The following is a 57,671-nucleotide window of genomic DNA, read 5'->3' on the forward strand; positions in this document are numbered from 1 at the left end:
CGTCTTTTTCATCCAACGTGATGTTCTGGAAAACGACCTTGCGGTTCGGCCCGCCGCCTAAGCCACCAACCTGAATGGCGGAAACATCAAACCCGAGCTGTACGGCCTCCTGAATCGCCGCGAGGGAAGGGAACAGCACCAGCACGCTGCCGTCACCAAGCTGGTTTTCTTTCCACGATGCGGCAAAGCTCTGATTGCTGTAGCAATCCACTTTGATGTTTGGCGGTGCCGCCATCAGATAGATATTTTTCATAAACGGATCGGCGTCCAGCTCATCACTCACTACCGCAATCCGGTTGGCCTGGGATTGTCCGACCCACTTCGTCACCACTTGTCCATGAATGAGGCGGCTGTCGATGCGACATAACACGATGTTAGCCATGATATTTTTTCCTTATTGTGATTGTTGTAATTGCCGAACGTGGGCGACAACGTCCAGACAGCTGCTGCGCGCGGCTTCCACTAATTCAGCTACGCAGGCGGATAGCGGCCCCTGTTCCCGCTTGTCCAGCGCCTCCAGCAGCAGCGAGGCATTCAGTCCGGAAATCACCGCCACCGGATAATCGGCGCTTAGCCGCGCGGCCACGTTAGAGGTGGTCCCGCCAATAAAATCGGTCAGAATAAGCGAGCCTTCGGGCAGGGTTTTCACGACGGCTTCTACGCGCTGATAAAACTCGCCCAAGGTATCGACGGGCATCAGGGCGATTTCCGTTACGCCTTTAATTTCGCCCGTCACCATGCACAGGCTGTTGCAGAGCTGTTGTCCCCAGCCGCCATGGGTCAGCAGCAGGATCTGGGACAAAGGTTCAGTGGTAATCAAAATGGCCTCCTGGCGCTATTACGTTGATATACGTAATAAGAGCAAAGGCTGTGCCAGAATTTGTGTCATATGGGGGGCGAAGAGGGGCAGGCGCGGCGTAAAGCCACGCCAGTTAAGGGATCAGCGATACAGCAGTTCGTAGATATAAAAATATTCCGCGTCGGATAAACGAATGGCATAAGCCTCTTCGATTGGCTGGAAGGCGGATTTAATGACACTAAACGCGCGGACGTCCAGCGCGGGCTGGCTCTCCAGCGACATCTGTAACGGTTTCCGGTTAATTACGATACGCTCGACCATGCAACAGCAGTGGATCAGGAAGCGCAGTGTCACCTGGCGGCTGGGTTTCAGCGAAAGCGAGGTGGTTAAATGGTTAAATACCCCCTCCATCTCTTTGAGAATGCGCTGGGGATTGAGTACCGAAATATGGTTGATGATACTTTCCATGGTCAGCGCGCTGATGAAGCGCATCGCGCTGCGCTCCATCTCCAGACGGCGCTCACTGCTTGAGAGGTCCGGCGTGAGCAGGCTGAGCACCAGTTCCGGCCCCTGCTCGGAGAACAGCTCTTCAAGTGAGATAAACGGAATGTCCGGCAGTCCCGGCTGGAAGGTGCCGACAATCCCCGCCAGTCGCTCACCGGCCAGCAGCGACTGCTGAACGCGCTCCAGGCTGCGAACCTCGTTGTAATCGAGGATCACCATTCGCGTATCCTGTGACATCAGCTCGCCAAAACTTTCCTCCAGCACTTTTTTGATTTTCTCTGCGGTTCCCATGCCGGTAATGCAGGAGATCACCAGCACCTTACCGCCGTTTTCCTGCTGCGGAGTACAAAGCTGACAGGGGATATTTTTACTCTGCAGTAATTCCGCCAGCTGCGGTAACTCGCTAGTTTCATAACTTAAATCCAGCCCCAGCTCCAGCAGACTGGTCAGCGTAATATTGGGCATTAACAGGACGTCAATCTGGAATAGCTTGCTGATGGTGCTGCCAAAATGCACCAGCGAGCCGATATCCACCATCAGAATCAGCCGCCGGTAGCGTTGGCTCTGGATCCGCTGGGTTAGCGTTTCCAGCGTGTCATGCACCGACTGCTCAAAGGGCATATCAATGGCGCTGAACAGTTCGCGCTCCAGCACCCGGTTGACGTACTGCGCCTGACTGGTCGCCGTCGTCGCGCAGTGGGCGATTAAAATGATGCCGCAGTCGGGACTGGCGTCGATACGCTGGCGATAATGGCGGCACTCTTTCAGGAACAGACATAGCCAGACGACCTCCGTCGCCGGGCACTGAATATGCAGCAGCTCGTTGATTTTCCGGCACAGCAGAGTCGCGTTTTCATACTCGTCTTTGCAGCGGTCAAGGATCAGGCTGGAGGAGTAGAGCTGCGGGATCAGCCCGCGCTGCACGTAGCCAATCAGCGCCAGAAAGTGTTTACGCAGCGGATTCATCAGGTTTTCTGGCAGCGTAAAGCCCAGCACCTGTTCCACACAGCCAATCAGCAGGGTCACGCGCTCTTCAATCCGATCGCCGTAGCGCGGCGGATGGGCCACGCTGTCGCGGCTGTAGAGACCATATTCAAAGATAGAACTGAGTTTGTTTTTGAGGATAGCCAGCGTCTCAGCCGGTGGGACGTTGCTGTTGCGCAGGTTGACGTATTCGCGGGTCAGGAAGCTGTAAAACAGATCGCTTTCTTCGATCTCCGCTCCTGTCGCCAGAGAGGTTTTCAATGCGGGTAACGTGCGCGCATCGACGCTTAGCCGATCCTGGCCTTCAAACAAGGTATCGACCAGCAGACGCTGTTCCGGGGTGGCGTTGAACGGCACTTCTACCAGCCGTTTATCCAGCTGGAGCGTGTCGTTATGCTCGGTCATTCCCGCAGCCCATGCCTGGGCGCAAAGAAACTGGATATCGCTTTTGAGCTGGCCGATATTGCCTTCCAGCGGTTTATTCAGCAGCCAGAGTAACAGCGTTTTGTCGATACTGACCGTACGCTCAATTTTGCGGCTCTCGCGCTGGAGAAAACCGACAATAAGTTCCACCTGTTCTTCCACCGAGCGCTGACGGATCCCGGGGAGATCGATACAGACCTGGATGCGTCTCTGGAACGTTCGCAGCAGGGCTGAGCTGACCGGTTCGGTGGTGGCGCAAATCAAGCGCACCGTGATGGACCGCGCCGTGGCGCTTGAACCGAGCGGGCGATATTGGCCTTTGTCGAGAATGGAGAAGAGTTTTTCCTGTCCTTCATACGGCAGGCGGTGTACCTCATCAAGCAGCAGATATCCGCCGTCCGCCTGCTCCACCAGACCGGCTTTATTCTCACTGGCGCCGGTAAATGCGCCCTGCCGGTGGCCGAACAAATGCGAAGAGAGCAGCTCCGGGTTATGCGCATACTCGGCGCAGTTAAAGTAGACCAGCGGCGGGGGGGAACCCGCCGCATGCTCGCAGGCAAAACGGTGCATCAGCTCGGCAAAGAAAGTTTTACCTACCCCGGAGGGGCCGGTCAGCAATACGTGGAGCCCGTGAGGATAAAGCACCGCTGCGCGGCCTTTTTCTACCGCATCACGGAGGCTGCGATCGTAGCCAATCAGGCTGCTGAAGGGATCATCCGTGGAGCAACCTTCCTGATGCGGCAGAAGGTCGGTAACCGTGCGCACTTCACATTCGGTATCATTCAGTCTGCGCCCCAGCAGCGTTTCCATTGCCTGGCGGTGCCAAAAGAACACGGGCCGTCCTCTGCTCTTAATCGCCAGGCCGTCGTTCCATAACTGATTGAGGTCTTTGCTGACCGAGTTGCGCGCAAGCCCGAGGTTAAAGCCGATGGCTTCCGCCGTAAATGCCGTTTCCTGTTCCAGATCCGCAAGATTCAGCCCGCGAGTTAACCGCTCCAGTTCCCCCAGTATGATCTCAATCCGTCTCATCTCTTTTACCGCTTAAGAAATAAATGATTGTTCAGAACATACACTATTCTTCTACGCAAGAAAGTGGCCTGGGCCAGAGATGGCGCATTTGCGCAAAGCGCGCGGCCGCGGGTGTTTCGTGGTTTGCGGGTGGGGTAGCGCCGCCTCCAGGGAGAAGGCGGCAGGGAATATCGCTTTAACTCTCTTCCAGCGAATACGGCAGCGGCTCGATGCTCAGGCTACCGGCATCATCGCGTACGCGAAACACGCTGTCCGGCTCCATATCGTTATTCATCACCACCTGTACCAGCAGGCGACCGTCGTCCAGCTGCACGGCGGCTAAAACGGTGCCGGTTCGGCGCCAGTTTTCACCCATCTTCAGCTCCAGGTCTTCCCCGGCCTCAGGTACGCGGCTGGCTGTTCCCGCCAGATACCACAGGGCGCGCTTGTTGGCGCCGCGGAATTTAGCGCGGGCAACCATCTCCTGGCCGGTATAGCAGCCTTTCTTAAAGCTGATGCCGCCCAGAGCCTGTAGGTTGGTGGCCTGTGGAATAAACTGCGCGCTGTTGGCGCTGTCGATAACCGGCAGCCCGGCTTCAATATTCAGCGCCAGCCACTGCTGGCTGTTGTTGAGCTGCGCTTCACCGCGTAGTGCATCGGTGATGCGGGTGGCGGTTGCCACATCGGTCACCAGCAGGAAACGCTCGGCCGGATGCGCAAACCACAGCACGCTGGTTGCGCCTTCGCTGACCACCTGTTTTTCAGCGTTCGGCAGTTGACTAAACAGCGACGACAGCGCAGCGCGCGCCTGGAAACCGGCAACGCCCAGCAGCACGGATTCATCATCGGCGGCGATCGTCACCTTAGAGAACACCGCGTACTTTTTCAGTTCGGTCAACTGCGCATCACGCAGGCTGCGGCGCTCAATCCACGCAAAACCCTCGTTGCGGCGGAAAACGCGCAGATTGCTCCACATCTTGCCCTTGGCGTCACAATGCGCGGCAAGCAGATGCTGCTCGTCGGTCAGGTGGCTGACGTCGGCGGTAATCTGCCCCTGCAGATATTTTTCGCCATCCGGACCGGTAATCGTCGCCAGCGCCCAGTCGTCCAGCGTCATCAGCGTTAACGGCAGACGAGCGGAAGAGGAAGGCTGACGCGGAGGAAAAGGTGTAAAAGCCATAGTCATATCCTGAATAGCTTAACGCAGAGTGTGTGACTAATGGTAAAAGAGCTATGGTGCAATGCAAGCGCTTTTGACAGGCCATTCGTGCCCTCAAAGACGGGGCGCTGAAACCAGCGAAATAATAAATGACCTGATTATTTTAGGGTTTTCATGGAATAGCGCTCGCGAAACTGGATATTCCAGTGAAGTCAGCGCCGAAAACGGGTTAAACTAAGAGATATTTATAAGCAGGAAGTAAAACATGGACATTAACAATAAAGCCCGCATCCACTGGGCATGCCGTCGAGGTATGCGTGAACTCGATATCTCCATCATGCCGTTTTTCGAGCATGAGTACGACACGCTCAGCGATGGCGACAAAGCGTTATTCATCCGCCTGCTGGAAAACGACGATCCGGATCTGTTCAACTGGTTGATGAATCATGGCGAGCCGGCTGATGCAGAACTGCAGCGGATGGTAAAATTAATTCAGACACGGAATCGGGAACGTGGTCCTGTGGCAATCTGATTTACGCATCTCGTGGCGAGCGCAGTGGTTTTCGCTGCTGATGCACGGCGTGGTGGCGGCGCTGGTGCTGCTGATGCCCTGGCCGCTGAGCTATACCCCGCTGTGGCTGATACTGCTGTCGCTGGTGGTGTTCGACTGCGTGCGCAGCCAGCGGCGGATCCATGCCCGTCAGGGAGAAATCAAGCTGCTGATCGACTCCCGTCTGCGCTGGCAAAAGGCGGAGTGGGATATCATCGGCACCCCGTGGGTGATTAACAGCGGAATGCTGCTGCGCCTGCGGAATACGGAAAACCAACGAACCCAGCATTTGTGGGTCGCGGCGGATAGCATGGACGCGGGAGAATGGCGAGACCTGCGTCGGCTGGTGTTGCTAAAACCGACGCAAGAGTAGGCAAGGACTCAGGAGAACTGCTCAGCCATTTCACCGAGGATTTGCTCGCACCAGTTCTGAATGCGCTCATCGCTCAGGTCGTACTGGTTCGTTTCATCAAGCGCCAGGCCAACGAACAGCTGCCCATCGGCAATGACCGGTTTCGGGCTGGTGAATTCATAGCCTTCAGTAGGCCAGTAGCCGATAAACTTAACCCCTTTGGTCGCCAGCTTATCGTGCAGCATGCCGAGCGCATCAAGGAACCATTCGCCGTAGCCTAGCTGGTCGCCCATGCCGTACAGCGCGACGATTTTACCCTGCAGATCCAGCGTATCGAGCTGCTGCCAGACCGCCTCCCAATCCTCCTGGATCTCGCCGAAATCCCAGGTTGGAATGCCGAGGATCAGCACATCGTATTGCGTCATCAGGGTAGGGGAATCATCTTTCAGGTTGTGCAGCGTGACCAGTTCAGGGCCGATAATATCGCGGATTTTTTCCGCCGCCATTTCGGTGTAGCAGGTGCTGGAACCGTAAAAAAGACCTATGTTCATCGCGGAAACGTCTCAATTCTTGCTGTGACTTTGCGCTTAGTGTACCAGAAAGGCCGCGCCCGCCTGCAACTCGAATTATTTAGGGTATAATGGCGCCGTTTTAATAAGCAAAGAGGCCAGAGTGGAACAGGATCTCGCACAAATCGAGCAGTTTCTTGATGCCTTATGGCTGGAGCGGAATCTGGCGGAGAACACGCTAAGCGCCTATCGCCGGGACCTGACGATGGTGGTCGAATGGCTGCACCATCGTGGCCTGTCGCTTGCCAGCGTCAGCGGTGAAGATCTCCAGTCGCTGCTGGCGGAGCGGCAAACCGGCGGCTATAAAGCCACCAGCACCGCGCGCCTGCTAAGCGCCGTACGCCGTTTCTTCCAGCATCTTTACCGGGAGAAAATTCGCCCGGACGATCCCAGCGCGCTGCTGGCCTCGCCAAAGCTGCCGCAGAGGCTGCCGAAGGATCTGAGCGAGGCGCAGGTGGAACGCCTGCTCCAGGCGCCGCTGGTTGAACAACCGCTGGAGCTGCGCGATAAAGCGATGCTGGAAGTGCTGTACGCCACCGGTCTGCGCGTTTCCGAGCTGGTGGGCCTGACCATGAGCGACATTAGCCTGCGACAGGGCGTGCTGCGCGTGATTGGTAAAGGAAATAAAGAACGTCTGGTACCGCTGGGTGAAGAGGCGGTGCTGTGGGTTGAGAATTACCTTGAGTACGGGCGCCCCTGGCTGCTGAACGGCGTGGCGTCCGATGTGCTTTTTCCCAGCCAGCGCGCGCAGCAGATGACGCGCCAGACGTTCTGGCATCGAATTAAGCACTATGCCGTACTGGCGGGGATTGACAGCGAAAAGCTCTCCCCGCACGTGTTACGCCATGCGTTCGCGACGCATTTACTTAACCATGGCGCCGACTTACGCGTGGTGCAGATGCTGTTAGGACACAGCGATCTCTCCACGACGCAGATCTACACCCACGTGGCGACCGAGCGTCTGCGACAACTCCATCAACAGCATCACCCGCGTGCGTGAGTGCTGAAAAAAAGGACTGAGTATGAAAAAAGGTTTACTGATGTTCACTCTGCTGGCGACCACCTTATCCGGTACGGCGCATGCCGATAGCGCGGCGATCAAGCAACTGCTGGCGAAGCTGGGCGTGCAGAGTTCGGACGTGCAACCTTCGCCGATCAAAGGCATTAGCACCGTATTGACGGACAGCGGCGTGATATACGTTACCGATGACGGTAAGCACATTATCCAGGGGCCGATGTACGACGTCAGCGGCGCGCAGCCGGTAAACGTCACCAATACGCTGCTGGCCGGTAAGCTGAACGCGCTGGAAAAAGAGATGATCGTCTATAAAGCGCCGCAGGAAAAACACGTCATCACCGTCTTCACCGATATTACCTGTGGTTATTGCCATAAATTGCATGAGCAGATGAGCGACTATAACGCGCTGGGTATTACCGTGCGCTATCTGGCCTTCCCGCGCCAGGGGCTGCAAAGCGAAGCCGAGCAGAATATGAAGGCTATCTGGTGCGCTAAAGATCGCAACAAAGCGCTGGATGACGCGATGAGCGGTAAGGGCGTGCAGCCGGCCAGCTGCGATGTTGATATCGCTAAACACTACATGCTGGGCGTGCAGCTTGGCGTTAACGGCACGCCGGCGATGGTGCTGAGCGATGGCACGCTGATGCCCGGCTATCGCGATCCCAAAGACCTGAAAGCGCTCCTTGATGAGCATCAAAAACAGACAAGCGGTAACTGATTCGCGTGAAACAACAGATACAACTACGCCGCCGCGAGGCGGCTGACGGCGTCGATTTACCTGCCGATCTCCCGCCGCTGCTGCAGCGGCTGTACGCCAGCCGCGGCGTACGTAGCGCGCAGGAGCTGGAGCGCGGCGTGAAAGGCATGCTGCCGTGGTCGCAGCTCACCGGCGTCGAAAAAGCGGTAGAGATGCTCTACGGCGCATTTAAGCAGGGGCTGCATATTGTGGTGGTCGGCGATTTTGACGCCGACGGCGCCACCAGCACCGCGCTGAGCGTTCTGGCCCTGCGGGCGCTGGGCTACGGCAACGTCTCGTACCTGGTGCCAAACCGTTTTGAAGATGGCTACGGCCTGAGCCCGGAAGTGGTCGATCAGGCTCACGCCCGCGGCGCGCAGATGATTATGACCGTGGATAACGGTATTTCTTCGCACGCTGGCGTCGATCGCGCCCATGCGCTGGGTATTCCGGTGCTGGTGACCGATCACCACCTGCCGGGGGATTCGCTGCCCGCGGCGGAAGCGATTATTAACCCGAACCTGCGCGACTGTGAGTTTCCGTCGAAATCGCTGGCCGGGGTGGGCGTGGCTTTTTATCTGATGCTGGCGCTGCGCACTTTTCTGCGTGATAAAGGCTGGTTTGAGGAGCGCGGCATTGCGCCGCCGAATCTGGCTGACCTCCTCGATCTGGTGGCGCTCGGCACCGTGGCGGACGTCGTACCGCTGGATGCCAACAACCGTATTCTGACCTGGCAGGGGCTGAGCCGCATCCGGGCGGGTAAATGCCGTCCGGGCATTAAGGCGCTGCTGGAGATCGCCAACCGCGACCCGCAAAAGCTGGCGGCAAGCGATCTCGGCTTCGCGCTCGGTCCGCGCCTGAACGCCGCGGGCCGGCTGGACGATATGTCCGTCGGCGTGGCGCTGCTGCTGTGCGACAACACCGGCGAGGCGCGGGTGCTGGCCAATGAGCTGGACGCGTTGAACCAGACGCGCAAAGAGATAGAGCAGGGGATGCAGGCGGAAGCCCTGACCCTGTGTGAGAAGCTGGAACGCAGCAGCGAGACATTGCCCGGCGGCCTGGCGATGTACCATCCGCAGTGGCACCAGGGCGTCGTCGGCATTCTGGCCTCGCGTATCAAAGAGCGTTTCCATCGTCCGGTTATCGCCTTTGCGCCCACCGGCGACGGTACGCTCAAAGGCTCCGGTCGGTCGATTCAGGGGCTGCATATGCGCGATGCGCTGGAGCGTCTGGATACGCTCTATCCCGGGCTGATTCTGAAGTTTGGCGGCCATGCCATGGCGGCGGGGCTATCGCTGGAAGAGGCGCGTTTTGAAGAGTTCCAGCAGCGCTTCGGCGAGCTGGTGACCGAGTGGCTCGATCCTGCGCTGCTGCAGGGGGAAGTGGTCTCCGACGGTCCGCTGGCGGCAGCAGAGATGAGCATGGAGGTCGCGCAGATGCTGCGCGACGCCGGACCGTGGGGGCAGATGTTCCCGGAGCCGCTGTTTGACGGCCGTTTCCGTCTGCTACAGCAGCGCCTGGTCGGCGAGCGTCATCTGAAGGTGATGGTTGAGCCGGTCGGTGGCGGCCCGCTGCTGGACGGTATCGCGTTCAATGTTGATACTTCCCTTTGGCCGGATAACGGCGTTCGCGAAGTTCAGCTTGCCTATAAGCTTGATATCAATGAGTTCCGCGGCAACCGCAGCCTGCAGCTGATCATTGACCACCTCTGGCCAAATTGAGAACAGTATATTAATGAGGGCGCGAATCCGGTAGAATTCCGCTCTTATCACCGCATTTTGACGAATCCATTAAAAGAAACCGACCATGTTTGAAATAAATCCGGTAAAAAACCGTATTCAGGACCTCACGGAGCGCTCGGACGTTCTTAGGGGGTATCTTTGACTACGATGCTAAGAAAGAGCGTCTCGAAGAAGTAAACGCCGAGCTGGAGCAGCCTGACGTCTGGAACGAACCAGAGCGTGCGCAGGCGCTGGGTAAAGAGCGTTCCTCGCTGGAAGCCATCGTTGATACGCTGGATCAGATGTCTCAGGGGCTGGAGGACGTTTCCGGCCTGCTGGAGCTGGCCGTTGAAGCCGAAGACGAAGAGACCTTCAACGAAGCCGTCGCCGAGCTCGATGTGCTGGAAGAGAAGCTGGCGCAGCTGGAATTCCGCCGGATGTTCTCCGGTGAATACGACAGCGCCGATTGCTACCTCGATATCCAGGCCGGTTCCGGCGGAACGGAAGCGCAGGACTGGGCCAGCATGCTGATGCGCATGTATCTGCGCTGGGCCGAAGCGCGCGGCTTCAAGACCGAGATCATCGAAGAGTCTGAAGGCGAAGTGGCGGGCATTAAGTCAGTGACCATCAAGATTATCGGCGACTACGCCTACGGCTGGCTGCGTACCGAAACCGGCGTTCATCGCCTGGTGCGTAAGAGCCCGTTCGATTCCGGCGGCCGCCGCCACACCTCTTTCAGCTCCGCGTTCGTTTATCCGGAAGTGGATGACGATATTGATATCGACATCAACCCGGCGGATCTGCGCATTGACGTTTATCGCGCATCCGGCGCGGGCGGTCAGCACGTTAACCGTACGGAATCCGCGGTGCGTATTACCCACATTCCGACCGGCTTAGTGACCCAGTGCCAGAACGACCGTTCACAGCACAAGAACAAAGACCAGGCCATGAAGCAGATGAAAGCGAAGCTTTATGAGCTGGAAATGCAGAAGAAAAATGCCGAGAAGCAGGCGATGGAAGATACTAAATCCGACATCGGCTGGGGCAGCCAGATCCGTTCTTACGTGCTGGATGACTCCCGCATTAAAGATCTGCGCACCGGGGTGGAAACCCGCAACACTCAGGCGGTGCTGGACGGCAGCCTGGATCAATTTATCGAAGCAAGTTTGAAAGCAGGGTTATGAGGAACCAACATGTCTGAACAACAAGCACAGGGCGCTGACGCGGCAATTGACCTTAATAATGAACTGAAAGCCCGTCGTGAGAAGCTGGCCGCGCTGCGTGAGCAGGGTATCCCGTTCCCGAATGATTTCCGTCGTGACCACACCTCTGACCAACTGCACGCTGACTTCGATGGCAAAGAAAACGAAGAGCTGGAAGCGCTGAATGTTGAAGTCGCCGTCGCAGGCCGCATGATGACCCGTCGTATCATGGGTAAAGCCTCCTTCGTTACGCTGCAGGACGTTGGCGGCCGCATTCAGCTGTACGTCGCCCGCGACGATCTGGCGGAAGGCGTCTACAACGAGCAGTTCAAAAAGTGGGACCTCGGCGATATCATCGCGGCGCGCGGTAAGCTGTTCAAAACCAAGACCGGCGAGCTCTCTATTCACTGCACCGAACTGCGTCTGCTGACCAAAGCCCTGCGCCCGCTGCCGGACAAATTCCACGGCCTGCAGGATCAGGAAGCGCGCTATCGTCAGCGCTACCTGGACCTGATCTCCAACGATGAATCGCGCAACACCTTTAAAGTGCGTTCACAGATCCTGGCGGGCATCCGCCAGTTCATGGTCGGCCGCGGCTTTATGGAAGTTGAAACCCCGATGATGCAGGTGATCCCCGGCGGCGCGTCCGCGCGTCCGTTCATCACCCATCACAACGCGCTGGATCTGGACATGTACCTGCGTATCGCGCCGGAACTGTACCTGAAGCGTCTGGTGGTTGGCGGCTTCGAGCGCGTGTTCGAAATCAACCGTAACTTCCGTAACGAAGGTATCTCCGTTCGCCATAACCCAGAGTTCACCATGATGGAACTCTACATGGCGTATGCGGATTACAAAGATCTGATTGAGCTGACCGAATCCCTGTTCCGCACCCTGGCGCAGGACGTTCTGGGCCATACTGAAGTGCCTTACGGCGATCAGACTTTTGATTTCGGCAAGCCGTTTGAAAAGCTGACCATGCGCGAAGCGATCAAGAAGTATCGTCCGGAAACCGAGATGGCCGATCTGGATAACTTCGATTCTGCAAAAGCCATTGCGGAAAGCATCGGTATCCACGTTGAGAAGAGCTGGGGTCTGGGCCGCATCGTGACCGAGATCTTCGAAGAAGTGGCGGAAGCGCACCTGATTCAGCCGACCTTCATTACTGAATATCCGGCAGAAGTCTCTCCGCTGGCGCGTCGTAACGACGAGAACCCGGAAATCACCGACCGCTTTGAATTCTTCATCGGCGGGCGTGAAATCGGTAACGGCTTTAGCGAGTTGAACGATGCGGAAGACCAGGCGCAGCGTTTCCTCGATCAGGTTAACGCGAAAGCCGCCGGTGACGACGAAGCGATGTTCTATGATGAAGACTACGTTACTGCGCTGGAGCACGGCCTGCCGCCGACCGCTGGCCTCGGTATCGGTATCGACCGTATGGTGATGCTGTTTACCAACAGCCACACCATCCGCGACGTGATCCTGTTCCCGGCGATGCGTCCGGTAAAATAAGCATTACGCGAATAAAAAACCCAGCTGAGCTGGGTTTTTTTATGCCTGGTTGCTAAAGCTGATTAATGCGTTACGCGCATTATCGTCCGCCACCTGCAGCACCATCCACGGGCTAAAAGCCCAGGGCGTCGCGCGAATCCCGCTTAACACATCCGCAAGATTGCTCCACTGAAAATCCATCACTTCGTCAGGATTTATCCGTAACGCACTGGCGACTTGTGCCGCATAGACCGGGCAGACCTCGTTTTCGACAATGCCATTCGGCGCAACGGCCCGATAGCGGAATCCCGGGAAGACCGGGGCGATGCGGGTAATCTCAACGCCGAGCTCAAAGCGGCAGCGGCGCTCAACGGCCTGTTCGAAGGTTTCGCCGGTTTGCGGATGCCCGCAGACTGAGTTCGTCCATACGCCTGGCCAGGCTTTTTTGCCCAGCGAACGGCGCGTGACCAGCAGCTGACCTTGTGCATTGAACAGCCAGCAGGAAAACGCGAGATGCAAAGGGGTATCGAGGGTGTGGGCGGCATACTTCTCCAGCATACCTGTAGGCTTATCTTGCTCGTCCAGCAAAATGACATGTTCCCCGGCCATGACAACTCCTGAAATAAAAAATAACCCGGCACAAACCCGCCGGGTCATGTACTCAGGCCACTAGGGTAGCCCATAAATGGGACAAAGGCATTACCAAAACATGTTGGCCACGGGGGAGAGTGTGATATTACAGATGCGCCGCCAGGCGGCTCATGGATTAACTAGCCGTTTAACCTGAAGCATCATGAAGATCCTGGCGATGATATGTAGCCGCTTAGCCGGCCTTTAATACTTCTGTATGACGGGTAGCGATTGGGGAATGTCCTGGGGACTGGTATGATAATCGCCCTGGTTTTGAGGTGAATGTTAGTGTTAAGTGCAGGACGCCTGATGAGAAAACGCTTTGTTATTGCAATAATGTTGCTGAGCAGCCTGATCGTCGCGGGGTGTTCCAGCTCATCCGATTCCGGTTCAACCTACACCGTGAAGCGCGGCGACACGCTGTACGCTATCTCACGTTCCACTGGCACCAGCGTCAGGGATCTTGCCCGTCTCAATAATATTTCACCTCCCTATACCATCGAAGTCGGGCAAAAGCTGAAGCTAAACAGCGGTTCCGGGACCACGGCGAAGGCGGGGGCATCCGGCAAGAAATCGTCGACGAAACGTACCGCCGCCGTGACGCCATCTTCGGCGGTGCCGCAATCCTCCTGGCCGCCTGTCGGGCAACGCTGCTGGCGCTGGCCAACCAGCGGTAAAGTAGTGCTGCCATACTCCACCAGCGATGGCGGCAATAAAGGTATCGATATCGCCGGTAAGCGCGGCCAGCCGGTGTATGCGGCAGGGGCGGGCAAAGTGGTGTACGTGGGCAACCAGCTGCGCGGCTACGGCAACCTGATTATGATTAAGCATAATGAGGACTATATCAGCGCCTACGCGCACAACGACAAGCTAATGGTGAATAACGGCCAGAGCGTGAAGATTGGCCAGCAGATTGCCACCATGGGCAGCTCGGACGCGGATTCCGTGCGCCTGCACTTCCAGATTCGCTACCGGGCGACGGCGATCGACCCGCTGCGCTATTTGCCGCCGCAGGGCAGTAAGCCTAAGTGCTAAAAGGTTATTTTATCGGCATTTAGCCTGGTTTGGGCTTGTCAGCGGGTGCGTAAGGTCTATAATGGCCCTCGCACCTCTTCGCTTCCGGGAGGGGAGTAAGGCATTGCGTGGTTGTCTTAAAGTAGTCTGTTGTAATACGGATTACATCCCTAACAAGAATCCAACGGGTCAATTTGCTTTATCGGATTCTGTCTGGGCGAGTGTAGCTCAATGGTAGAGCTTTTGGTTCCCAACCAAATGACGGGGGTTCGATTCCCCTCACTCGCTCCACTTCCTGAGTAGAGTCCGCTCTGGACGCCAGCCCTAATGATATCGTCTCCTCACATGGTATGAATGACGCCTACCAACGTCGCTATCCGGACATCATCTGAGTATTAACCCACGGCGCGTTGGTGATTGACCTGTGCTCATGCACGATAATTGGCTGGTCGATGTTACTGCGAATCTGGCCACAATTTGCTTATGCTAAAACTTCAATCAACTCGTTGAAAGCAGACTCTATTCATAGAGGACATCGGGTCAGTCAGGGCACCAGACGGACGCTGGAGTTTAGTTAGACAGAGTGTGTTTTCAATCGCGGACGATTTCACTGCGGGGATGGCGAATGCAGTCGGGAATGATTTGCAAATCAGGATGTTACCAAGGATAACGTCATAACACATTCTATAAGAATAAACTTATGCTGCTAATTATTTGGTGTGCTACTTCAAGTGAGATCCGTCAATAGAGATAAACAGCAACGTACTGATAAAACTCAAGTATTAGAATAAAATATACGATATGTACGTGCTTAATATCAAAAAAACATTCAAATATAATAGCGGGAATAGATGAGATAAATGATTTCCCCTGAAATTAGTATAACTTGAGCTTTTTAAGTTCAAAAAGTAACCAATCGCATACGAATTGCATAACCTATTTAATCAAATTATAATAAACAGAATATAATTGCAGGAGCGATGTGCAATGAATTACTTACTTGAGAATTCGGTTCATTACAATGAAGAGTCTCGAGCTTTAGAGAACGATAATACAGAGATAATACTTCCTGTATCGGCCGCGAGGTTATTGTCTTTATTGTTACAAAAAAATAACGAGCAGTTAAGCAGGAATGAAATTCTTGAGAAAGTTTGGGAGCAGTATGGTTTAGTGGCATCTAACCACAATCTTAACAGAAATGTCTCTATATTACGGAAAACGTTACAAGAATTAGGTCTTTCAGATATCATTGAAACGATACCTAAACAAGGATTCAGGTTACACTGTGATTTTAAGTTAATATCCCCAGCTCAAGAAAATAACACAAAAAAAATAAAACAGAAGGTGTTGCGTAACACTGGCTTAAAGCTAAATTTCTTCATTTTTATATGTTTTAGCATACTCCTAATATGTCTTTACATCAAATACGATGAAAAAAGCAGTGTGTTATATAAATACAAAACGATAGGGAAATGTGATGTATATGTTGATAAAAGCTTAACAAACATTAATAATGTATCCGTTTTCTTCGGTACTATACTTGGTAAGAAAATCATTGAAACTTGTAAGAACATGACCCAAACGATATTTTTTGATGATAATAAAACATCGCTAAACGATAAAACGTACTCTACGCACGTAGCCGTTTGCAAAGCAAATAAATTGAATAAAGGTAATCAATGTGAAAACTATCTCAATATTAAAAATATTTAGCGTAGCTGTTAATATTGTATTGTTGCTGGTTATTGCCTTTATCGGTTATAAGTTGTTTGCGATAGATAAATATTTGCCAATGAACTGTATGTCCAGTTTTTACATAAATCAGGGAGAAAAAAACGGCATCTCAGGTAATGTTAAAATTGTTTTTCATATAACAGAGAAAGGACATGTGGTTGTCAATGAATATGGTACTCTGGAGAATGAGGGAAAGGAGTATATTGTTGACCGTTCAGGTGATATGACTATCACCAAAAATACGGAAAATGGTTTTCATAAAGTGGTTAAAGGGCGTTTTACAGCCAACAAGCAGGATACAACTCCACCAGAATTGACTGAGAAACTCACTTCAAGTCAGTCTGTGTTTTTTTATAAAATTCAGAAAATCGATGAAGTCACATGGCGTATTAGCGATCTGCAACGTACTATTTTCATGTGTCGCAAATGATTTATTTAATTTACCAGTGTATTAATAATATTAGCTCATGTTTTTTTTAAAGGTGGATGCGATATTTAAACAGTCGCGTGGTCTTTTTAATCAATTGTAGTGATAGTAAGCCGTATTGATTTAATAATCGACATTGAATACTAGCAATGATTGCTAAAGCAAGTTAACTATTTTTCTGTAGTAGATGTTCGATTAATTTTTTTATTAACCTCCTGTTGAAATCATGGCATGAAAATATAGCTATCACAGGAATATATCTTCTTATACCTGACTCCCTTTTGACGTAATGCTGCAATAACCTTTATCTGGTTATTCAATGTGGCAATCAAAACTGGCATTTCCTTCTCCGGTTGTGTTGTTTATATCCGAGTATGCAACGCATATCGTCCTGCCCTGATGAAGTATCCCCTGTTAGCGATAACGTTAAAAGTAAAAATGTTATAGAGATTAAATTTAATCGAGTTCTTAGTTCTCAGGTTCATGAGTTTTCTTTGTGAAGATTTGTACAGATTGAACAAGACAGGATTGTCTTTTTTTGCGCTTAATTATAAAAATCCGTACCGACGCAACTAATCTGTTACCATCTATAGGTAGTTTTTTATATATTAATTTCTTAATTAAATCTCATTTAGTAGAGTGAAAAACTAGATTTTATATGATTATTGGAATAATAATCTAATTCTCTATGATTGTCTATGATATTTTTATAATTTATCACAGGTTTTAGAATAATAATTTGTATATTCAGTATGGCTTTTTGGTCTATTGCCTTGCCTGACAAATAGCGTAACAATTGTTGCCAGGTTCAGGTATGTTCAAATGGATGAGATAACCAGTTTTGGTGCCAGATGAAGTTATAAGTTATATCTTTTGCAATAAAATAGATTAAAAGCCAGTGGCTATACTAAGTAGGGAATTTTTTTAACAAGGATAAGGATTAGGATGTGCGTGCCTTGATATTAGATCCAAATGTCATCAGTCAAAATTACTTACGTTCTCAGACGGAAAACGCTGGTTTTGTTGTGGATGTTTGTTCGAGCTTAAAAGAAGCATGGCTGTTCATGATATCGAATAAACCAGATGTTATGGTAATGACTACGACTCCTCGTGATTCCGAATGTGTTCAGACTATACGGCGTTGGCGAAAAATGGGAGAAAATATTAGGATCTTAATAATCAGCAATGAAGAGAATCTGCAGCATAAAGTGCGTGCTTTAAATGGAGGCGCTGATGATTATATTGTCAAACCTTTCAGGATTGAAGAACTCATTGTTCGCTTACAAACACTTATTCGCAGATCTTGTCTGGAACCGACGAAAAAAATGGCCGCAGGTAAAATTGAACTTAACATTGGAAGTCGAGCATTGTTTATTGCAGATGAAAAAATAAAACTCACCAACTATGAGTTTGAGATAATGAGACTGCTTATTAAAAAAAGTGGTAAACTCATCAGTAAATATGAAATCATGAAGCATTTACATGATGATGTATTTAATCAAAATAATAATACTGTCGAAGTGCTCATTGGACGGTTGCGAAAAAAAATTGCCCCCTATAAATGTGCCAGAATTGAAAATAAAAGAGGTGATGGATATTATCTGGATGCGAAAAATATTATTGATCATTAAATATAAAAGCATCCCTGCCTGTACCAGGTAGATATGAAAATATCGTGTTCATAAATTATAGCGAGAAGTGGCAGTATGGATTAAAAGCAATGCCGGGGTTTAAAAATAATGCATTCAGCGTGTATAGCAAACCATAGTTGTGTGGCCACAAATTCATGACCATTTTTATTATGGTCATATTTGATTATATCAGTAACGTGAGAGCAATAATTGCTTACTGAATAAAAAGTAGTGATAAAGATTAAAGTATGTAGTCAGGGAGCGACCACAGTGGCGGTTCCTGTTAATTAAAGATGAACCACATTGTCAATAACAGGAGAAGTTATGTTTTTGAAATTATTTTTAGTGTTTGTTGGCTCCTTATTTTTAGTGAGTTGTAGTGGAAATCCTGTGGGGTCGGCTGATAATATTAATATGGCTTTGACGGGGCAACCCATGGCTGTTACCCAGGGGACCGTCACCAGAGTAAGAAATATTACTATCCAGAATGACAGTGATAATAATATTGCTGGTGCGGCAGCAGGTGGGGTATTAGGTGGCGTTGCAGGTAATGCTATAGGCGGTGGAAGTGGCCGACGTATCGCTACGGCGGGCGGTGCCGTTGCTGGCGCTCTGACAGGGCAAGCGATTCAGCGCAATAGATCTCAAATAAACGGTGTGGAGCTTTTCATCCGACCCGTGAATGGTAATGAATTTGTCATTGTCCAGCCGATTGGAGAAACGCCTTTTTTTGTAGGGCAGCAGGTTAATATTACGTCACTAAGAGGTCAGGTTACCATTACTCCTGTCGCTCAAATGTAGAACTATTCTCATTGTATTTTTTTTGGAATAATGTTGGTGTCTGGGGGAGACAGGGTTAATTAATCTGTTTTTAATTAACTCATTCCCCATTTTATACCGATTGCTTATGGAAGGGTATGTGTAATGAATTTACAATCAATGACATTCTCGGATATTGTTATGTCATTTTTTACGATTTTGTTCTTTTTTGCTTATTTGATATTAATTTTTCAGATTCTAACGGATATTTATCGTGATGATGATTTACATATTGTTTTTAAAGTAGTCTGGATCGTTTTATTACTCTTTATTCCTGTTGTTTGCTCAATTGTTTATCTATTGATTAGGGGGAAGGGAATGGCGGAAAGACAACGACATTATCACCATAAATATTCTTACCCCGGATACCACGGCGCAAGGAAGAGTATTACTGAACAAATAATTGAAGCTCATGAGCTAAAGGTCGCAGGCATTATCACTGACCGTGAGTATACTGAAATAAAGGAAAAGCTTCTGCGGTAGTAAATTTTATTTCCTGTATAGCTGAACAACATCAGCCATGTGATACCGTATTTATTTGTTAAGTAACAATATGCATTGCCATTTTTTTCAGCAGAGCATTGCTCCATGATTAGTAGCATAAGTTTTATTTAAATGACTGATTAGTATTGTATAACACAATTTGCACAAAGCGGAGTGATGTTTTTTTTATTTTTTGTCAGATTTTTTGATAAGGTGCTAAATCAACCCTTTTTTAAAAGGATAATGGCATTTCCTTTGGAGCGTTATTTTACTTTTTAACAAAATAACGCTTTAAAAGAAAAGTAATAGAGGTTTTTTTATTAGTAAGTATTTACATTTCCCTTGTTTGTAGTGAAAAGCTCTGAATTTAACTTTTTTGTACCTTAACTTCAGCGCAAAATCCCTTATTTCGTAAGAATATTCTTAATCGTGAGGGTTGGATTCCTAATTTTTGTGTTTATCAGGTTGAATTAATCATTCCTGAATTAAGATTTTTCTTTTTTTTGGGGAGTTTATTAATTTTAAAAATTCAAGTTGTAAAATTTATATGTGAATATATCATATAGGAAAGTTCCTGGTGATTATTAGGATATTTCAAGGAGGGGTATGAAGCATGGAAATGTACTGTGTCAGAGTTGTAGTGTTAAATGCCAAATCCTTCCTGAACAAGAGTTTAGCGCCTCTCAGTGCCTTAATCCTAAGGTTTGTATCTGGCCGGGAGTAAATGTTTTTTTTGAGGCGGGGGTGAGGTCTCTTATTAACTCAATAAGTATTATCACCTCGTCTGAAGGGTTTGTTTTTGTGGATTTTTCCTGGCGGAATATTCATTTCTTTATGAATGACGAGTGGGTTGAATACCTCGCCAGTACGAATATGAAGGTAATACTGCTGGCAGATGTAAAAATGGCAGCACTGGCCAATTATTACAAACAAAATGAAAAGAGTGTAACAGAGGTACTCTACCTTTCTGAAGGTTTAGGTGCGACCTTAATTAACTTCAGGAAAGTGTTCATTGGATTACCTTTGTTTCGACGATCTGGCAGAGCACTAACAAAAAAAGAAAGGCAAGTTCTCTATTTAACGCTAAAGCATAAAGGCGTGGCTGATATTTCTACGGAAATGTCACTCGATGTCAAGTCTGTTTATAATATCAGGCAAAGAATTGAGAGTAAGATAGGAATGAAAATAAGGAGGTTTGCATAATATCAGAGTATTGTTCCATCACCAGGCAGGCTGAAATATAGCGATTTATAATATCGTTGCTATTAATAATGTACGTGGAGAATTTATTTATGAATAAAAAGATCATAGCCCTGAGTGTTTTTGTTGGTTTGTCATCCGCTTTTTCAGCTTTTGCTGCATCTGATAACACTATTACTTTCCAGGGTGAAGTCACTGACCAGACCTGCGCGGTGACCGTTAACGGAAATGCGGTATCACCGGTGGTTTTATTACCAACAGTGAGTATTTCTGATTTCGCAAGCTCGACAACTGCTGGCGCCACAAATTTTGAAGTAGGTGTCAGTGGCTGCGCGGTTGAAACGACCGATCGGGAAATTTCTACCGTTTTTGTAGGTAATCAGGTGACTGCCGCTGGCAATCTGGGAAATACCGGTAGTGCAGGTGATGTGGAAATCCAGATCCTCGACACTGCGGGAACGGTTATTGATTTTACCAGCTATTTCACTGGTGATGCTGACCTGACGTTAACCGCAGGTGAAACATCGGCAAGTGCTAATTACACCGCTCAGTACTATTCAGCTGGTACGCCAACAGCGGGTGATGTTACCGCTTCATTACAGTATGCCGTGACCTACCTGTAAAACCATGGCCGGAAACTTTTTTCCGGCCATTTTTACCGGGGCCAGACTCTGTACTGGCTTAACTAATGGAGAGAAATATGAAGTTCCTGTATAAATCCTTTTCGTTTTTTTGTTTTACTTTTTTAGCGTTATTTTCTCTTCAGCTTAATGCCAGCGTTATTATGACGGGTACTCGTATTATATATAATGAGGGAAGTCGTTCTGTTGATGTTAATCTTAAAAATCAGAGCGATTTCCCTTATGTTGTACAGACGTGGTTTGATGACGGGAAGATGTCTAGTGGGCCGGATGCCTCTGTCCGGGTTCCCTTTATCGCCTCACCTCCTGTTTTTCGAATTCAGCCTGGCGCAGGTCAGGTTGTTAAAGTGACATTCACAGGTGGTTTTAACCTTCCAGATGATAGGGAGTCTGTGTTTTATTTTAATTTTTTGCAGGTTCCTCCGGCAAATATTAACAAAAATGACGTTAAAAATAAAATGCTCGTCATGCTGCGTAACAGAGTTAAAATTTTCTATCGCCCTGCATCTCTGGTGTCTGGTCCAGGCAGAGGGGTACCCAATATATCGGTAACGCCTGTTGCGGATAATGCCTCAGCAGTGATGATAAAAAACCACACGCCTTTCTATGTCACTGTCAGCAGCGTTGCGTTAACAGAGAGGCAACGGAGATTGTCTTCTGGGTCGGGAATGATTGAGCCTTCAGGATCGCAGATTTTCAATATTTCTCGAGCAGGTTCAGTTAAGGGTAAAAAAATCACCGTTACAGTGGTAAACGATCAGGGAGCACGACTGAATGCGGAATTCAATTTATAACAATATCTGCATTAGTAATATCTGGTGGCGATTTAACAAAGTCTTATTAACAATATCGTTTGTTGTTACATATCTTCCTTCCGCCAGTGCCCAGGATTATTACTTCGACCCGGCACTGCTGAAAGGTTCTGCTCTTGGACAGGATATGGAACGATTCAATAAAAAAATCACGCCTGTTCAATCCGGGAAATATGTTCTTGATGTCTATGTTAACAACACGCTAATTTCGATCAGCGAAACCATCAATATAATGGAGCGTGAAGATGGAAAAACAGAACCTTGTCTGACTCGGGAACTGATAGCTAAATTGGCCATCAGAATAAATGCTGTAGTGGCTGCAGAGAGTCATCAGTGTGTACCTGTATCTGACGCCGGGGCGACCATTCAGGCTGAGGTGGACTTATCACAGTCCCGCCTCAATCTGTCAGTACCCCAGTCGAATATGTTTCAAAACCCCCGTGGCTTTATTCCTGTCGAAAGCTGGGATAGCGGGGTGATGGCGCTTTTTCTTCGCCATAACACTAATTTCACACGCACCGAGAATACAGGAACGAATTTTAAATATAATTATCTCTGGAGCAATATTAATGCAGGGACGAACCTGGGATTGTGGCAGCTCAGGCATACAGGAAATTTAAATTATGCTGACAGTAACCTTGGCGGTAGTGAATATAAATATAATGCGGCCAGGACATGGGGGCAACGTGCTATTCCTGCATTAGAAAGCGTATTCACTGTCGGTGATAGCTACACCAGCAACAGCCTATTCGGGAGTCTGTCTTTTAATGGCATAAAGATGGCTACCGATAAACGAATGTGGCCTCAGGGAAAGCGGGGATACGCACCAGAAGTCAGAGGCGTTGCAGCGACAACAGCTCGGGTTGTCATCCGTCAGCAGGGAACGGTGGTGTATGAGACTACCGTTTCGCCGGGGAGTTTTGTTATTAATGACCTTTATAACACGAAAAGCAAGGGAGACCTGCATGTAGAGGTTATTGAGGCTGGTGGCAACATTTCAACGTTTACCGTCCCCTACTCTTCTGTACCTGATTCTGTACGACCAGGTAACTGGGAGTATTCTGTATCATTAGGACGGGTGAGAAATTATTACAGTGTTAACAATCGTTTCATTGAAGGGACGCTGCAGCGAGGCATGTCGAACATGCTCACTGCTAACAGCGGTATACGTCTTGCTGAAGATTATCAGGCCGCTTTGCTGGGAGGCGTTATTGCTACTGGAGCAGGGGCATTCGGCTTAAACACGACTTTTTCTCATGCCCGAGTAGAAAATGAGCAGACCACCAGCGGCTGGCGTGCAGAAGCCAGCTACAGCAGAACCTTTGACACAGGAACCAATCTTGTTCTTGCTGCGTATCGCTATTCAACCAGTGGTTTCAGGGATTTACAGGATGTCCTTGGCGTCAGGCGTCAGTATCATAATGGCACTGAATACTGGTCAGATACGTTAAGGCAAAAAAATAAGTTTTCAGCAACCGTCAGTCAACCTATGGATGAATGGGGGATGCTTAACCTCTCAGGCAGTACAGCCGATTATTATGATGGGAGAGGCAGAATTAAACAATTGCAATTGGGATACAGTAATAACTGGGGACAGATCAGTTATAACCTGAGTATTGCTCGTCAGCAGACCATTATGACGAACGGCAGATACTTTTATAGTCTTAGGGATAGCGATTACGACACGGGAAACCGGCAAAGGTATACAGAAAATACCATCTCATTGGGTTTTTCTGTACCACTTGATTTTGGCAAAAATCGATCCAACCTGACTTTTGGCTTAAATAAAAATAGAGACACCCGAAGTGCGCAGGTAGGGATCAATGGATCTGCCGGGGAACAGAGTAATTTTACTTATTCCCTATATGGTGGTGCTGAAAATTACCATAACAGCGGTAATGCCACCAGTTGGGGGGGGAGCGGTCAGCAGAACACGTCCGTGGGCGCTTTTCGCGCAAACCTCTCTGCAGGTAAAAACTATCGGCAGTTCGGCGCAGGATATTCTGGCACGCTGGTTGCTCACCGCGGTGGGCTCACGGTAGGACCCTATGCAAGCGATACGTTTGCAATCATCCATGCGCCGGGTGCCAGTGGGGCAATTGTCAAGAACGGCCAGGGGGCAACAATAGATCGCTTTGGCTACGCTATACATCCGTCGCTAACCCCTTACCAGTATAACAATGTTGGACTTGACTCGAGATTCATTAATTCTGACGTTGAGCTGCAGGGAGGCAGTAAGAAAGTGGTTCCGTACGCCGGAGCCATGCCGATTATTTCTTTCGAAACTCTCCATGGTAGAGCCATTTTAATCTCCGCGAGCTTTGAGGGTGAAATGCCTCCGATGGGCGCTGATGTTTTTGATTCTGCTGGTAACGAAATAGGAATGGTAGGTCAGGGCGGTCAAATTTATGCCCGCGTTGAAGATAATACAGGAAAACTGACGGTTAAATGGGGAAAGCAGGATGGCCAGCGTTGTGAAATCAAATATCGCCTACCGAAAGCAGATAATCAGCCGGTAACACAAATTCATCTGCCCTGTGAGAGGAGATAACAGAGATGATGACCTTCCTGAGAAAAAAAGAGAAGCCGCGGCTTTTTATTTTCCTGCTAGTTCCGGTTATTTTTTTCGGCTGGAGCCAGATGAGCTTTGCAGCAGGTACCTGCACAAAAGTGACGTCGACAAGTCAACTATCCACTGCTGCGCTGAATGCGGGTTATACTGCCGCATCGTGGACCGGTGCCTCTGATGCTAACACGGTCACAAGTCTTGGGTTGCCCGGTATTATAACGATCAGCGGTTCCAGCAGTTTTCAGCCGTCTGGAACCCTTCTTGGCAGTTCAGCGGCCTCCTTTCTGACGTCTGGTCACAAGGAGACATACCCAGCAAATCAGATTTTATTTCGCTGCAATCAGACTGCGGTGGATGCGGGATTATATGAGTTTTATGCCACCAATGGTGATGAAAACTACAGTGGTAAAAATGCCGCCAGCGAAGTAGACGGCTCTTATTTTACGTATGTAAAAAATGTTGCTATCAGATTAACGAATACGAAGACAGGGGAATATTATTCACGGTACTGGAAATCCCGTCAGCTTACCGCTGACGACTGGTATTCAGATGATACCTATACATATATACCCGCGAGTGCATTCGCTGATGTATTTGTTGAGCTGTTTAAGATTGACGGAACCTACGGGAGTCAGAATAGCTCAAACTTCTACACCTATAACTGGTGGAGTACAGGGAGCGCTCAGCCTGCCGGTTATGTTGCATTTCAGGGGGGGAGCTTAAGCTCTGGACTTTATAACGGCGCTGATTCTGCCAGTAACTACTCGGGATGGTATGGATACTGGCCTGCCGGTTTTGGTCTGACGAACTATGTCACGTTCGTCAGAGGGGCGACATGCCTTGTTAAGGATTTCCCTTCGGTTGTACTGTTGCCAACTATTTCAGTTAGCGAACTTAATGCGGGAAATACCAGCCGCGCCGGATTCTCCATCAGTCTGGAATGTGAGTCGGGGGCTGTTTCCAGCACATCGAATTCAACAAGTTCTTCAGCAAATGTTGCTATGGGCTTTATGGTGAATCAGGCAAATGCGGTCAGTAAAGCGCAAAGTCTGGGGCTGGTGACTTCCGGCGGTGGTCTCACCTGGCTGCTGGATACAAATTATGGGAGCGGCGCCGGGGAAGCCTCAGGGGTCGGTATTCAAATTCTTAACAATGGTGGCAGTGCGCTTAATCTTTTACCCGCTAAATCATCATTTGGCTCAGGAAACAGCTACGGATGGTATGGTTTTAAAGATTTATTGTCGTTAACTGGGGCGGGAAGCGGCACCGATATTTATACGGGTGATTTCACTGCAGAGTTGAGTGCAATCACTGGTCAGACAGTTACCGCGGGGTCCGTGAATGCGCAGTTACAGGTTGTTGTCAGCTTTCAGTAAAAAAATTATCAAGGCGAAATGGTTATGCTGCGTACTCTTCGTTCTGGCGCAGCCTGGTTTCGCTGTTGTGAATGTGGAAAGTACCCGGGTAATATTTAATGCCGGAGAAATGGTCGCATCGGTGAACCTGGTAAATTCAGGGGAGGAGCCCTCCCTTGTTCAACTCTGGTTTGATGAGGGGGATCTATTTATATCTCCAGAAAACGCCAGAACACCGATTATTGCCGTCCCCCCGGTGTTTCGATTACAGCCGGGTGAACTGCGCGATGTGAAGCTGCAATTGATCTCTCGGGATCATTTTCCGCAAGATAAGGAATCTCTTTACTGGCTGAATATTTACCAGGTGCCGCCCAATACGATCGGTCCGGCTAATGAGAAGCGCGTTATTCTTCCCCTGCGATTACGCCTGAAAGTTTTTGTTCGGCCCGTTAATGTCCCGCGGCCTCAGCAGACTGACGGGGAACGACTGCAGTTCCAGATTAAAAATAACAATCAACAGGTTGTCATTATGAGCAATCCAACGCCATGGTATATGACGATAGCGACATTCGAGTCTGCTGATGTGAAGGTTGATAGCATCATGTTAGCGCCAGGAGAGAAAAAGGAAATCACCCTGAATAAAACGGTGAAAGCGGGGGAGGTGCAGTATGAAATTATCAATGATGATGGAACCAAATGGCGTTATCGTTCAATTTTGAGACAGTAATTCACACTGAACACGCGACAGGCATGACTGACCTGACTCGCCGGAATACTTATCCGTGCGGGAGCCTGCTCTCCTCAATGCGATTCATCCCTTATAAATTGACCTGATTAACCCGCCGTGAATAACTACACCACATATGATTTTTCATATGTGGTGTTGAACTTATATCTCTGTGGAGTATCCTGTCCGTCGACGATCGGGAGGAATGATGTCATTAACACCCTTACAGCTTTTCAAAAATCTGTCCGATGAAACCCGCCTGGGTATTGTGCTGCTGCTTAAAGAGATGGGGGAGCTGTGCGTATGCGATCTCTGCACGGCGCTGGATCGGTCGCAGCCCAAGATCTCCCGCCATCTGGCTATGCTGCGGGAAAACGGATTGTTGCTGGATCGCAAGCAGGGTAAGTGGGTGCACTATCGCTTATCACCGCATATGCCTGCATGGGCGGCACAGGTAATAGAGCAGGCCTGGTTAAGCCAACAGGAGATCGTACAGACCATCGCCCGCAAGCTGGCATCAGCAAACTGTTCTGGAAGCGGTAAAGCGTTCTGCCTTTAAAAATTTGCCGTAACATATATGTTTTTTCGAATGTGATTTTCACGGAGGTGGTATGCTACTGGCAGTTGCTATTTTTGTCCTGACTATTGTTCTGGTTATCTGGCAGCCGAAGGGGTTAGGCATCGGCTGGAGCGCGACGCTGGGCGCGGTACTGGCTTTGATTGCTGGCGTCGTACATGTCGATGATATTCCGGTGGTGTGGAATATCGTCTGGAACGCGACGGCGACCTTTATTGCGGTGATTATTATCAGCCTGCTGCTCGATGAGTCCGGATTTTTTGAATGGGCTGCGCTGCACGTATCTCGTTGGGGAAAAGGTCGTGGCCGTTTGCTGTTTACGTATATCGTTCTGCTCGGCGCAGCGGTGGCGGCGTTGTTTGCCAACGATGGTGCGGCATTAATATTGACGCCTATCGTGATTGCCATGCTGCTGGCACTAGGATTCAGCAAGGGCACGACGCTGGCCTTTGTCATGGCCGCCGGGTTTATCGCTGATACGGCCAGCCTGCCGCTTATCGTGTCGAACCTGGTGAATATCGTCTCGGCGGACTTCTTTGGGCTCGGATTCACCGAATATGCATCGGTAATGGTGCCGGTCGATATTGCCGCCATTGGCGCCACGCTGGTGATGCTGCACCTGTTCTTTCGCAAAGATATCCCGCCGGCCTACGATCTGGCCCTGCTTAAATCACCGGCAAACGCAATTAAAGATCCGGCTACGTTCCGCACCGGCTGGATAGTATTGATTCTTCTGCTGGTCGGTTTTTTCGTCCTCGAGCCGCTTGGCATTCCGGTCAGCGCGATTGCCGCGGTAGGGGCGGTAATATTGTTTACCGTGGCGAAACGAGGCCATGCCATTAATACCGGCAAAGTGTTACGCGGTGCGCCCTGGCAGATCGTGATTTTCTCGCTGGGAATGTATCTGGTGGTATATGGTCTGCGCAACGCCGGGCTAACCGAATACCTTTCAGGGGGGCTGAACGTGCTGGCGGATAAAGGACTCTGGGCCGCGACGCTGGGTACTGGCTTCCTGATGGCTTTCCTGTCTTCCATCATGAACAATATGCCATCCGTGCTGGTTGGTGCGCTCTCTATCGATGGAAGCACCGCAACCGGCGTTATTAAAGAGGCGATGATCTACGCCAACGTGGTTGGCTGCGATCTGGGCCCGAAAATTACGCCGATAGGTAGCCTGGCAACGCTGCTCTGGCTGCACGTACTTTCACAGAAGAATATGACCATCTCCTGGGGCTACTATTTCCGCACCGGGATCGTCATGACTCTGCCTGTGCTGTTTGTAACGCTGGCCGCGCTGGCGCTACGTCTCTCTTTCACTTTGTCATGAGATACTGCTATCAATGAGCAACGTCACCATTTATCACAACCCCGCCTGCGGGACGTCGCGTAATACGCTGGAGATGATCCGCAATAGCGGTACTGAACCCACCGTTATTCATTACCTTGAAAATCCACCGTCACGTGATGAGCTGGTCCAACTCATTGCCGATATGGGGATCGCGGTACGGGCGCTGCTGCGTAAAAATGTTGAGCCATATGAAGAACTTGGCCTGGCGGAAGATACATTTACCGATGACCAGTTAATCGACTTTATGCTGCAGCATCCGATCCTGATTAACCGCCCGATTGTGGTGACGCCGCTGGGAACGCGCCTGTGTCGCCCATCGGAGGTGGTACTGGATATCCTTCCTGACGCGCAAAAGGGCGCGTTTGAAAAGGAAGATGGCGAGAAAGTGGTGGATGATAAGGGCAAAAGGCTGAAGTAAATTTCCAGCGGGACGGTATCATTATCACTGAACAATATTCTGGTGACTATGACTATCATCTGCAGACGCCTCCTGTCTTTGGCGGTCTGCCCGGAACAGGGAAATCAACCCTTGCTCGCCTGCTGGCCGCCAGGCCTGGAGAGCGGTCGCTACCGAGAATGCCGTACCTTTTCTGGAGATAGAATTGACCTGCGCCGATCAAACCCGGCATCGGTATCGCGTGGAAAACCGCGCGGCGGATATTCGCGGCCATATCCTGCCGGACTGGGAAAAGGTGATCACCCGTGAGTATGAGCCCTGGTGCACCGCCAGCCTGACTCTGGATACCTCTGTATTGACCGCCGAAGAGGCGGTCGGGAGGATCCTTCAACATATCCAGTCAGGCGGCCTGGCACGCCGGCAAGCGCGCAAATAGCCTCCCGGGATACTGCCCGGTATCGGCGGCAACTATCTACATAAAGAACTTCACGGCCTGCTGGAGGGTGGTGCCGACTCCCCATAAAAGCGGCACGCTCACCGCTAACCAGCTTACGGTTAACAGCAGCGTGGACGGACGAGCCTCCCACGTGAGCTGGGCATCCTTATTGATGGTATACAGACCTTTCGCCTGCTGCTGCTGTTCCGCGGTCATCGCATGCTCTTCCGTCAGCGGACGCACCAGCTGATTACAGATAAAACCCATCACCAGCAGGCCGGTCAGCACCATCAGCGTAATATCGTAGACGCGCTCGGGCGGAACCCCGTGCGTCAGCTGATACTCGCGTAGATAGTTCACCAGCACCGGGCCGCTGATCCCGGCCGCCGACCAGGCGGTTAACAAGCGTCCATGAATCGCGCCCACCATTTGTGAGCCAAAGACGTCGGCCAGATAGGCGGGAATACTGGCAAAGCCTCCGCCGTACATCGAAATGATAATGCACATCGCGCAGACATAAAGCGCGATATAGCCGCCGTGATTCACCAGCGGCAACGTCCCATACAGCACGGCGCCCAGGCAGAAGATGATCGCAAAGGTCATTTTTCGCCCGCACAGATCGGATACCGATGCCCAGAAAAACCGTCCCAGGATGTTAAACAGGCTGAGCAGGCCGGTAAATCCTGCGGCCATGGTAGCAATGCGTTTCAGCTGCTCGCCGTTCAGCTCATGCCAGCTGAGATCGAGCGACAGCAGTTTACCGGCAAAGATCTCCTGCAGCATCGGCGAAGCCATACCGAGAATGCCGATCCCCGCGGTGACGTTGAGCCACAGCACCATCCACAGCAGCCAGAACTGCGGAGTGCGGCAGGCAACGCGGACGTGCACCTGGATCGTGGGATTATTGCGGATCGTTTTTTGCGCCTTCTCACCCGAAGGATGCCAGCCCATGGGCGGCAGGCGATAGCCAAAGGTACCGGCGAGCATAAACAGCGCATAAATCGCCGCCAGCGCCAGAATGCTTTGCCATACCCCGTTGCCGGCCGGACCGGCGAAGTAATTCATCAGACCGTTTGCCAGCGGCGCCCCCACCAGCGCTCCCCCGCCAAAACCCATAATCGCCATCCCGGCCGCCATTCCGCGCTTGTCAGGAAACCAGCGCAGCAGCGTCGAAACCGGTGAAATATAGCCCAGTCCGAGACCGATTCCGCCGATGACCCCGGCCCCCAGCCACAGCAGCCACAGCTGATGGAAATAGATAGCGACGCTGGATAGCAGCAGGCCACCGCACCAGCACAAAGTGGCAATAAAGCTCACCAGTCGCGGTCCAACCTTCTCAAGCCAGCTGCCCCACAGCGCCGCCGAACAGCCGAGAAAAACAAAAAACAGCGTGTAGGTCCAGCCCAGCATGGAGATTTTCCAGTCGCAATCGCGGGCAAACAGCTGCTGCCAGAACGACATCGTGACGGGGCATTGCAAGGACGCGCTTCCTCCTATGAGCTGCGACATAGGCAGCCAGTAAACGGAAAATCCATAGGCCATACCTATGCAGAGATGAACCGCCAGCGCGGCCGGCGGCACCAGCCAGCGGTTAAAGCCGGGCCTGGCGATGATACGGGGTTTCGCGAAAAAATCGCGTAAGGGAGAGACCGGTGCGGTCGCGATGTTTTCATTCATTTGCGCCATTTTCCTGTCCTTTTTATCGATATTGGCCGACGAATGCTGCGGTCGGGGAACGTAGATAAAAGGCAAGAACGGTGCCATTTGATTAAATTGTGTACAAAAATGGCGACTGAAGCGAGCAAGCTCCGCCGAATGGCTGAGGCGAAAAGCCCGCCATCGGCGACGGGGCCCCCCTCGCGATAAAAATGCCGGGCGCGCTATTATTTTGATAAACGTCGATCTCAGAGTGATACGCCATGACCGGTAACGTTCGGGCCGCCTCCTCCCGGACATGGCCGGAGCGCATGGCTATGGCGTATTTCCCCTGCAGGGCGGGCGAGAGCACCCGCCGCTCTTTAGCTTAAGGTATCAATCCATTCGCTCTGGCGCGGATTCTGCCGACGATAGCAGTGTACCGACACCGCCAGCTGCGTCAGGTCGGTGAAGACCATCGGATCGAGCTGAATATGCTTTTTAATCTGCTGTAGCCGGTAGGTGAGCGTATTGCGATGAATCCCCAACAGCAGCGACGTTTTGCCCGGTTCGGCGTTATTGGCAATAAAGCTGCTCAGGGTATCCAGCAGCACTTCGCCGGAATCATGTTCAAGCAGCTGGCGTACGTTATTGATAAAAAAATTCACCATATAGCTGTCTTCCAGCACCCGGAACAGGCAGAGCATCGCCATCTCGCGAAAGTAGTAGATTTGTCGCTGCGGCTGCACTTTGCTCCCCACCTCAATCACCGACCTGGCGAATCGGATGGCCTCGCGAATATCCGGGGCATTGTCCGCCTGCACGCCAATCCCGATATGGTAATGGCTGATCTGATTGCTGAGAACAAACTCGATGCTCCGCAGCATCGTCTCCTGGGGTTCGCATAGCGTATTGAGGATAAGTATTTCATTGCTGCCCAGCAAAATGACGTCTCTTACTCCGGACAGCTGCGAGAATTCCCGCAGCAGCGTACTCAGTACTTCGCTTAGCTGGTGCTGTTCGACCTGCACGGTCACCACAACCGGCATCAGCGGCGCATTAAAACTGAAGCCAAGCTCCACCAGGCGATGAAGCGCTTCCTGTCCGGCGGGCGCGGCTCCCTGCTCAAGGTACTGACAAAACAGGGTGTCGCGCAGACGCTGTCGCCAGTTGGTTTCCCGCATCTCTACGGCCTGGCGGACCAGCAGCTCGGCGGTGAGCACCGCCAGTTCAGCATAGCGGCTTATTGCCGCCGGGTCGCCGCTGATGCCCACCACCATCACCACGCGATCGTCATAAATAATGGGGTGATTAATCCCGGGATGCACATTCTGAAAACGCGCCGCTTCCGCGGTGTTATTAATACAAATGCGTTTACCGGTGCGTATCACCTCGCGAGCGATTTCGTGCTGTTCGCCGATACGATGACGTTCACCTGAGGCAATAATCTGTCCATGATGGTCAATCACGTTCACGTTATGATGAATTATCGCCATTGCCCGGGCGACAATTTCATTAGCCAGCGCCGTCGTAATAATCATACAGTTATCCGCTTATGTGCCTCTCCGCGCCGTCCGCTCAGAAAGGTTCGTAGAACATTCTCCGCTGCGTCGGCGAGGAGCTGTTCGCATGTGTTCATCGACTCCGCCAGCGGCATAGGGCGCTGGCAGATAGACCACATCGCGTCAATATGGTGTTGATATAATTGCCGACTGCTCTCATCGCGTCCTCCGCAAAGGGCCACAACCGGTACGCCGTGGCGCGCGGCTTTGCCCGCTACGCCCACCGGGGCTTTACCAAATGCGCTCTGACGATCGAGCCAGCCTTCACCGACGATGGTCAGCGCGGCATTGCTAAGATGGCGGTCGGCGTTTAGCAATTCCAGCACCAGGTCAATGCCCGGGCGCAGCGTGCCGCCCGCATAGGCGATCAGCGCGGCCCCCATACCGCCCGCGGCCCCGGCGCCGGGCACTTCGCTGACGTCGTAGCCGAGCGTTTGCGTAAGCTGCCGGCTGTAGTGCGCCATACCCGCCTCCAGCTCGTTCAGCGCCGCCTCATCCGCCCCTTTCTGCGCGCCATAAACCCAGGTGGCGCCATCGGTTCCAAGCAGAGGGTTGGTGACGTCGCAAGAGGCCTGAATTTCGGCTTGCCGTAGACGTGGGTCCAGTTCGCTTAAATCGATGCGCTGGATATGCGCAAGATCCTGGCCCGCGGCGGGAACCGGCAGCAGCGTGCCGTCCTTACGCCAGAACCGTGCGCCAAGCGCCTGGGCAAAACCGATGCCGCCATCGTTGGTCGCGCTTCCGCCCAGCCCGATAATCAGACGCCGGCAACCGGCATCCAGCGCCGCTTTTACCTGTTCGCCCAGTCCAAAGCTGCTGGCCAGACGCACATCCCGCTGCGCTTTCGGCGTAAGCTCCAGCCCACAGCTTTGCGCCATCTCAATAATGGCCCGCTCGCCGGGCAGGATCAGAAACGCGGCCTGCATGGAGAGACCGTAAGGCGAGGTACAGCGCTGCTGCTGCCACCTCGCGCCCTTCAGCTGCGGACTTTCCGCAAGGGTCGAGAGCAATCCCTCACCGCCGTCCGACACGGGCATTTCGACCAGCTCCAGCGCCGCGTCAACCCGGCGCAATCCCTGTGCTACCGCTGCGCAAGCGGCCTGCGCGCTACAGCTGCCCTTAAACGAATCCAGCGCGATAACAATCTTCATGCGTTCTCCTGCGTTAATGCGCTTTGCGCGGCGTTTTATCGGTGGTCATGAGCTGCAACAACATCCCCAGCAGCGCACATCCCGCCATGGTAAAGAAGGCGTAGATATAACCTGCGGGATTTTCCCACCCCCCGCCAAACTGGATGAGCCAGCCCATAAGCAATGGCGAAATGCCGCCGCCGATAAACATCGCCGTGGTGATAATTCCGTTGGCGGTAGAGGTGGCGCGTTCTTCGGCGGAGTCCGAGGCCATTGCGTAATAGATAGGCCACACGGCGTTGGCCACCAAGCCAAAAAATAGCTGAATGGCGATAAGACGCGGCATATTGGTGGCGAAATAGAACAGCGCAATGCCGATACTCATCCACAGACCGCAGACGATCAGGGTACGTTTACGGCCAAAGCTATCGGACAGCCAGGGCCAGATTATCTGTCCCAGGGTACCGGTCAGCGTGAAGATAATACTTAGCCCGGCGGAGGCCGCCAGCGACAGGCCGGAGACGTGATAAAGGTACGGCGGCAGCACAACGTTAATGCCCATATAGACAATTTGCGTCAGTAGGGTATTGCCCGCCGTCAGCGAAATATTGCGGTTGCGCAGGGTGCGTAAAAAGGTCTTCATCCCTTCGCCTTTGGCAACATGGCTGCTTTCCTGCGTCGCCGGGCGCGTCATCCCCTGGCTATCGATATGCTGATAAAGCGTGTTGATGCGATCGGCGGTGGAATATTTCGCCCAGAAGATCATTAGCGGTATGGCGACGATCAGCGCCAGCAGGAAGCAGTAGCGCCAGCTGCCTTCGCCAAATGCGGAAAGCACGAGGCTTGCCACCACGCCGCTCAGCAGCGCGCCAATCGGATAGCCGGTATGATGTACCCCCAGCGCGAAGCCGCGCTTCTCTTTCGGCCACCACTCCGCGGTGTTGCTGACGCCGACGGGCTCGCCCCAGCCGGCCCCGAGGTTGACGCCAACGCGCAGCAGCACAAACGCCGTCAGCCCGTGGCTGATCGCTTTAATCCCGGAAATAAAAGAGAGGGCGGTATAGCCCAGCACCAGCGGTACCTGAAAGCGCGCTCGCTTCCAGCCTGAACCGTAGCGATCGCTCCAGATGGCGCCGGGGATATCCAGCACCGCCAGGGCAACCATAATCAGCGCGACGACGTTGCCCCACTGTTCCGGCGAGAGCGAGAACTCCTTAGAGATGACCGGGCCAAGGCGCAGGATCATCTCCCGGTCGTAGGCGTTAAGCACCCAGATTAGCCAGCAAACGAGCAGCGAAACCCAGGAGAAACGATGTATCAGCCGCTTTTTTGCGCCTTGTTCGCCGGCAGGTGTGTGATTGATTGTTGTCATAGTCGTGTTTACTCCGCGGCGTCGCGACAGCATGGCGCGCGCCGCCAGGTATCAGGGTCAGAGTGGGTTCGCCGGGTATTATTGTTATCGCGGCGAGCCGGAGATTCGCTTAACCGGCAAAGCGCCGTTCCGCTACGCCGGTCACACCCAGGTCGTAAATGGCGAACAGGCTGCCGCGTAGCTGATTATCTTCCGGGAAGCGCGGTAGCGGCGGCTGCGCCATTGAGGTGACGTACAGCACGTCGAGGTTTTCGCCGCCGAACATCACGCTGGTGACTTTTTTCACCGGCATCTCAATGATGCGATCGACCTCGCCCTCCGGCGTATAGCGCACCAGCTTGCCCGCGTAGACCAGCGCGTTCCACAGATAGCCTTCGCTGTCCACGGTGGCGCCATCCGCCGCGCCGCCTTCGCTGCGATCGACGTGGCAAAAGACTCGTTCGCCAGAGAGATCGCCGGTCGCGGTGTTGTAATCCCAGGCGCCGATCTCGCCTGTCCAGGTATCGGCAAAATAGAACGTTTCGCCGGAGGGGCTCCAGCAGGGGGCGTTAGAGACAATGATATTTTTCTTCAACACGTGCAGTGACAGATCGGTATCCAGGCGATATAGCGCGCCGCTTGGCTCCTCTTCGCGCATATCCATCGACCCGAACAGAAAGCGTCCCTGACGATCGACTTTACCGTCGTTGAGCCGGTTAAAGGGCCGATCCGCTTCCGGTTGGTGCAGCAACGCCAGCTCGCCGCTGGCGAAGTCGAGCAGATGAACGCCATTCTGTAGCGCCACCACCGCGCCTTCGCCGTTCTGGCGCAGGGCGAAAGAGCCAATTTTCTGCCGCACGTCCCAGCTCTTAATCGCGCTGCCCTGCGCATTACAGGCGAACAGGCGCCCGTCGAGGCTATCTACCCACCAAAGACGCTGCTGCTCGACATCCCATACAGGACTCTCGCCGAGGCGAGTTTTTAAATCCAGTAACACTTCGATACGCATAAGGCGCTCCTGATTAAGCGTTTTCGCCGCGGGCCTGTTTTGCCGAGGCGGGGGTAGAGGATGACGAACTTTTAATCAATAGAGATGCCAGCGCGCCGACGATCAGTAGCGCGACGGCGAACCATAAGCCGGACGTCGCCGCGCCGGTGCGGTCCTCAAACGCGCCGAGGATAAACGGCCCGAGAAAGCCGCCGCACAGTCCGAGGCAGTTAAGCAGGCCGAAACTGCCCGCCAGCATATGCCCGCTCATAATCGAGGGGAGCCAGTTAAAGATGATGGATTGCATGGCGAAGAACATGAAGGCGGCCAGCGAGAAGCCAAGCAGCGCCACGCCGTGGCCGGCAATTGCGCCAATCGCCATGCCGGTCGCCATGACCAGATACCCGGCCATCAGCATGCTGCGCGAACGCTGTTCCGTTCGGGCGAAACGTGGCAGCAGGATCCCGCCCGCGGCGGCGGCGATCCACGGGATGGCGGTCAGCAGACCGATCTGTAGCGGCGTCAGTTGGCCCCAGCTACCGATGATCCCCGGCAGGAAATAACTCAGGCCGTAAACCGAAAACTGATGGGTAAAGTAAATCAGCACCAGCAACAAAAATACGCGGGTGGTGAGCGCGGTTTTCAGGGAAAAACGGCTCGGCGTATGGCGCGTCTCCTCGGCTTCTTTCTCCAGCACCGCAGTGATTGCCTGCACGTCGTTGCTGTCCAGCCAGCGGGCGTCGGCGGGCTTATCCGGCAGCCTGCGCCAGACGACGAACGCCAGCGCTATCGCAGGCAGCCCTTCGATAAAGAACATCCACTGCCAGCCGTGCCAGCCGGACATTCCATCAAGGCTTAATAACAATCCGCCCAGCGGCGCGCCGATAATATTGGCCAGACAGACCCCCAGCAGGAACAGGCCGGTGGCTTTAGCGCGCTCTTCGCGGCCAAACCAGAGGGTCAGGTAGTAAATAATGCCCGGATAGAGCCCCGCTTCGGCGGCGCCGAGCAAAAGGCGCATCACGTAAAAGGACGTAGGCCCGGTGACAAACGCCATACCGCAGGAGATGATCCCCCAGGTGATCATGATGCGGGCGATCCAGCGCCGCGCGCCAATCCGGGTTAAAAAAAGATTGCTGGGGATCTCCAGCACCGCGTAGGTGAGAAAAAACAACCCGGCCCCGAGGCCGAATGCGGTTGCGGAAAGGCCGATATCCACCGACATGGTCGCTTTCGCCATGCCAATATTGGTACGATCAATAAAGCTGATGATGTACGCCACGATAAGCAGCGGCATCAAATGGCGGTAGATCTTTTTATGGGTGCGCTGTAGCTGCGTCCCGTTTACCGCCTTTTCATTTATTGCGGACATGGTTATTATTTCCCCGTATTCGTGGTCAGAAGCCTTGCCGGGATCGAGACGATCCCGTTCGTCAGCTCACAGGTTGTCGCCGGGTGCTGACCCGAACGACGCCCGGCCCGAAGCCCCACTTCGGGCCGTCTTTTCCTAAGCGCCTTCGCGCTCGAACAGCATAGAAATCCCCTGGCCGCCGCCGATGCACATGGTGACCAGACCGGTGCGCGCGCCGCTGCGCGCCATTTCATACATCAGTTTGACCGGCAGGATCGCACCGCTGGCGCCCACCGGGTGGCCGAGGGCGATCGCGCCGCCGTTGACGTTAACGCGGGCCGGATCGAGACGCAGATCGTTCATCACCGCCAGCGCCTGGGCGGCGAAGGCCTCATTGAGTTCAATTAAATCGATGGCGTGAACATCCATATTGAGACGGTCCATCAGGCGTCGGGTCGCGGGAGAGGGGCCAAACCCCATAATCTCCGCGCCGCAGCCGGCGACAGCCCAGCCGCGAATCCGCATGCGCGGAGTTAAGCCGCGCTGTTCCGCCTGCTGGCGGGTCATCATCACCAGCGCGGCCGCGCCGTCGTTAATGCCGGAGGAGTTGGCCGCCGTCACCACGCCGTCGGCTTTAAATGCCGGACGCAGCGCGGCGAGCTTTTCGCGCGGGGTGTCGCGCGGGTGTTCATCGATCGCGAACAGGCGGGTCGCTTTTTTGCCGTCCGGTACCTCAAGGGCCAGAATCTGCTCGCGGAAGCGATCCTCAGCGATCGCCTTCAGCGCCTTCTGCTGGCTCGACCAGGCGAAATCGTCCATCGCTTCACGGGTAATACCGAAGCGTTGCGCAACGTTTTCCGCCGTGATGCCGTTGTGATAAGGCCCTTCCGGCCAGGTGAGGATGGAGATCAGTCCATCTTCCAGCTCGCCGTGGCCCATGCGATAGCCATCGCGCGCTTTACGCAGGTAGTAGGGGAGCTGGGTCATATTTTCCGTTCCGCAGGCGACGACCACCTCGGCCTGGCCGCTTTGCAGCTGCATCATGCCGTCCGCCAGGGCCTGAAGTCCGGAGCCGCACTGGCGGTTAACCGAATAGGCAGTGTTCTCCTGCGGGATCCCCGCCCGTAGCTGGCAGATGCGGGCGATAAAGCCGCTTTCGGCGATTTGCCCGACGTTGCCGACGATCGTTTCGTCGATATCCTGCGGCGCAAGCCCGGCGCGGTTGACCGCTTCGCGAATGACCGCTGCTCCGAGGTCATGCTGGTGGGTATGCTTAAGACTGCCGTTAAACGTGCCAATAGCGGTACGGACGCCGCTGACAACCACAATATCATTAGCCTGTGTCATCGTTTTTCTCCTTACAGCACCATGCCGCCGCCGACGTTAATCACTTCACCGTTGATATAGCGCGCGCCGTCAGACGCCAGAAACGCCACGCACTCGCCAACGTCTTTCGCCTCCCCGGCGTAGCCCGCGGGTATCTTATTGATCATGATTTGCCAGACGTTTTCCGGGACGCCGCGCGTCATATCGGTATCGATAAAGCCCGGGCAGATGGCGTTAACCGTGACGCCTTTCTTCGCCAGTTCGCGGCAGGCGGTTTTGGTCATCCCCACCACGCCGGCTTTTGACGCTGAATAGTTGGTTTGCCCGACGTTGCCAAGCCAGCTGGCGGAAGCGATATTGATAATGCGGCCCGCGCCGCGCTCGCGCATGCGGATGGCGGCCTGCTGCATACAGAGAAAAGTGCCCTTCAGATTGACATCGATCACCGTGTCCCAATCCGCTTCGGAGAGTTTGTGCAGCATGGCGTCGCGGTTAATTCCGGCGTTATTCACCACGATATCCACCGGGCCAAACGCCTCTTCGGCTTGGGAAAACAGCGCTTCGACCTGCGCTTTTTCACCGATATTGCAGTTGATAAACAGTGCCTGCGCGCCCGATTCGCGCAGGGAGGCGGCGGCGGCTTCGCCGTGCGCGTCGCGATCGGCGATGATCACGCGCGCGCCTTCCCGCGCAAGCACCTGAGCAATGCCAAAGCCGATACCGCGCGCGGCGCCGGTGACAATGGCGGTTTTACTGGCAAGTTTCATAGCTAATTTCCTTGTGAGTCAGAGGATGAATTCCGGGACAGATGTTCCGCGAGGCCGCAGGGCTGCGGGGTGAACAAGCGGCTGTCCATAACCTGAAGATCCGTGGCGATCGCCGGACGAAAATCCATATGCGCCAGGATGTCGCGCTCAAGTTCGATACCGGGGGCGATTTCCGTCAGCACCGGCCCCTCCGGGCGCAGTTCGAAAACCGCCCGTTCGGTGACGTAATGCATGGTTTGTCCTTTGGCGCGGGCCAGCTCGCCGTTGTAGGAAACCTGATTAACCCCGGCGACGAATTTGCGTACCTCGCCTTCGCGACGGATATGCAGCGCCCCTTGTTCACAGGCGATCTCCAGCCCTTTGGCGGTAAAAGAGGAGCAGAACACGACGTGGCGGGCATTCTGGGTGATATCGATAAAACCACCCGCGCCGGGGCAGGAGGCGCCGAGCCGCGTGGCGTTGACGTGGCCGTGCGGGTCCATCTCGCCGGCGCCCATAAAGGTGATATCGACCCCGGCGCCGTTGTAATAGAGCATTTGATCCTGATGGCTTATCATCGCGCTCAGATTACGGCCGATGCCGAAATCAACGCCGCCCGCCTGCTGCCCGCCGTAGATCCCTGACTCCACGGTGATGGTGACCTGCTCGCCGAGCCGTTCTTCGTGAATGATGGCGCCAATAACGTCGTTGGGAATGCCGGTGCCGAGATTGATGATGCAGCCGGGCGTCAGATAGCGGCAGGCAATCCGCCCGATGAGCTTGCGCAGGTCGAGCGGCAGCGGCGCGTTCTGCGCGGCGGGAAGCTGGATATCGCCGCACAGCGCCGGATCGAAGTCCCAGCTGGAGGTCTGGCGGTGATCCGTCTGCGGCTCTTCGCATACCACAATGGCGTCGATCAGGTTGCCGGGAACGGTGATGCTTTTCGGATGCAGCGAGCCTTTCGCCACGCGATATTTCACCTGCGCCAGCACCTTCGCCCCATAGCGTCTGGCGGCGAGAACCGCGTGCAGAACTTCCAGCTTCATCACCTCTTCATCGGTCGTGAGGTTGCCCTCTTCATCAGCATGGGTGCCGCGCACAATGACCACGTCCAGAGGAATGGCCGGATAGAACAGATATTCGTCGCCGCGAAACGTCACGTGCTCGATCAGATCGGGCCGTTCGCGGGTGCGGGCGTTCATCCGCCCGCCTTCCATGCGCGGATCGACAAAGGTACCGAGCCCGACGGGCGAAAGGCGCCCCGTAAGTCCGGCAGCCATCGCGCTATAGAGATGAACGATCTGCCCCTGCGGCAGACACCAGGCTTCCACTTCGTTGTTGTTGATCATCGCCATCCAGCGTGGCGCCAGGCCCCAGTGCGAACCGATGAGGCGCGTCACCATACCCGGATGGGCGAAGTGCTGGATACCGCGCTGGCGATCGCTTTGCCCTGCGGCATGCAGCAGCGTCAAATCGCGCGGCTCGCCTCCGCTCAGAAAACGCGCTTCGATGGCGCCTAAAATGGATTCCGCCGCACCGATAAGCGTCATCCCGACGGTACAAACGGTGTCTCCGCTGGCGACCCGCTGCGCCGCTTGATGGGCGCTGATAAATTTGTTGCTCACTTTTTATCCTCCGTTGATAGCGTGATGATGGATTCCGCGAGGCGCGTTTTAAGCTGCTGTTTGCTCACTTTTCCGTTATGGGTACGCGGTAAAACGCGGGTGAAAATAATGCGCGCCGGCAGCTTAAAGCGGGCGATTTTGACCTTTAGCCAGCCGAGGATCTCTTCGCTGGTCAGGTGGTGCTGACCGTCCGGCACGATAAACGCCACCGGCTCTTCGCCATAGACCGGGCTGGGAGTCGGGATCACGGCAACTTCCCGCACGCCCCGATAGGTAGAGAGGATGTTCTCCAGCTCCAGCGAGTAGATCTTCTCTCCGCCGCGATTGATCATGTCCTTGCTACGGTCTTTGATGTACAGCCAGCCTTCGTCGTCGAGATAGCCAAGATCGCCGGTACAAAACCAGCCCTGCGCATCGCAGCTCGAGCGTCGTTCGCTGTGCTGCCAGTATTCACGGATCACCACATCGCCTTTTAGCCAGATATGCCCGATTTGCCCGGCGGGGAGGGGCTGCTGGCGATCGTTGCGGATCGTAATGGCGAGGCCGGGGATCGCCTGGCCCGAACTGCCGCATTTAGCGCTGCCCCAGACGTCGCCCGGAAAAATCGTCGCGGGTGAGGTCGTTTCGGTGAGACCGTAGATCGGCTGAATCGCCGTATGCGGGAACAGAGTTTTTAGCTCCGCGATCAGTCCGTCGCTCAGGTGGCCCGCGCCGCAGGCAATCGTGCGCAGCGCGGGGAAATCGCCTGGATGGCTGGCGCTCTGCTCGCGCGCAGCCTGGCAAAGCAAGATAAAAATGGTTGGCGAGCCGTGCAGAAAGGTAATGTTCTGCTCGCGCAGGGTGTTGATTACCTGCGGGGCGTTGAACCGGTGCTGTAGCCAGATGCTCGCGCCAAGGCTAATAAACAGCGCCAGCAGCGCCGACAGGCCGGTGATGTGATAGATAGGCACCGCCAGAATGGTGCTATCCGCGGCGGTAAGATGCAGTTTTTGCGTGTAAGCGTCAATCGCGCAGAGCAGGTTGTGGTGCGTGATCATCGCCCCTTTAGGCTCTCCGGTGGTACCGGAGGTAAACATCATCAACGCCGTATCATCGCGGTTAACCGGGGTCGGCAGACGGGTTAGCGGATCGGGAAGAGAGAGCGCCTGCCATTCGTTGAGCGAAATGCAGCGGGCGTCGGGAGTGTGTTTCAGCCAGTCCTGCACGGTCGCATCGAACAGCACGGCCCGGGGGGCGATATGACCCACCAGTTCCTCGCTTTCGGCCTGCTTAAGCTTAGTGCTGAAAGGCACCACTTCGATGCCCAGACCCAGCGCGGCAAATAGGACTTCGCAAAAAGCGGGATGATTCCCCCAGGCCAGCAGGATTCGATCGCCTTTGCGCAGCGACCAGACCTGGTCAAGCTGCGCCATCGCTTGCTGTACACGCTGGTGAAAATCGCGGTACAGATAGCGCCGATCCTCAAAAGCCAGCGCCAGCGCATCCGGGCTGCGGGTGGCGCTGCGGCTCAGGGCCTGGTAAAGATTCTGGAAGTCGGCGGAGGTGCTGCTCATTTGTCTCTCCTGATATCGCGTATTGACTGGATGTAGTCTGGGGAAATTCAGGAGAGGAAATTGCCGAATGGCTCACAATAGAAAATCAACAAAACAGAAGCAATTTTGTAACATTGCACAATAGGCAGGAGAGGCCGGGTAGGGGAGAGAAATCCTCGAATCACACCGGTTTTTATAAAGCCAGAGGAAGCCCTCTTTTAGACCCGTATTAACCGGGCCTAAAAGGGAGAAGGGGATCAGACCTGCCGCTTAGCGCTTAAAGGCATCAAACTCGAGCCGTTCGCCGTCGGGGCCGCGAATAAGCAGGAAGCGCACATTTTCTTCCTCAATCGGCCCTTCATCGAGCGGATAGCCGAGCGCCGCCAGCCGCCTCTGCACCGCATTCAGGTCGCTAACTTCCAGCGCCAGATGATCGATACCGCAGCGAGGAGCGTCAAAAGGCGTTCCTGTGGGCAGCTGGTACAGCTCAAGAACGGCGCCCCCCATTTCAAGGAAAGCGACTTCAATGGCGCCCTGCGGCGAAGGTTTGCTAAACCGCTGCTGGCGCTGAAAGCCCAGCGGCTCATAGAAGGCCAGCGAACGCGTTAAGTCGCTGACCTGATAGCCGATATGAGCAATTTTATTAACCAGTTCACGCATTTTATACCCCCTTACGCACGCACCAGAAACCGTAGAAAGCGACATACACAAAGCACAGGAGCGGAGCGATAAAGGCGATTTGCATATTGCCGCCGTTCATATCCGAGATAATGCCCATCACCAGCGGAATAACGGCCCCGCCGATAATCGACATCACCACGATCGAGCCCGCGGTCTGGGTATCTTTCCCCATCCCTTTGATGACCAGACCAAAGTTTGTCGGCCAGCATGGCGCCATACAGAAGCTGACCAGAATGAGCGCATAGACCGCCAGCATTGAACTGCTGAACACGGCAACCAGTAAAAGGGCGGTGGCGGCCAGGGCAAAGGTGCCGAGCAGCAGCGCCGGGTTCAGGCGGTTCATCAACCAGGTGGCCACGGTTTTACCCACGGCGTAAATCACCAGAGAAGCCAGCAGCCAGTAGGTTGCGGAGTGCTCGCTGGTGCCCTGCTGCACGAGCTGCACAAAGCGAATCGTGAAGCTCCATACGCCAACCTGGGCGCCGACGTATAAAAACTGCGACAGGATCCCGAGGCGAAAGCGCGGGATGGCAAACAGGCGTTTCAGCGTAGGCCCCATGCTTTCTGTCGGGATCTGCTGCTGTTGAGACGGCGTGCCCTTGCAGGACGGGAATTTAATAAACACGAACACCAGCGCCAGTACTACCAGCACGGAGCCGATAATCAGATAGGGCCCGACCACCTGGCCGACCATCTGATGGCGCGCGGCGTCCGCTGCGGCGACGGGCATCGCCAGCAGCTGTTCATGGCTAGGATCGTTTTCGCCAAACACCATCACCTGGCCAATCAGCACGCCGGAAATCACGCCCAGCGAGTTGAAGATCTGCGAAAAGTTAATGCGCTGGGTGGACGATTGAATCGGGCCCAGCAGGCTTGAATAGGTGTTTGCCGACGTTTCCAGAAAAGAGAGTCCGCAGGCGATCACCCCCAGGCAGGCGAGGAACGCGCCGTAGGTCATGATCTGCGCGGCCGGAACGAACAGGAAGCAGCCGAGGGCGTACAGGCACAGCCCAATAATGATCGCCGCTTTATAGGAATAATGCTTTATCAGCGCCGCCGCAGGCAGGGCGACAAAAAAGTAGCCGAGGAAAAAAATCGACTGCACCAGCGCCGTCTGGGTATCCGTTAAATCGAAGCCCTTTTTAAACTGGGCGATCAAAATATCATTCAGGTTGCCCGCCATCCCCCAGAGCGCAAACAGGCAACAGACCAGTAAAAATTGCAGCCAGGGGGTATGCGGTAAATACGCGCTGGTGTCCAGTTTTTCATGGTGGACCGCCGCTTTATCGACCTTATCCGTGATTAGCGTACTCATTGAGCTATCCTCTTAATGGTTTTTATACAGTAGGGTTTAAGCCATTTCATAATCAGAGGCGGCACGTAAAAGCCGTTCTCGTGCCTCCTGGTAATCCGGTAAAGATGATGCGCCCTGCTTTTCGACGCTGACGGCGGCGTAGGCCGCCGCAAATCGGGCTGCGGCATGCAGCGGCTCGCCGCAGGCCAGACGCGCCGCCAGCGCACCGTTAAAGGCATCGCCCGCGCCGGTGGTATCGCGGGGATGAGAAGGAAAGCACGGAATAGGGGATTTCACGCCCTGCTCGCTCAGCAGGGCGCCCTTTGCGCCGAGGGTGATAATGACGTTGCGCGCGCCCTGGGCATGCAGCGCATCGGCGGCCTCGGCCGCGGCCGCCAGAGAGTCAACCCGGCGCCCGGTCATTAACCCGGCCTCCGTCGCGTTTGGCGTGAGCAAATCCACTTTGCTTAGAAAGGCGTGCTCAACGGGCTGCCAGGGAGCGGGATTGAGCACCACGAAGGCTCCGGCTGCTTTCGCGGCGTCAACGACCTGTTCAATGGCGGAAAGATTATTCTCCAGCTGAACCAGCACCACATCCGCGCAGCCGATAGCGGGAATGCAGCCGGCGATTTCATCATCGGTCACCGTCATATTCGCGCCGGGGTCGACGGCAATCATGTTTTCGGCATCGTTGCCGGCCACATAAATCAGCGCATTGCCGGTGGGAACCTCTTCGGCGACCAGCAGCGTCACGGCGTTAAACCCCACGCCCTTCAGATGACGACGGGCAAAATGGCCGAAGGTATCATTGCCAATCTTGCCGATATAGTGAACATTCGCCCCCGCTTTTAGCGCGGCGGTGGCCTGGTTCGCCCCTTTTCCGCCGGCGCTGGTCATGCTCCCGCAGGCCACTAACGACTCGCCCGGCACCGGAAAGCGTTCCACTCTGGCCACCATGTCGAAATTGAATGAACCAAAAACGCAGACTTTTCCTGACATCATTCGCTCCTTTATACGTGCTCGGGGGAGTGCAGCGCGGCGGACAGATCCCGGGACATTTTTTCCCAGGCCTGTGCGAGCGGCATATCCGGGCGGAATAAACCGCTGCTGCCCATCACCAATACCTGCGCCCCGGCTCCCAGCAGTTCACGGTAGGTATTGCGGTTGCATGAGCCGTCGACTTCCAGCAAGAAGTTGAGGCTGCGGCTCTCTTTTAGCTGACGAAGCTGCGCGATTTTGGCGGTCATTTCGGGAATAAACGGCTGACCGGCATAGCCCGGATCGACGGTCATCACCGTGACCTTATCGAGCAGATGCAGATAGTGCTGGATGCTCTCAACCGGCGTTGCGGGATTAAGCACCATCCCCACCTCTTTCCCCGCCTGGCGAAGCATATTGATGACCCGAAAAGCTTCGCGGCAGATGGTTTCCGGATGCAGTGAAATGGCGTCTGCTCCGGCTTCTATCAGCGCCGGGATAAACGGGGCGGGCTCTTCGACCATCAGGTGGACATCGATGGGAAGCGACGTATAGGGCCGAATCTGCGCCACAAAGCTGGCCGATAGCGCCAGGTTTTTCACATAGTGCCCGTCCATCACGTCGACGTGCAGCCTGTCGGCTTTGCCGTTTAAAAAGTGCAGCTGTTCCGCCAGCTTCATCATGTCCATACACATGAGCGAGGGAGAAAGGTAATAACGCATAAGGCCTCTTTTATTCCGGTAGTGGCTGATTTCAGGCAAAGTCTGGCCCTGCCGCGGGAAGCAGCGTTTCGACAATGCGCGTAGTCACCGTCACGTCATGACGGCGTACTCAGGCGATCTGTAGCCCGACGTTATGCCAGGTCATCTCTTTTTCCAGCAGCGGATCGACAAACTTTTCGGTGATTAAACAGTCCAGCTCGCCCAATCCGCCGATCCGCGCGACGCCTGTTCGCCCCAGCTTGCTGCCGTCAACCAATGCCACGGTCTGACGGGCGGCCAGCATCATCTGTTTCAACAGGGCGGCGTGGGCTTCCGTACCCGCATATAAACCGCTATCGCGCTCCAGCCCCTGGCAGGAGAAAAAGAGCGTATCGACGGCGTACTCCCGCAGCGTTCGTGAGGCGGTTTCACCGAAGAACGACTCCTCGGTCGGGGAAAAATCGCCCCCCAGTCCCACGAGATGCAACGAGCGTCTGCTCATCAGCGTTTGCAAGATGCGGATGGAGGGCGTAATCACCGTTAGCGCCATCTCCGGCATCTGCCGGGCCAAAAACCAGCTGGTGCTGCTGCCGTCCAGGACGATGGTCTGTCCCGGCTGGAGACACTGCAGCGCTTTGCGGGCAACGCGCATTTTTCCTTCGCTGTGCAGCAGCGTTCTCTGCTGAAAGCTTCCCTGGCTATCTTCGACCGGCAGGGCGGGCGACACCGCCCGGATTGCCGGCAGCGGGTTCTCCGCCGCCAGCGCTCCGCCATGGCTCCGATTTAAAATCCCTTTCCGTTCCAGCTCGCTCAGATCGCGGCGAATCGTTTCCCTGGAGACCCGAGTCGCTTGCGCAATCTCATTCACCCGCATCACGCCGCGTTGGCCCAGCAGTTCAACAATCAAACGATGACGTTCCAGCGGCAACATAGCTCTCTCCTGAAGTACATAATCAGATTACCTTTCCCTTGCGCAGGGCGTTGAGACCTCCGGAATATCCGGCGAAGGCGACCGTTTTGTCGCCGGTCAATGTGACAGCGTACGCATTTTGGCGTCATATCCGGCAGCGGTTTCGCTCTCTCGCCCGTTATTCAGGCATAAACAAAAACAAACAAAAATAAATGCAATATTGCCTTTGCGCCCGTTTATGCCCGTTTGCGCCCGTTCATCAAGGGCATCGCTCATTTCCCGTCTGCTAATTAAAAGCAAATGAAAATAAAAAAATGCTAATTTGATCACGTTATTTTCATTTGATGCGTTTTTAAATGGATTTAAGCCGATTAAGAGCATTAAATGAAAGCAACTAAAAACAAAGAGCAGGATAAAACCATGAATGAAACAACCCGTCGTTTTGCACGTTTAGTCGACCTGAGCGCAGTCCAGGCCACCAGTACCGAAGCGGACGTTCGCGCCTGCGCCGAGCTGGCTGCCCGATACAACATTATTTCCGTCCATGTGCTGCCCTGCTGGACGCGTTTTCTCAGTACGTTGCTGCCGCAGCAGGGAACGGGAGAGGTAATGATTGGCGGGCCGGTCGGCTTTCCCGGCGGTGGGCATGCGACTGACACCAAGGTTCTGGAAGTGCGGCAGCTGATTGCCGATGGCGCCCGCGAAGTGGATATAGTGGTGAATATCGGCAAAGTGTTATCCGGCGATTATGACTATGTGCGCGAAGATTTGCGCCGCGTGGTGGACGCCGCCGCGCCGGTACCGGCGAAGGTGATCCTCGAAACGCACTATCTCAATGAGGAGCAGATTCGCCGCGTGTGCGATATCGCCGTAGAGGTGGGGATGAAGTGGGTCAAAACCTCCACCGGCTGGGCGCCGACCGGCGCGACGGTGGAAAAAGTCAGCATCATTGCCGACCAGCTTAAAGGCCGAATCGATATCAAAGGCGCAGGAGGCATTCGCGATCTGGAAACGGTGCGCGCGCTTTACCAGCTTGGCGTCCGCCGCTTTGGCATGAGCCACGGCGCGGTAAGCAAAGTGCTGACTGAACTGGAGCAGCACCCGGAACGCTTTCCCGAGCTGAACGCCGATTAAACTGAGAGACCGCGGGCCTGATGGCCCGCCATAAAACGTCACCGGAGTCAGTGATGAAAGATAAAATACTCACGATTGATGTTGGCACTGGCAGTACCCGCGCCGCTATTTTGCGCGTTGATGGCACGATGGTCGGCTTTGCGCAAAGAGAGTATGAGCAGACCACGCCGCGTGCGGGCTGGTCAGAACAGGCCCCGTCTTTATGGTGGCAGGCCGCCTGCGACTGTATACGCGAAGTGCTTTACCGCTATCCTGAAACGGCTGCGCAGATTGCGGTTATTGGCGCCTGCGGGCAGATGCACGGCACCGTCCTGCTGGACGACTGCGGCGAGCTGGTGGAGGACAGGGCGCTGCTGTGGAATGACAAGCGCAGCCAGCCGCAGGTGGATGCCTTTGCCGTGCGCGAAGGGCGGGAAAAGTGGCTGGCGCATTTAAATAATCCGCCCGCGGCGGCGTGGCCGGCTTTCAAATTAGCCTGGTGGCGTGAACATCATCCGGAGCGCTGGCCAAAGCTCGCCAAAGTGTTAATGCCGAAGGACTATATTAATTTCATGCTCACCGGCGCCCTGGCGACCGACTATAGCGAGGCGTCCTGCTATTTCCTGATGGACAGCGAAACCCGCGCCTGGTCTTCGCAAGCCTGCGAAACGTTTGGCCTGCGGGTCGATCAGCTACCGGAGCTAAAACTTTCCAGCGACATTATCGGCCAGGTGACCCCGCGCGCATCCGATACGACGGGGCTGCCTGTCGGTATCCCGGTGGTGGCAGGCACGTCCGATATGGCGGCCTCCCTGCTCGGTTCGGGCGTGTATGAGCCGGGGATGGCGTCCGACTCCACCGGCACCTCGACGCTGATCACCGTGGTGTCGCCGCGGCCGTTACGTCATCCGCTGGTCAATAATCTTCATCTGGCTAACGCGGCCTGGGGCGGATTTACGATTCTGGATGCCGGAGGCGATGCCGTCCGCTGGGCGCGGCTGGCGCTGGCCGATAACCAGATAACGCACCCGCAGCTTTTGCAGGAAGCAGCCGCGGTGCCCGCTGGCGCGGAAGGGCTGCTCTTTCTTCCCTATCTGACGGGAGAGCGCCTGGCCGAGCACACGAACTCGCGGGCGCAGTTCTTCGGCCTGCAGCGCAAGCATCGCCGCGGCCATTTATTCCGCGCGGTCCTGGAGGGAGTGGCCTTTGCGTCCTGGCGCAACCTTCGCCAGCTGCAGGCGTGCGGGCAATATCCGCAGCAAATGATCGCTTCCGGCGGCGGCGCGCGCAGCCCGCTGTGGCTTGAAATCAAAGCCGCGGCGTACAATCTTCCGATATTATCTACGCGCAATCAGGAGAATGGCGTCACCGGATGCGGTATTATCGCCGGGGTTGGCGCGGGGCTGTACGCGGATTTTGCCAGCGGCGTGAGGCAGACGGTGCAGTTCGATAAGCTGATTTCGCCGGATCCCCGTCTGCGGGATTATTACCGCGCCTGCAGCGAGCTTTTTGATACGCTCTACCGGCAATCTGCCGCCTTATACGACAGGCTGGATGCCCTGAGCGCAGGACCCGACTGATAAGCAACGGTAAGCCAGCGCCGCGTCGCGCGTAACGTGCCGTAAATAAGAGAGAGGCAGAATGTTTGCAGAAGAAAGACAGGAGAAGTTGCTCAGTATTCTCAGGGAAAAACGCAAAGTGGCTGTTTCTGAGATGTGTGACGTCTTTAATGTATCTGGCGCCACCATTCGTGCCGATCTCCGGCAGCTGGAAGAGGAGGGGCTGCTGACCCGTACCCACGGCGGCGCCGTCCTTCGCACGCGGGCGAGCTTTGAACAGGCCTCTGACGCGCGCGAAATCGTCAACCTCAGCGCGAAAGAGCGCATCGGCCAGCGTGCGGCGGCGCTGGTTGAGGATGGCGACATTATCGTGCTGGATACCGGCACCACGACCCTGCATATCGCGCGCAATATTCGCGACCGACAAAACGTCACGGTGGTCACCAACGATTATCAAATCGCTCGCGAGCTGGAAGCCAGCCCCTCTATTCAAACCATTCTGCTGGGCGGGATCGTGAAGAAGGGGTACCACTGCGTGGTGGCGATCAACGGACGCTCCATTCTTGATACCCTGAACGTCGATAAAGCGTTTATGGGCGCCAATTCGCTGTCGCTGAAACACGGCGCCTGCGTGGCCGATATTATGCTGGCAGAAACGAAACGCGGCATGGTTGAACACGCCAGCCAGGTGATTATCGTCTGCGACTACAGCAAGCTGAATAATACCTCGCTTGCCCAGTTTACCGCCGCGGATCGGATTGATACCGTGGTGGTCGATCGTCTGCCCGATGACGTTCAGGCGTATCGTAATGCCGGCATTCAGGTGATCTCCCTGGATGAAGAGGCGCACCTCTAGCGTTCTGTTCCGGCAGCGGCGCACCGATTCGGAGTACCACGGTAAAGGACTCGGTGTTGCGCTGCGTATCAACCCGGCGCTGGAGAAAGTGATGGCTTCTCCCGAATATAGCGCAATTAAAGCGCGCTGGATTAAAGCGTCGTTGATTGTGGCGTACAGGAAAGATACCCCCTCAAACGTTCCTGTATGTCATCGGGAGCATCGGCTTATCCGTCAACGAACAAACGGGTTACCGCTTTCCTCCCTTTTTAAAATTTTTCAATACATTATGCGCCTGGCTAATATAATTATTAGCGCGCGGACATTTAAAATGTCACGCGAAACTTCTGAAAAACATGTCCAATGAAATAAAAAGTGGATTTTATTTCACTCTTTATGTCAGAATCGCGTTATGGCAGTAAAACCATATTTTATATATTGTCATTATGCAAACCATAATGAGCGGATACTACCCAACGCTACAGAAATAACATTCTGAGGCGTTGTCTGATTATTCGCATGGAGAATTATCGCGATGCTATCCTGTCTTAAAAACCTCGCTGGTGATTATTTAGGATATAAATCATATGGCAGGAAGAATAAATGAGTTCGATGACAAATAGTCTGGAAAGATTAAGGAAGGAAAAGGAGGAGATAAAGCGACAGCGGCGTGAGTTTAAAATAAAGTTCGTGTGCTTATATGTCTCAATATTGTCACATCTAAAAGCAAATCCTGATAATAAAGTTACCAAGGGTTCTTTTGGCGATGCCAAAAAAATCACCGTGGCAAACGATGGTTTCTTCTTTGATATTAGTTTCAAATATGACTACGCAAGAAATAAAGTGCGGATTATTGTATCTGAAGAAAGCCTGTCTCTGAAAGTCAGGCTCACCCTGCGGCTGACGGCATCAAAAGCGAAATGGCGCATTGTAAAAATATCCCATAAAAAGTTTAAGTATATTTTTAGAGTCATGAAGCCACAGCTGATTGAGGAGCTTATCGTCTTTTTGATCCGCTATCTGTAGATATCTCCTCTCCGTCAATGGGCCAATTAGCCGGGATGCTCGCTTCGATCGTTCTTCCGGCTGCAGGTTGGAATATTCCCTGCCGCGAGTTCCCCCTGGTTTGAGTCGATGAGAATGCCATTAAACGGCATTACTCAATAAAGCCCCCATTAATGCTGATTTTTCCCGCTTTTACCCCTTTTATCACCCGGGTTTTCAGGCGGGATGAGGTTGCCAGAGTAATTTATTAACTCATTGTAAATAAATGAAAAAGTATCATTTTTGTCATGAATGCCTCTGTCAATCACATTTCCTCTCTCGCCAACTTTAAATCTGTAAAAGTAGACGTTTGTCGACTTTTCATCTAAAAAGTTGGGGGAAGGGACTAGACAGGACCATTATTAGGTTATCAAATGGTTAAATTACGTCACATTAAATGTGAATGATTGGCCTGGTGTATAAAAGGCCAACACGCTTTCCGCTGCGTTAAAGCGCTGCGGACATCTTTGGGAGAAGTTATGCATTCCTCTGTTAATAAAAATGAAACTCGGACCTTTTTTGGTCATCCTTACCCCCTCGGTTCGCTGTTTTTCACCGAAATGTGGGAACGGTTCTCGTTTTACGGTATTCGACCATTACTGATCCTGTTTATGGCGGCCACCGTCTATGACGGCGGGATGGGGCTGGCGCGCGAGAACGCGTCGGCCATTGTCGGGATCTTTGCGGGGACCATGTATCTTGCCGCGCTGCCCGGCGGCTGGCTGGCGGATAACTGGCTCGGGCAACAAAAGGCGGTCTGGTACGGCTCGATTCTTATCGCCCTCGGCCATCTCTCCATCGCGCTGTCGGCGGTGATGGGGGATAGCCTGTTCTTTATCGGCCTGATGTTTATCGTGCTCGGTTCCGGCCTGTTCAAAACCTGTATTTCGGTGATGGTCGGTACGCTGTACAAGAAAGGCGATGCGCGCCGCGACGGCGGCTTCTCGCTGTTCTATATGGGCATCAACATGGGGTCGTTTATCGCTCCGCTGATCTCCGGCTGGCTGATTAAATCTCACGGCTGGCACTGGGGCTTCGGCATCGGCGGCATCGGGATGCTGGTGGCGCTGATTATTTTCCGCGTCTTTGCCGTTCCGGCGATGAAACGCTACGACAGCGAAGTCGGCCTCGACTCCACCTGGAACAGCCCGGTAGTGAAACGAAACGGCGTCGGCGCATGGCTGCTGGCGCTGACGGTGGGCGTGGCGGTTATCATCGCGTTGATTGCCCAGGGCGTTATCGTGATTAACCCGGTGGCGGTCGCCAGCGTGCTGGTCTACGTGATTGCGGCGTCGGTGGTGCTCTATTTTATCTACCTGTTCGTCTTCGCCGGACTGAGCCGCAAAGAGCGCGCCCGCCTGCTGGTATGCTTTATCCTGCTCATCTCCGCCGCCTTTTTCTGGTCGGCGTTTGAGCAGAAACCGACTTCGTTTAACCTGTTCGCTAACGACTATACCAACCGTATGCTCGGCTCCTTCGAGATCCCGGCGGTGTGGTTCCAGTCGATCAACGCCCTGTTTATTATTTTGCTGGCGCCGGTATTCAGCTGGGCATGGCCTGCGCTGGCGCGCAAAAACGTCCGTCCGAGCAGCATCACCAAGTTTGTTATCGGTATTTTATGCGCGGCGGCGGGCTTTGGTCTGATGATGCTGGCGGCGCAAAATGTCCTGAGCAACAACGGCGCGGGTGTTTCGCCGATGTGGCTGGTGGGCAGTATTCTGATGCTGACGCTGGGGGAGCTGTGCCTCAGCCCGATTGGCCTGGCGACCATGACCCTGCTGGCGCCGGAAAGAATGCGCGGCCAGATGATGGGGCTGTGGTTCTGCGCCAGCGCCCTGGGTAACCTGGCGGCGGGCCTGATTGGCGGTCACGTGAAGGCCGATCAGCTGGATATGCTGCCTGATCTGTTCGCACGCTGCTCTATTGCCCTGCTGATCTGTGCCGCGGTGCTGTGCCTGCTGATTGTTCCGGTTCGCCGGATGCTGGAAAACACCCGTAGCGACAAGCCGCAGGAGCCCGCGGCTAACGCGTAATCCCGCAAAAACCCGGCGCATTCTGCGCCGGGTTTATCCCTTAACGGTAAACAATACCGCCATCGATCAGAATCGACTGACCGGTAACATAATCGGAATCCGGGCCTGCCAGATAAGAGACCAGGCTTGCCACATCGTCCGGCGTTTCGGCGCGGCCAAGGGCGATGCCTTCCACATATTTTTTATAGGTTTCGCCCACCGGCGCACCGGTAATTTCCGCAAAGCGCTTATCGATTTCGGTCCACATCCCGGTTCCCACAATCCCCGGACAGTAGGCGTTAACCGTGATGCCGCGGCTGGCGTACTCTTTCGCCGCCGCCTGCGTCAGGGCGCGTACGGCAAATTTGGTGGCGGAATAGACGCCCAGCAGCGCGAAACCATCATGACCGGCGATAGAGCAGGCGTTGATGATTTTCCCTTTCTGCTGACGATCGATGAATTTTTTCGCCGCCGCCTGAATACCCCACAGGGTACCCTGAACGTTGATGCGCATGATGCGGTCCACTTCTTCAGGCGTCACATCGGCCAGCGCCTGAACCTGGGCGATCCCGGCGTTGTTCACGATAATATCAAAGCCGCCCAGCTGTTTTTCCGCTTCATCAATGGCGGCGTACACCTGCGCGCGATCGGCGATGTTAGCGACGAAGGTGGCCGCTTTGCGCCCCAGCGCTTCCACTTCGGCGGCGACGGCGGCAATTCCTTCCGGGTTCACGTCGACCAGCATCACCGACGCGCCGTCTTTGGCCAGACGCAACGCAATACCGCGGCCAATGCCCTGACCGGCGCCGGTCACCAGCGCAACTTTATTTTCGATAGCCATGTCTGTACTCACCTTGTACTGATTAATAAACTAGGGAGGCCCGCGGCTGATGTCGTCGTATCCGCCGCGGCGAATGGCACTACTCTATCGGGCGCGATAAGCGTGGCCTACCCCCCTGATGGGGGGGATAATGAGCGGACGGACTGGATTAAGGAGTAATCGCGGTATGGCTTTTATATCCTCGGCGGATGATTCACTGACAGCGTTTGTTCATCAGGAACCTTTATGTTTCACCGGGACGCTGCCGCTTATTTCCACGCGCTTTACGCCGCCCCGTACGCCGGAAAGCCTGCTGTCGCGGGAGCGCCTGCTGCAGCGCCTCGACGGCGCCGTCACCCGCCGTTTAACCCTGCTGCGCGCGCCCGCCGGGTTTGGTAAAACCACCCTGCTGGCGCAGTGGTACCGACACCGCCTTCGACAAGGGGATGCGCTGGCCTGGCTGAGCCTTGAAGAGGACGACAACGCGCCGCTGCTGTTTATGCGCTATCTGCAGGAGGCGCTGCGGCCGCTGTGGCAGGGGTGGAGCCCGTCGTTTCTGCATCTGTTACAAGGCGAGCTTCCGGCCGAGCTCCCCCTGTTTTTTGCTGAACTCGTTAATCAGCTTAATCAGTGTCCGCACCCGCTATACCTGATCCTCGACGACTATCAGTGCATCAGCGACCCGGCGATTCATCAGGGAATGAGCTGGCTGCTGTACCATGCGCCGCCGGCGCTGCATCTGCTTATCGGTAGCCGTAGCCAGCCGCCTTTAGCCCTGAGCCGTCTGCATATGCAGGACCAGCTGCTGGAGATCTATGACCCGGAGCTGCGCTTTAACCCCAGCGAAGCCCGCGCTTATTTCGCTGGCGCGTCGGGGCTGGATCCGCAGGCGATCCCCCGGCTTATCGCGCTCACACAAGGGTGGGTCGCGGGCATGAAAATGGCCGCGCTCTCCCCGGACGCGTCTACGGCGATGGGCCTCGGCGCCGGCTCGCGGTCAATTTCCCGCTATCTGGATGAAGTGATTTTCGCGCCGCTGCCGCCCGAAGTATTCGACTTCCTGCTGCATACCTCCGTGCTTAATCGCCTGCATCCGGATCTGTGCGATGCCGTCTGCGGCCGCCATAACGGCGGCGAGATGCTGAGGTGGATAGCGCAGCACAATCTGTTTCTTTCCGCGCTGGACGACAGCGGCCGCTGGTTTCGCTATCACCCGCTGATGCGCGACGCGCTGCTGCATCGCCTGCGCCACGGCGGGGATATTGATATTCGCCAGCTGCACGATCGCGCCAGCGCCTGGTTCGCCGCGCAGCAGCTGTGGGCCGAGGCGATACGCCATGCGCTGGCCGCCGGAAAATCGGCGGCCAGGGATGCGGAAGCGGGCGCGCAGTCTCTGGCGGAGGAGGGGGATATCGATACCCTGGTGCAGTGGATACGCTACCTGCCAGCCAATCTCGACCCGTCGCGCATCGAGCTTCAGCTTAACCTGGCCTGGGCGTTAGCCCACCGCTTCCGGTTTAGCGACGCTCGCCAGCTGCTCGACGCCATTGAGACGCAATCGGCGGCGCATGGCGGGGCGCTGGCCCACAGCTCGTGGGTGAAGCTGCGCGTAGTTCGCGCGATCTGCGAAGCCTTTGCCGACAATATTGCCCGCAGTATCGCTATTGTCGAACCGCTGCTGCGCGAGGTGCCCTGCGGCGATATCTGGGTTGATGGCCTGGTGTGCAACATCCTCAGCTACTGCCATCTTGCGGACTCCCGGCCGCAGCAGGCGCTGGAGGTGCAGCAGCGGGTATCCGGCGTCAGCGTTGCTAACCGCAACCTGTTCGTGACGGTCTACCGGGCCTTTGTTATGGCGCAGAGCTATTTGCGCCAGGGGAATCTCGCCGAAGCGGAACGTCAGGCCGCGGGGGCGCTGCGCTATGCGGAGCAGCATACCGGCGAGAACGCCAGCAGCGGCGCTACCCTGGCGCCCATTCTCGCCGAGATCGCCTGGGAGCAGGGGAAGGGCGAGCAGGCGCAAAGCCTGCTGGTTCCGCGTCTGGAGACCATCGACAACTTCTGTCCGCCCGACGGCCTTAGCCGCGGCTACATCGTCCTGGCCCGCCAGGCCCGAGAAACGGGGCGGCTCGTGGAGGCCGAATCGCTATTACTGCATGCCGAAGGGCTGGCGGCCCAGCGCGGCTGGCTGCGGGCGCAGGCTCCGCTGCTGGCGGAGCGGATCGCCGTTGCCCTTCACGCGGGCGACAAACTGGCCGCCGACGCGCTGCTGCTTCGTCTGCAGACCCTTAGCCAGACGGAGGCTGCCGGCGGATATATCGCGCTCAGCCAGAGCCGCCTCCTTATCGCCTCCGGCGAACCGTTGGCCGCCGCGCGGCTGCTGGATACGCTGGCCGGCGTACGGGAAACCAGCGGCGAGTGGCTGTTCGCCGTGCGTTTGCGGCTCAGGCAGGCGCTCGCCCTCTGGCGTGCCGGCGAGCGGGAGCAGGCGATGGCTGTCTGCCGACCGGCGCTTGCGCGCGCGCTGCATCAGGGGCTGTGGCGCAGCCTGCTGGAGGGAAGGGAAGAGATGGCTGCGCTGCTGGCGGAGATACACAAGCGCGGCGCGGCGGATGATGCGCTGACCGCCGATATCGCCGCTTTGCTGTCCCGCTTCGCCGCCGCCGGTATCGTGATTGATACGGCGCGTCCGCAGCCGCCCGCGCTGCGCCTGACTGAACGGGAGCAGCAGACCCTGCGTTTAATTGCCGACGGCTATTCCAATAAGGGCGTCGCGCGCGAGCTGGGTATTTCGGCGGAAACCGTCAAATGGCACCTTAAGCAGCTATATGAAAAGCTGCAGGTTAAGGGACGCATCCAGGCGGTAAACCAGGCGCGCGAATGGCGCCTGTTAAGCTAGCGCGATGGGGCGTTCTCGCTCAGCGCCGGGCCGCGGTAATCGCCGCCCAATGCTTTAATCAACGTGATATCGGTGCTGAGCCGCTGGGCCTGGATATCCAGCAGCAAAAGCTGCTGCGCGATGGCCGGGCGACGCGCCTCCTGCGCCGCATAGTAGCTGACCAGCCCGCGCTGATGGTGCGCGCTGGCGCTGCGGGTGGTCACCATCGCCGCCGTCACTTTCTGCTGCTGCAGGGCGGCCTGCTGATTCAAATCGTTCAGCTGGCT

54 protein-coding genes and 1 tRNA gene (2 of these 55 cut by a window edge) are annotated in these 57,671 nt (G+C 54.4%); 31 read left to right on the forward strand and 24 right to left on the reverse strand.

The features are described from left to right. From HMPREF1144_RS30115 to ygfZ, 4 genes are all read right to left on the reverse strand, one after another. A protein-coding gene (locus tag HMPREF1144_RS30115) for a PTS system mannose/fructose/N-acetylgalactosamine-transporter subunit IIB (RefSeq protein WP_004854068.1) crosses the window boundary here: on the reverse strand, nucleotides 1-382 show its 5' portion. Its footprint begins 104 nt before the window's first position; 382 of the gene's 486 nt are visible here — the first part of the coding sequence; it begins with the start codon at nucleotides 380-382; the stop codon falls past the left edge of the window. Nucleotides 383-394: 12 nt separating this feature from the next. Further along, nucleotides 395-820, reverse strand: coding sequence for a PTS sugar transporter subunit IIA (locus HMPREF1144_RS30120; RefSeq protein WP_004854067.1), 426 nt, complete (start codon nucleotides 818-820; stop codon nucleotides 395-397). Nucleotides 821-940: 120 nt separating this feature from the next. After that, nucleotides 941-3,739, reverse strand: coding sequence for a transcriptional regulator DagR (gene dagR, locus HMPREF1144_RS30125; protein ID WP_009654985.1), 2,799 nt, complete (start codon nucleotides 3,737-3,739; stop codon nucleotides 941-943). Between the two features lie 175 nt (nucleotides 3,740-3,914). Next, nucleotides 3,915-4,898, reverse strand: a complete 984-nt coding sequence (ygfZ, locus tag HMPREF1144_RS30130) for a tRNA-modifying protein YgfZ (RefSeq protein WP_009654929.1) — start codon at nucleotides 4,896-4,898, stop codon at nucleotides 3,915-3,917. Between the two features lie 244 nt (nucleotides 4,899-5,142). On the opposite strand from ygfZ, the gene sdhE reads away from it, so the two are divergent. Next, the gene (sdhE, locus tag HMPREF1144_RS30135; RefSeq protein WP_004124953.1) at nucleotides 5,143-5,409 is read left to right on the forward strand and encodes an FAD assembly factor SdhE; all 267 of its coding nucleotides are present in this window, start codon (nucleotides 5,143-5,145) and stop codon (nucleotides 5,407-5,409) included. Then, complete coding sequence (locus HMPREF1144_RS30140) at nucleotides 5,390-5,800, forward strand: protein YgfX (RefSeq protein WP_004854060.1); 411 nt, start codon at nucleotides 5,390-5,392, stop codon at nucleotides 5,798-5,800. The genes sdhE and HMPREF1144_RS30140 overlap by 20 nt, the downstream gene beginning before the upstream one ends. A gap of 8 nt (nucleotides 5,801-5,808) precedes the next feature. Here the strand turns inward: HMPREF1144_RS30140 and fldB are convergent, their stop codons facing one another. Continuing rightward, the gene (fldB, locus tag HMPREF1144_RS30145; RefSeq protein WP_009654974.1) at nucleotides 5,809-6,330 is read right to left on the reverse strand and encodes a flavodoxin FldB; all 522 of its coding nucleotides are present in this window, start codon (nucleotides 6,328-6,330) and stop codon (nucleotides 5,809-5,811) included. A gap of 121 nt (nucleotides 6,331-6,451) precedes the next feature. Between fldB and xerD the strand changes: the two genes are divergently transcribed. The 5 genes from xerD (at nucleotide 6,452) to lysS (ending at nucleotide 12,534) form a co-directional block, all read left to right on the forward strand. Further along, complete coding sequence (xerD, locus tag HMPREF1144_RS30150; protein ID WP_004105555.1) at nucleotides 6,452-7,348, forward strand: site-specific tyrosine recombinase XerD; 897 nt, start codon at nucleotides 6,452-6,454, stop codon at nucleotides 7,346-7,348. A 22-nt stretch (nucleotides 7,349-7,370) separates the two neighbouring features. Further along, nucleotides 7,371-8,084, forward strand: coding sequence for a bifunctional protein-disulfide isomerase/oxidoreductase DsbC (gene dsbC / locus HMPREF1144_RS30155; RefSeq protein ID WP_009654991.1), 714 nt, complete (start codon nucleotides 7,371-7,373; stop codon nucleotides 8,082-8,084). 5 nt (nucleotides 8,085-8,089) lie between these two features. Next, a complete protein-coding gene (recJ, locus tag HMPREF1144_RS30160; protein WP_004854053.1) occupies nucleotides 8,090-9,823 on the forward strand; it encodes a single-stranded-DNA-specific exonuclease RecJ in 1,734 nt (577 codons plus the stop codon). Between the two features lie 85 nt (nucleotides 9,824-9,908). Then, nucleotides 9,909-11,007 (forward strand): peptide chain release factor 2 gene (gene prfB, locus HMPREF1144_RS30165; protein WP_100248296.1). Its coding sequence is split into 2 segments (ribosomal slippage): nucleotides 9,909-9,983 and nucleotides 9,985-11,007, totalling 1,098 coding nucleotides; the frame shifts between segments, so codons are not numbered across the junction. A gap of 9 nt (nucleotides 11,008-11,016) precedes the next feature. Then, nucleotides 11,017-12,534, forward strand: a complete 1,518-nt coding sequence (gene lysS / locus HMPREF1144_RS30170; protein WP_004134430.1) for a lysine--tRNA ligase — start codon at nucleotides 11,017-11,019, stop codon at nucleotides 12,532-12,534. Between the two features lie 39 nt (nucleotides 12,535-12,573). Here lysS and idi read toward each other — a convergent pair whose 3' ends face one another. Continuing rightward, nucleotides 12,574-13,122: an isopentenyl-diphosphate Delta-isomerase gene (gene idi, locus HMPREF1144_RS30175; RefSeq protein ID WP_009654997.1), complete on the reverse strand. Its 549-nt coding sequence runs from the start codon at nucleotides 13,120-13,122 to the stop codon at nucleotides 12,574-12,576. Nucleotides 13,123-13,452: 330 nt separating this feature from the next. On the opposite strand from idi, the gene actS reads away from it, so the two are divergent. From actS to HMPREF1144_RS30260, 17 genes are all read left to right on the forward strand, one after another. Beyond that, nucleotides 13,453-14,178, forward strand: coding sequence for an amidase activator ActS (actS, locus tag HMPREF1144_RS30180; protein ID WP_004854045.1), 726 nt, complete (start codon nucleotides 13,453-13,455; stop codon nucleotides 14,176-14,178). Between the two features lie 196 nt (nucleotides 14,179-14,374). Beyond that, nucleotides 14,375-14,448, forward strand: a tRNA-Gly gene (locus HMPREF1144_RS30185). 696 nt (nucleotides 14,449-15,144) lie between these two features. Next, nucleotides 15,145-15,870, forward strand: coding sequence for a winged helix-turn-helix domain-containing protein (locus HMPREF1144_RS30190; protein ID WP_065366407.1), 726 nt, complete (start codon nucleotides 15,145-15,147; stop codon nucleotides 15,868-15,870). Continuing rightward, the gene (locus tag HMPREF1144_RS30195; protein WP_004854043.1) at nucleotides 15,839-16,321 is read left to right on the forward strand and encodes a hypothetical protein; all 483 of its coding nucleotides are present in this window, start codon (nucleotides 15,839-15,841) and stop codon (nucleotides 16,319-16,321) included. Before HMPREF1144_RS30190 ends, HMPREF1144_RS30195 begins: the two co-directional genes overlap by 32 nt. Before the next feature lie 944 nt (nucleotides 16,322-17,265). Next, the gene (locus HMPREF1144_RS30200; protein WP_004854041.1) at nucleotides 17,266-17,949 is read left to right on the forward strand and encodes a winged helix-turn-helix domain-containing protein; all 684 of its coding nucleotides are present in this window, start codon (nucleotides 17,266-17,268) and stop codon (nucleotides 17,947-17,949) included. 324 nt (nucleotides 17,950-18,273) lie between these two features. After that, on the forward strand, nucleotides 18,274-18,750 hold the full coding sequence (locus HMPREF1144_RS30205; protein ID WP_004854039.1) for a glycine zipper 2TM domain-containing protein: 477 nt from the start codon (nucleotides 18,274-18,276) through the stop codon (nucleotides 18,748-18,750). Between the two features lie 123 nt (nucleotides 18,751-18,873). After that, complete coding sequence (locus HMPREF1144_RS30210; RefSeq protein ID WP_004854037.1) at nucleotides 18,874-19,251, forward strand: SHOCT domain-containing protein; 378 nt, start codon at nucleotides 18,874-18,876, stop codon at nucleotides 19,249-19,251. Nucleotides 19,252-19,857: 606 nt separating this feature from the next. Then, a complete protein-coding gene (locus tag HMPREF1144_RS30215; RefSeq protein WP_004854035.1) occupies nucleotides 19,858-20,454 on the forward strand; it encodes a helix-turn-helix transcriptional regulator in 597 nt (198 codons plus the stop codon). An 89-nt stretch (nucleotides 20,455-20,543) separates the two neighbouring features. Further along, a complete protein-coding gene (locus HMPREF1144_RS30220; RefSeq protein WP_009654932.1) occupies nucleotides 20,544-21,074 on the forward strand; it encodes a fimbrial protein in 531 nt (176 codons plus the stop codon). A gap of 77 nt (nucleotides 21,075-21,151) precedes the next feature. Beyond that, complete coding sequence (locus HMPREF1144_RS30225; RefSeq protein WP_004854031.1) at nucleotides 21,152-21,886, forward strand: fimbria/pilus periplasmic chaperone; 735 nt, start codon at nucleotides 21,152-21,154, stop codon at nucleotides 21,884-21,886. After that, nucleotides 21,867-24,455 (forward strand): fimbrial outer membrane usher protein, encoded by a 2,589-nt coding sequence (locus HMPREF1144_RS30230; protein WP_009654961.1) that lies wholly within the window; start codon nucleotides 21,867-21,869, stop codon nucleotides 24,453-24,455. Before HMPREF1144_RS30225 ends, HMPREF1144_RS30230 begins: the two co-directional genes overlap by 20 nt. 5 nt (nucleotides 24,456-24,460) lie before the next feature. Further along, on the forward strand, nucleotides 24,461-25,849 hold the full coding sequence (gene stbD, locus HMPREF1144_RS30235) for a fimbrial usher protein StbD (RefSeq protein ID WP_009654996.1): 1,389 nt from the start codon (nucleotides 24,461-24,463) through the stop codon (nucleotides 25,847-25,849). Beyond that, nucleotides 25,815-26,555, forward strand: coding sequence for a fimbria/pilus periplasmic chaperone (locus HMPREF1144_RS30240; RefSeq protein ID WP_042928798.1), 741 nt, complete (start codon nucleotides 25,815-25,817; stop codon nucleotides 26,553-26,555). Before stbD ends, HMPREF1144_RS30240 begins: the two co-directional genes overlap by 35 nt. Nucleotides 26,556-26,763: 208 nt before the next feature. Continuing rightward, nucleotides 26,764-27,114 carry a transcriptional regulator gene (locus HMPREF1144_RS30245; RefSeq protein WP_004854022.1) on the forward strand — a complete coding sequence of 117 codons (351 nt, stop codon included), beginning with the start codon at nucleotides 26,764-26,766 and terminating at the stop codon, nucleotides 27,112-27,114. A gap of 52 nt (nucleotides 27,115-27,166) precedes the next feature. Next, nucleotides 27,167-28,459, forward strand: coding sequence for an arsenic transporter (locus HMPREF1144_RS30250; RefSeq protein ID WP_004854020.1), 1,293 nt, complete (start codon nucleotides 27,167-27,169; stop codon nucleotides 28,457-28,459). 13 nt (nucleotides 28,460-28,472) lie between these two features. Beyond that, on the forward strand, nucleotides 28,473-28,898 hold the full coding sequence (arsC, locus tag HMPREF1144_RS30255; protein ID WP_004854018.1) for a glutaredoxin-dependent arsenate reductase: 426 nt from the start codon (nucleotides 28,473-28,475) through the stop codon (nucleotides 28,896-28,898). A gap of 184 nt (nucleotides 28,899-29,082) precedes the next feature. Continuing rightward, nucleotides 29,083-29,313, forward strand: a complete 231-nt coding sequence (locus HMPREF1144_RS30260; RefSeq protein ID WP_009654952.1) for a hypothetical protein — start codon at nucleotides 29,083-29,085, stop codon at nucleotides 29,311-29,313. Nucleotides 29,314-29,349: 36 nt separating this feature from the next. On the opposite strand, the gene HMPREF1144_RS30265 is transcribed toward HMPREF1144_RS30260, so the two are convergent. From HMPREF1144_RS30265 to HMPREF1144_RS30340, 16 genes are all read right to left on the reverse strand, one after another. Further along, nucleotides 29,350-30,999 (reverse strand): OFA family MFS transporter, encoded by a 1,650-nt coding sequence (locus HMPREF1144_RS30265; protein ID WP_004854013.1) that lies wholly within the window; start codon nucleotides 30,997-30,999, stop codon nucleotides 29,350-29,352. Nucleotides 31,000-31,331: 332 nt separating this feature from the next. Then, nucleotides 31,332-32,489 (reverse strand): CdaR family transcriptional regulator, encoded by a 1,158-nt coding sequence (locus HMPREF1144_RS30270; protein ID WP_009654977.1) that lies wholly within the window; start codon nucleotides 32,487-32,489, stop codon nucleotides 31,332-31,334. Further along, complete coding sequence (locus tag HMPREF1144_RS30275; RefSeq protein ID WP_009654940.1) at nucleotides 32,486-33,661, reverse strand: glycerate kinase; 1,176 nt, start codon at nucleotides 33,659-33,661, stop codon at nucleotides 32,486-32,488. The genes HMPREF1144_RS30270 and HMPREF1144_RS30275 overlap by 4 nt, the downstream gene beginning before the upstream one ends. A gap of 13 nt (nucleotides 33,662-33,674) precedes the next feature. Further along, on the reverse strand, nucleotides 33,675-35,045 hold the full coding sequence (locus HMPREF1144_RS30280) for an MFS transporter (protein ID WP_162557762.1): 1,371 nt from the start codon (nucleotides 35,043-35,045) through the stop codon (nucleotides 33,675-33,677). 76 nt (nucleotides 35,046-35,121) lie between these two features. Then, nucleotides 35,122-36,000 (reverse strand): SMP-30/gluconolactonase/LRE family protein, encoded by an 879-nt coding sequence (locus HMPREF1144_RS30285; protein WP_004124853.1) that lies wholly within the window; start codon nucleotides 35,998-36,000, stop codon nucleotides 35,122-35,124. A gap of 13 nt (nucleotides 36,001-36,013) precedes the next feature. Then, on the reverse strand, nucleotides 36,014-37,351 hold the full coding sequence (locus HMPREF1144_RS30290; RefSeq protein WP_004124842.1) for an MFS transporter: 1,338 nt from the start codon (nucleotides 37,349-37,351) through the stop codon (nucleotides 36,014-36,016). Nucleotides 37,352-37,486: 135 nt separating this feature from the next. Continuing rightward, the gene (locus HMPREF1144_RS30295) at nucleotides 37,487-38,677 is read right to left on the reverse strand and encodes a thiolase family protein (protein ID WP_009654980.1); all 1,191 of its coding nucleotides are present in this window, start codon (nucleotides 38,675-38,677) and stop codon (nucleotides 37,487-37,489) included. Nucleotides 38,678-38,688: 11 nt separating this feature from the next. Then, nucleotides 38,689-39,423, reverse strand: coding sequence for a 3-oxoacyl-ACP reductase FabG (fabG, locus tag HMPREF1144_RS30300; RefSeq protein ID WP_009654978.1), 735 nt, complete (start codon nucleotides 39,421-39,423; stop codon nucleotides 38,689-38,691). A gap of 2 nt (nucleotides 39,424-39,425) precedes the next feature. Then, on the reverse strand, nucleotides 39,426-41,027 hold the full coding sequence (locus HMPREF1144_RS30305) for an acyl CoA:acetate/3-ketoacid CoA transferase (protein WP_009654933.1): 1,602 nt from the start codon (nucleotides 41,025-41,027) through the stop codon (nucleotides 39,426-39,428). After that, a complete protein-coding gene (locus HMPREF1144_RS30310) occupies nucleotides 41,024-42,580 on the reverse strand; it encodes a class I adenylate-forming enzyme family protein (protein WP_009654934.1) in 1,557 nt (518 codons plus the stop codon). Before HMPREF1144_RS30310 ends, HMPREF1144_RS30305 begins: the two co-directional genes overlap by 4 nt. 249 nt (nucleotides 42,581-42,829) lie before the next feature. Continuing rightward, nucleotides 42,830-43,219 (reverse strand): VOC family protein, encoded by a 390-nt coding sequence (locus HMPREF1144_RS30315; protein WP_004124827.1) that lies wholly within the window; start codon nucleotides 43,217-43,219, stop codon nucleotides 42,830-42,832. Between the two features lies 1 nt (nucleotide 43,220). After that, nucleotides 43,221-44,555, reverse strand: a complete 1,335-nt coding sequence (fucP, locus tag HMPREF1144_RS30320) for an L-fucose:H+ symporter permease (RefSeq protein WP_009654976.1) — start codon at nucleotides 44,553-44,555, stop codon at nucleotides 43,221-43,223. 36 nt (nucleotides 44,556-44,591) lie between these two features. After that, the gene (locus HMPREF1144_RS30325) at nucleotides 44,592-45,533 is read right to left on the reverse strand and encodes a ribokinase (RefSeq protein ID WP_004854007.1); all 942 of its coding nucleotides are present in this window, start codon (nucleotides 45,531-45,533) and stop codon (nucleotides 44,592-44,594) included. Nucleotides 45,534-45,544: 11 nt separating this feature from the next. Then, a complete protein-coding gene (gene alsE, locus HMPREF1144_RS30330; protein ID WP_009654984.1) occupies nucleotides 45,545-46,234 on the reverse strand; it encodes a D-allulose 6-phosphate 3-epimerase in 690 nt (229 codons plus the stop codon). A 109-nt stretch (nucleotides 46,235-46,343) separates the two neighbouring features. After that, the gene (locus tag HMPREF1144_RS30335; protein WP_004854004.1) at nucleotides 46,344-47,144 is read right to left on the reverse strand and encodes a DeoR/GlpR family DNA-binding transcription regulator; all 801 of its coding nucleotides are present in this window, start codon (nucleotides 47,142-47,144) and stop codon (nucleotides 46,344-46,346) included. A gap of 96 nt (nucleotides 47,145-47,240) precedes the next feature. Then, a complete protein-coding gene (locus tag HMPREF1144_RS30340) occupies nucleotides 47,241-47,453 on the reverse strand; it encodes a hypothetical protein (RefSeq protein ID WP_164880186.1) in 213 nt (70 codons plus the stop codon). 54 nt (nucleotides 47,454-47,507) lie between these two features. On the opposite strand from HMPREF1144_RS30340, the gene deoC reads away from it, so the two are divergent. From deoC to HMPREF1144_RS30370, 6 genes are all read left to right on the forward strand, one after another. Then, nucleotides 47,508-48,257 carry a deoxyribose-phosphate aldolase gene (gene deoC, locus HMPREF1144_RS30345; RefSeq protein WP_009654946.1) on the forward strand — a complete coding sequence of 250 codons (750 nt, stop codon included), beginning with the start codon at nucleotides 47,508-47,510 and terminating at the stop codon, nucleotides 48,255-48,257. A gap of 53 nt (nucleotides 48,258-48,310) precedes the next feature. Next, on the forward strand, nucleotides 48,311-49,816 hold the full coding sequence (locus HMPREF1144_RS30350; protein WP_009654979.1) for a xylulokinase: 1,506 nt from the start codon (nucleotides 48,311-48,313) through the stop codon (nucleotides 49,814-49,816). A gap of 61 nt (nucleotides 49,817-49,877) precedes the next feature. Next, complete coding sequence (locus tag HMPREF1144_RS30355) at nucleotides 49,878-50,651, forward strand: DeoR/GlpR family DNA-binding transcription regulator (RefSeq protein ID WP_009654966.1); 774 nt, start codon at nucleotides 49,878-49,880, stop codon at nucleotides 50,649-50,651. Then, nucleotides 50,632-50,997 carry a hypothetical protein gene (locus HMPREF1144_RS30360; protein ID WP_009654968.1) on the forward strand — a complete coding sequence of 122 codons (366 nt, stop codon included), beginning with the start codon at nucleotides 50,632-50,634 and terminating at the stop codon, nucleotides 50,995-50,997. Before HMPREF1144_RS30355 ends, HMPREF1144_RS30360 begins: the two co-directional genes overlap by 20 nt. Nucleotides 50,998-51,233: 236 nt before the next feature. Further along, nucleotides 51,234-51,656 (forward strand): hypothetical protein, encoded by a 423-nt coding sequence (locus HMPREF1144_RS30365; protein WP_009654947.1) that lies wholly within the window; start codon nucleotides 51,234-51,236, stop codon nucleotides 51,654-51,656. 497 nt (nucleotides 51,657-52,153) lie between these two features. Beyond that, nucleotides 52,154-53,707, forward strand: a complete 1,554-nt coding sequence (locus tag HMPREF1144_RS30370; protein ID WP_004124798.1) for a peptide MFS transporter — start codon at nucleotides 52,154-52,156, stop codon at nucleotides 53,705-53,707. 40 nt (nucleotides 53,708-53,747) lie between these two features. Here HMPREF1144_RS30370 and HMPREF1144_RS30375 read toward each other — a convergent pair whose 3' ends face one another. Next, nucleotides 53,748-54,527: an acetoin reductase gene (locus HMPREF1144_RS30375; RefSeq protein WP_004124794.1), complete on the reverse strand. Its 780-nt coding sequence runs from the start codon at nucleotides 54,525-54,527 to the stop codon at nucleotides 53,748-53,750. A gap of 166 nt (nucleotides 54,528-54,693) precedes the next feature. On the opposite strand from HMPREF1144_RS30375, the gene HMPREF1144_RS30380 reads away from it, so the two are divergent. Then, a complete protein-coding gene (locus tag HMPREF1144_RS30380) occupies nucleotides 54,694-57,405 on the forward strand; it encodes a LuxR C-terminal-related transcriptional regulator (RefSeq protein WP_009654963.1) in 2,712 nt (903 codons plus the stop codon). Here the strand turns inward: HMPREF1144_RS30380 and HMPREF1144_RS30385 are convergent. Next, nucleotides 57,402-57,671: the 3' end of an MdtP family multidrug efflux transporter outer membrane subunit gene (locus HMPREF1144_RS30385; RefSeq protein ID WP_009654938.1), read on the reverse strand. The gene runs 1,209 nt beyond the window's last position; 270 of the gene's 1,479 nt are visible here — the last part of the coding sequence; its start codon lies beyond the right edge, outside the window; the stop codon is at nucleotides 57,402-57,404. The two genes, HMPREF1144_RS30380 and HMPREF1144_RS30385, sit on opposite strands and share 4 nt — an antisense overlap.

Source organism: Klebsiella sp. OBRC7 (genome assembly GCF_000293135.1).
Lineage (GTDB): Bacteria > Pseudomonadota > Gammaproteobacteria > Enterobacterales > Enterobacteriaceae > Klebsiella > Klebsiella michiganensis.

Excerpts from the sequence above, each read along its gene's own strand:
- dagR (WP_009654985.1), bottom strand. The coding sequence starts at position 3,739 with ATGAGACGGATTGAGATCATACTGGGGGAACTGGAGCGGTTAACTCGC.
- ygfZ (WP_009654929.1), bottom strand. The coding sequence starts at position 4,898 with ATGGCTTTTACACCTTTTCCTCCGCGTCAGCCTTCCTCTTCCGCTCGT.
- sdhE (WP_004124953.1), top strand. The coding sequence starts at position 5,143 with ATGGACATTAACAATAAAGCCCGCATCCACTGGGCATGCCGTCGAGGT.
- fldB (WP_009654974.1), bottom strand. The coding sequence starts at position 6,330 with ATGAACATAGGTCTTTTTTACGGTTCCAGCACCTGCTACACCGAAATG.
- dsbC (WP_009654991.1), top strand. The coding sequence starts at position 7,371 with ATGAAAAAAGGTTTACTGATGTTCACTCTGCTGGCGACCACCTTATCC.
- lysS (WP_004134430.1), top strand. The coding sequence starts at position 11,017 with ATGTCTGAACAACAAGCACAGGGCGCTGACGCGGCAATTGACCTTAAT.
- idi (WP_009654997.1), bottom strand. The coding sequence starts at position 13,122 with ATGGCCGGGGAACATGTCATTTTGCTGGACGAGCAAGATAAGCCTACA.
- actS (WP_004854045.1), top strand. The coding sequence starts at position 13,453 with ATGAGAAAACGCTTTGTTATTGCAATAATGTTGCTGAGCAGCCTGATC.
- HMPREF1144_RS30190 (WP_065366407.1), top strand. The coding sequence starts at position 15,145 with ATGAATTACTTACTTGAGAATTCGGTTCATTACAATGAAGAGTCTCGA.
- HMPREF1144_RS30205 (WP_004854039.1), top strand. The coding sequence starts at position 18,274 with ATGTTTTTGAAATTATTTTTAGTGTTTGTTGGCTCCTTATTTTTAGTG.
- HMPREF1144_RS30210 (WP_004854037.1), top strand. The coding sequence starts at position 18,874 with ATGAATTTACAATCAATGACATTCTCGGATATTGTTATGTCATTTTTT.
- HMPREF1144_RS30215 (WP_004854035.1), top strand. The coding sequence starts at position 19,858 with ATGAAGCATGGAAATGTACTGTGTCAGAGTTGTAGTGTTAAATGCCAA.
- HMPREF1144_RS30220 (WP_009654932.1), top strand. The coding sequence starts at position 20,544 with ATGAATAAAAAGATCATAGCCCTGAGTGTTTTTGTTGGTTTGTCATCC.
- HMPREF1144_RS30225 (WP_004854031.1), top strand. The coding sequence starts at position 21,152 with ATGAAGTTCCTGTATAAATCCTTTTCGTTTTTTTGTTTTACTTTTTTA.
- HMPREF1144_RS30230 (WP_009654961.1), top strand. The coding sequence starts at position 21,867 with ATGCGGAATTCAATTTATAACAATATCTGCATTAGTAATATCTGGTGG.
- stbD (WP_009654996.1), top strand. The coding sequence starts at position 24,461 with ATGATGACCTTCCTGAGAAAAAAAGAGAAGCCGCGGCTTTTTATTTTC.
- HMPREF1144_RS30240 (WP_042928798.1), top strand. The coding sequence starts at position 25,815 with ATGCGCAGTTACAGGTTGTTGTCAGCTTTCAGTAAAAAAATTATCAAG.
- HMPREF1144_RS30245 (WP_004854022.1), top strand. The coding sequence starts at position 26,764 with ATGTCATTAACACCCTTACAGCTTTTCAAAAATCTGTCCGATGAAACC.
- HMPREF1144_RS30250 (WP_004854020.1), top strand. The coding sequence starts at position 27,167 with ATGCTACTGGCAGTTGCTATTTTTGTCCTGACTATTGTTCTGGTTATC.
- arsC (WP_004854018.1), top strand. The coding sequence starts at position 28,473 with ATGAGCAACGTCACCATTTATCACAACCCCGCCTGCGGGACGTCGCGT.
- HMPREF1144_RS30265 (WP_004854013.1), bottom strand. The coding sequence starts at position 30,999 with ATGGCGCAAATGAATGAAAACATCGCGACCGCACCGGTCTCTCCCTTA.
- HMPREF1144_RS30270 (WP_009654977.1), bottom strand. The coding sequence starts at position 32,489 with ATGATTATTACGACGGCGCTGGCTAATGAAATTGTCGCCCGGGCAATG.
- HMPREF1144_RS30275 (WP_009654940.1), bottom strand. The coding sequence starts at position 33,661 with ATGAAGATTGTTATCGCGCTGGATTCGTTTAAGGGCAGCTGTAGCGCG.
- HMPREF1144_RS30280 (WP_162557762.1), bottom strand. The coding sequence starts at position 35,045 with ATGCTGTCGCGACGCCGCGGAGTAAACACGACTATGACAACAATCAAT.
- HMPREF1144_RS30285 (WP_004124853.1), bottom strand. The coding sequence starts at position 36,000 with ATGCGTATCGAAGTGTTACTGGATTTAAAAACTCGCCTCGGCGAGAGT.
- HMPREF1144_RS30290 (WP_004124842.1), bottom strand. The coding sequence starts at position 37,351 with ATGTCCGCAATAAATGAAAAGGCGGTAAACGGGACGCAGCTACAGCGC.
- HMPREF1144_RS30295 (WP_009654980.1), bottom strand. The coding sequence starts at position 38,677 with ATGACACAGGCTAATGATATTGTGGTTGTCAGCGGCGTCCGTACCGCT.
- fabG (WP_009654978.1), bottom strand. The coding sequence starts at position 39,423 with ATGAAACTTGCCAGTAAAACCGCCATTGTCACCGGCGCCGCGCGCGGT.
- HMPREF1144_RS30310 (WP_009654934.1), bottom strand. The coding sequence starts at position 42,580 with ATGAGCAGCACCTCCGCCGACTTCCAGAATCTTTACCAGGCCCTGAGC.
- HMPREF1144_RS30315 (WP_004124827.1), bottom strand. The coding sequence starts at position 43,219 with ATGCGTGAACTGGTTAATAAAATTGCTCATATCGGCTATCAGGTCAGC.
- fucP (WP_009654976.1), bottom strand. The coding sequence starts at position 44,555 with ATGAGTACGCTAATCACGGATAAGGTCGATAAAGCGGCGGTCCACCAT.
- HMPREF1144_RS30325 (WP_004854007.1), bottom strand. The coding sequence starts at position 45,533 with ATGTCAGGAAAAGTCTGCGTTTTTGGTTCATTCAATTTCGACATGGTG.
- alsE (WP_009654984.1), bottom strand. The coding sequence starts at position 46,234 with ATGCGTTATTACCTTTCTCCCTCGCTCATGTGTATGGACATGATGAAG.
- HMPREF1144_RS30335 (WP_004854004.1), bottom strand. The coding sequence starts at position 47,144 with ATGTTGCCGCTGGAACGTCATCGTTTGATTGTTGAACTGCTGGGCCAA.
- deoC (WP_009654946.1), top strand. The coding sequence starts at position 47,508 with ATGAAAGCAACTAAAAACAAAGAGCAGGATAAAACCATGAATGAAACA.
- HMPREF1144_RS30350 (WP_009654979.1), top strand. The coding sequence starts at position 48,311 with ATGAAAGATAAAATACTCACGATTGATGTTGGCACTGGCAGTACCCGC.
- HMPREF1144_RS30355 (WP_009654966.1), top strand. The coding sequence starts at position 49,878 with ATGTTTGCAGAAGAAAGACAGGAGAAGTTGCTCAGTATTCTCAGGGAA.
- HMPREF1144_RS30360 (WP_009654968.1), top strand. The coding sequence starts at position 50,632 with ATGAAGAGGCGCACCTCTAGCGTTCTGTTCCGGCAGCGGCGCACCGAT.
- HMPREF1144_RS30365 (WP_009654947.1), top strand. The coding sequence starts at position 51,234 with ATGAGTTCGATGACAAATAGTCTGGAAAGATTAAGGAAGGAAAAGGAG.
- HMPREF1144_RS30370 (WP_004124798.1), top strand. The coding sequence starts at position 52,154 with ATGCATTCCTCTGTTAATAAAAATGAAACTCGGACCTTTTTTGGTCAT.
- HMPREF1144_RS30375 (WP_004124794.1), bottom strand. The coding sequence starts at position 54,527 with ATGGCTATCGAAAATAAAGTTGCGCTGGTGACCGGCGCCGGTCAGGGC.
- HMPREF1144_RS30380 (WP_009654963.1), top strand. The coding sequence starts at position 54,694 with ATGGCTTTTATATCCTCGGCGGATGATTCACTGACAGCGTTTGTTCAT.